General features: G+C 73.1%; 39 protein-coding genes. 17 read left to right on the top strand and 22 right to left on the bottom strand.

All coding sequences use genetic code 11. The annotated features are described in order from the left end of the window. Nucleotides 1–275: 275 nt before the first annotated feature. On the bottom strand, nucleotides 276–923 hold the full coding sequence (locus ACFWP3_RS28185) for a heme oxygenase (biliverdin-producing) (RefSeq protein WP_384226386.1): 648 nt from the start codon (nucleotides 921–923) through the stop codon (nucleotides 276–278). A 128-nt stretch (nucleotides 924–1051) separates the two neighbouring features. Continuing rightward, nucleotides 1052–1909: a type I methionyl aminopeptidase gene (map, locus tag ACFWP3_RS28180; protein ID WP_384226384.1), complete on the bottom strand. Its 858-nt coding sequence runs from the start codon at nucleotides 1907–1909 to the stop codon at nucleotides 1052–1054. An 81-nt stretch (nucleotides 1910–1990) separates the two neighbouring features. Here map and ACFWP3_RS28175 point away from each other — a divergent pair, with 81 nt between their 5' ends. Then, a complete protein-coding gene (locus tag ACFWP3_RS28175) occupies nucleotides 1991–2236 on the top strand; it encodes a hypothetical protein (protein ID WP_384226382.1) in 246 nt (81 codons plus the stop codon). 7 nt (nucleotides 2237–2243) lie between these two features. Here ACFWP3_RS28175 and ACFWP3_RS28170 read toward each other — a convergent pair whose 3' ends face one another. Then, entirely contained in the window at nucleotides 2244–2879 is a 636-nt protein-coding gene (locus ACFWP3_RS28170) for a hypothetical protein (protein ID WP_384226380.1), read from the bottom strand. A 129-nt stretch (nucleotides 2880–3008) separates the two neighbouring features. Between ACFWP3_RS28170 and npdG the strand changes: the two genes are divergently transcribed. Both npdG and ACFWP3_RS28160 read left to right on the top strand, forming a co-directional pair. Beyond that, nucleotides 3009–3725, top strand: a complete 717-nt coding sequence (gene npdG, locus ACFWP3_RS28165; protein ID WP_384226377.1) for an NADPH-dependent F420 reductase — start codon at nucleotides 3009–3011, stop codon at nucleotides 3723–3725. Between the two features lie 102 nt (nucleotides 3726–3827). Further along, entirely contained in the window at nucleotides 3828–4010 is a 183-nt protein-coding gene (locus ACFWP3_RS28160) for a hypothetical protein (protein ID WP_384226375.1), read from the top strand. 7 nt (nucleotides 4011–4017) lie between these two features. Here the strand turns inward: ACFWP3_RS28160 and ACFWP3_RS28155 are convergent, their stop codons facing one another. Continuing rightward, a complete protein-coding gene (locus tag ACFWP3_RS28155) occupies nucleotides 4018–4818 on the bottom strand; it encodes a site-2 protease family protein (RefSeq protein WP_384226372.1) in 801 nt (266 codons plus the stop codon). A 73-nt stretch (nucleotides 4819–4891) separates the two neighbouring features. On the opposite strand from ACFWP3_RS28155, the gene ACFWP3_RS28150 reads away from it, so the two are divergent. Then, nucleotides 4892–8236 (top strand): BTAD domain-containing putative transcriptional regulator, encoded by a 3345-nt coding sequence (locus ACFWP3_RS28150; RefSeq protein WP_384226370.1) that lies wholly within the window; start codon nucleotides 4892–4894, stop codon nucleotides 8234–8236. 57 nt (nucleotides 8237–8293) lie between these two features. On the opposite strand, the gene ACFWP3_RS28145 is transcribed toward ACFWP3_RS28150, so the two are convergent. From ACFWP3_RS28145 to panB, 3 genes are all read right to left on the bottom strand, one after another. Then, nucleotides 8294–9148 (bottom strand): ABC transporter permease, encoded by an 855-nt coding sequence (locus ACFWP3_RS28145; RefSeq protein WP_384226368.1) that lies wholly within the window; start codon nucleotides 9146–9148, stop codon nucleotides 8294–8296. Next, nucleotides 9145–10146 (bottom strand): ATP-binding cassette domain-containing protein, encoded by a 1002-nt coding sequence (locus ACFWP3_RS28140; protein WP_384226366.1) that lies wholly within the window; start codon nucleotides 10144–10146, stop codon nucleotides 9145–9147. The genes ACFWP3_RS28145 and ACFWP3_RS28140 overlap by 4 nt, the downstream gene beginning before the upstream one ends. A gap of 102 nt (nucleotides 10147–10248) precedes the next feature. Then, complete coding sequence (gene panB / locus ACFWP3_RS28135; protein ID WP_384226364.1) at nucleotides 10249–11145, bottom strand: 3-methyl-2-oxobutanoate hydroxymethyltransferase; 897 nt, start codon at nucleotides 11143–11145, stop codon at nucleotides 10249–10251. Nucleotides 11146–11478: 333 nt separating this feature from the next. Here panB and ACFWP3_RS28130 point away from each other — a divergent pair, with 333 nt between their 5' ends. After that, nucleotides 11479–12501, top strand: coding sequence for an endonuclease/exonuclease/phosphatase family protein (locus ACFWP3_RS28130; RefSeq protein ID WP_384226362.1), 1023 nt, complete (start codon nucleotides 11479–11481; stop codon nucleotides 12499–12501). A gap of 40 nt (nucleotides 12502–12541) precedes the next feature. On the opposite strand, the gene ACFWP3_RS28125 is transcribed toward ACFWP3_RS28130, so the two are convergent. From ACFWP3_RS28125 to ACFWP3_RS28115, 3 genes are all read right to left on the bottom strand, one after another. Next, the gene (locus ACFWP3_RS28125) at nucleotides 12542–14296 is read right to left on the bottom strand and encodes an NAD+ synthase (protein WP_384226360.1); all 1755 of its coding nucleotides are present in this window, start codon (nucleotides 14294–14296) and stop codon (nucleotides 12542–12544) included. A gap of 71 nt (nucleotides 14297–14367) precedes the next feature. Continuing rightward, complete coding sequence (locus ACFWP3_RS28120; RefSeq protein WP_384226357.1) at nucleotides 14368–15882, bottom strand: hypothetical protein; 1515 nt, start codon at nucleotides 15880–15882, stop codon at nucleotides 14368–14370. A gap of 91 nt (nucleotides 15883–15973) precedes the next feature. Continuing rightward, a complete protein-coding gene (locus tag ACFWP3_RS28115) occupies nucleotides 15974–17563 on the bottom strand; it encodes a multicopper oxidase family protein (RefSeq protein WP_384226355.1) in 1590 nt (529 codons plus the stop codon). 142 nt (nucleotides 17564–17705) lie between these two features. Between ACFWP3_RS28115 and ACFWP3_RS28110 the strand changes: the two genes are divergently transcribed. Together ACFWP3_RS28110 and ACFWP3_RS28105 are read left to right on the top strand one after the other, a co-directional pair. After that, complete coding sequence (locus tag ACFWP3_RS28110) at nucleotides 17706–18416, top strand: DUF998 domain-containing protein (protein ID WP_384226353.1); 711 nt, start codon at nucleotides 17706–17708, stop codon at nucleotides 18414–18416. Further along, nucleotides 18413–19351, top strand: a complete 939-nt coding sequence (locus tag ACFWP3_RS28105) for an alpha/beta fold hydrolase (RefSeq protein ID WP_384226351.1) — start codon at nucleotides 18413–18415, stop codon at nucleotides 19349–19351. Before ACFWP3_RS28110 ends, ACFWP3_RS28105 begins: the two co-directional genes overlap by 4 nt. On the opposite strand, the gene ACFWP3_RS28100 is transcribed toward ACFWP3_RS28105, so the two are convergent. The 4 genes from ACFWP3_RS28100 to ACFWP3_RS28085 form a co-directional block, all read right to left on the bottom strand. Then, nucleotides 19336–19755, bottom strand: coding sequence for a CBS domain-containing protein (locus ACFWP3_RS28100; protein WP_384226349.1), 420 nt, complete (start codon nucleotides 19753–19755; stop codon nucleotides 19336–19338). The two genes, ACFWP3_RS28105 and ACFWP3_RS28100, sit on opposite strands and share 16 nt — an antisense overlap. A gap of 154 nt (nucleotides 19756–19909) precedes the next feature. Then, nucleotides 19910–20635: a DUF305 domain-containing protein gene (locus tag ACFWP3_RS28095; protein WP_384226393.1), complete on the bottom strand. Its 726-nt coding sequence runs from the start codon at nucleotides 20633–20635 to the stop codon at nucleotides 19910–19912. A gap of 2 nt (nucleotides 20636–20637) precedes the next feature. Next, on the bottom strand, nucleotides 20638–21309 hold the full coding sequence (locus ACFWP3_RS28090; protein ID WP_384226347.1) for a DUF3105 domain-containing protein: 672 nt from the start codon (nucleotides 21307–21309) through the stop codon (nucleotides 20638–20640). Nucleotides 21310–21362: 53 nt separating this feature from the next. Continuing rightward, nucleotides 21363–21791: a hypothetical protein gene (locus tag ACFWP3_RS28085; RefSeq protein ID WP_384226345.1), complete on the bottom strand. Its 429-nt coding sequence runs from the start codon at nucleotides 21789–21791 to the stop codon at nucleotides 21363–21365. Between the two features lie 172 nt (nucleotides 21792–21963). Between ACFWP3_RS28085 and ACFWP3_RS28080 the strand changes: the two genes are divergently transcribed. Next, on the top strand, nucleotides 21964–23325 hold the full coding sequence (locus tag ACFWP3_RS28080) for a glutamine synthetase family protein (protein ID WP_030012459.1): 1362 nt from the start codon (nucleotides 21964–21966) through the stop codon (nucleotides 23323–23325). Nucleotides 23326–23516: 191 nt separating this feature from the next. Next, nucleotides 23517–24812 (top strand): hypothetical protein, encoded by a 1296-nt coding sequence (locus tag ACFWP3_RS28075; RefSeq protein ID WP_384226341.1) that lies wholly within the window; start codon nucleotides 23517–23519, stop codon nucleotides 24810–24812. Between the two features lie 10 nt (nucleotides 24813–24822). Here ACFWP3_RS28075 and ACFWP3_RS28070 read toward each other — a convergent pair whose 3' ends face one another. Beyond that, a complete protein-coding gene (locus tag ACFWP3_RS28070; RefSeq protein ID WP_384226339.1) occupies nucleotides 24823–26274 on the bottom strand; it encodes an MFS transporter in 1452 nt (483 codons plus the stop codon). 141 nt (nucleotides 26275–26415) lie between these two features. Between ACFWP3_RS28070 and ACFWP3_RS28065 the strand changes: the two genes are divergently transcribed. Then, a complete protein-coding gene (locus ACFWP3_RS28065; RefSeq protein ID WP_384226391.1) occupies nucleotides 26416–27237 on the top strand; it encodes a helix-turn-helix transcriptional regulator in 822 nt (273 codons plus the stop codon). 29 nt (nucleotides 27238–27266) lie between these two features. Here ACFWP3_RS28065 and ACFWP3_RS28060 read toward each other — a convergent pair whose 3' ends face one another. Both ACFWP3_RS28060 and ACFWP3_RS28055 read right to left on the bottom strand, forming a co-directional pair. Then, nucleotides 27267–29324 carry a PIG-L family deacetylase gene (locus ACFWP3_RS28060; protein ID WP_384226336.1) on the bottom strand — a complete coding sequence of 686 codons (2058 nt, stop codon included), beginning with the start codon at nucleotides 29322–29324 and terminating at the stop codon, nucleotides 27267–27269. 323 nt (nucleotides 29325–29647) lie between these two features. After that, on the bottom strand, nucleotides 29648–32116 hold the full coding sequence (locus tag ACFWP3_RS28055; protein WP_384226333.1) for a PIG-L family deacetylase: 2469 nt from the start codon (nucleotides 32114–32116) through the stop codon (nucleotides 29648–29650). Between the two features lie 615 nt (nucleotides 32117–32731). Between ACFWP3_RS28055 and ACFWP3_RS28050 the strand changes: the two genes are divergently transcribed. After that, nucleotides 32732–35719, top strand: a complete 2988-nt coding sequence (locus ACFWP3_RS28050; protein ID WP_384226331.1) for a bifunctional [glutamine synthetase] adenylyltransferase/[glutamine synthetase]-adenylyl-L-tyrosine phosphorylase — start codon at nucleotides 32732–32734, stop codon at nucleotides 35717–35719. A 98-nt stretch (nucleotides 35720–35817) separates the two neighbouring features. Here ACFWP3_RS28050 and ACFWP3_RS28045 read toward each other — a convergent pair whose 3' ends face one another. Beyond that, nucleotides 35818–36888, bottom strand: a complete 1071-nt coding sequence (locus ACFWP3_RS28045) for a hypothetical protein (protein WP_384226329.1) — start codon at nucleotides 36886–36888, stop codon at nucleotides 35818–35820. Continuing rightward, complete coding sequence (locus tag ACFWP3_RS28040; RefSeq protein WP_384226326.1) at nucleotides 36885–37418, bottom strand: SigE family RNA polymerase sigma factor; 534 nt, start codon at nucleotides 37416–37418, stop codon at nucleotides 36885–36887. Before ACFWP3_RS28040 ends, ACFWP3_RS28045 begins: the two co-directional genes overlap by 4 nt. Before the next feature lie 165 nt (nucleotides 37419–37583). Here ACFWP3_RS28040 and ACFWP3_RS28035 point away from each other — a divergent pair, with 165 nt between their 5' ends. Then, a complete protein-coding gene (locus ACFWP3_RS28035) occupies nucleotides 37584–39242 on the top strand; it encodes an amidohydrolase (protein ID WP_384226324.1) in 1659 nt (552 codons plus the stop codon). Here the strand turns inward: ACFWP3_RS28035 and ACFWP3_RS28030 are convergent. The 3 genes from ACFWP3_RS28030 to ACFWP3_RS28020 all read right to left on the bottom strand — a co-directional run bounded on the left by ACFWP3_RS28030 (nucleotide 39239) and on the right by ACFWP3_RS28020 (nucleotide 42905). After that, nucleotides 39239–40126, bottom strand: a complete 888-nt coding sequence (locus ACFWP3_RS28030; RefSeq protein WP_384226321.1) for a phosphatase PAP2 family protein — start codon at nucleotides 40124–40126, stop codon at nucleotides 39239–39241. The two genes, ACFWP3_RS28035 and ACFWP3_RS28030, sit on opposite strands and share 4 nt — an antisense overlap. Nucleotides 40127–40200: 74 nt before the next feature. After that, the gene (locus tag ACFWP3_RS28025; RefSeq protein ID WP_384226319.1) at nucleotides 40201–41241 is read right to left on the bottom strand and encodes a LacI family DNA-binding transcriptional regulator; all 1041 of its coding nucleotides are present in this window, start codon (nucleotides 41239–41241) and stop codon (nucleotides 40201–40203) included. Between the two features lie 26 nt (nucleotides 41242–41267). Next, nucleotides 41268–42905: a glycoside hydrolase family 13 protein gene (locus ACFWP3_RS28020; protein ID WP_384226316.1), complete on the bottom strand. Its 1638-nt coding sequence runs from the start codon at nucleotides 42903–42905 to the stop codon at nucleotides 41268–41270. A 221-nt stretch (nucleotides 42906–43126) separates the two neighbouring features. Here ACFWP3_RS28020 and ACFWP3_RS28015 point away from each other — a divergent pair, with 221 nt between their 5' ends. The 5 genes from ACFWP3_RS28015 to ACFWP3_RS27995 are packed head-to-tail and all read left to right on the top strand — an operon-like array spanning nucleotide 43127 to nucleotide 49025. Beyond that, nucleotides 43127–44401 (top strand): extracellular solute-binding protein, encoded by a 1275-nt coding sequence (locus ACFWP3_RS28015; protein ID WP_384226314.1) that lies wholly within the window; start codon nucleotides 43127–43129, stop codon nucleotides 44399–44401. 7 nt (nucleotides 44402–44408) lie between these two features. Continuing rightward, complete coding sequence (locus tag ACFWP3_RS28010) at nucleotides 44409–45437, top strand: carbohydrate ABC transporter permease (protein WP_384226310.1); 1029 nt, start codon at nucleotides 44409–44411, stop codon at nucleotides 45435–45437. 2 nt (nucleotides 45438–45439) lie between these two features. Beyond that, entirely contained in the window at nucleotides 45440–46366 is a 927-nt protein-coding gene (locus tag ACFWP3_RS28005; protein ID WP_384226388.1) for a sugar ABC transporter permease, read from the top strand. A gap of 50 nt (nucleotides 46367–46416) precedes the next feature. Next, nucleotides 46417–48006, top strand: coding sequence for a glycoside hydrolase family 13 protein (locus ACFWP3_RS28000; protein ID WP_384226308.1), 1590 nt, complete (start codon nucleotides 46417–46419; stop codon nucleotides 48004–48006). Then, a complete protein-coding gene (locus ACFWP3_RS27995; RefSeq protein ID WP_384226306.1) occupies nucleotides 47994–49025 on the top strand; it encodes a LacI family DNA-binding transcriptional regulator in 1032 nt (343 codons plus the stop codon). The genes ACFWP3_RS28000 and ACFWP3_RS27995 overlap by 13 nt, the downstream gene beginning before the upstream one ends. Nucleotides 49026–49157: the final 132 nt, after the last annotated feature.

The raw sequence follows: 49157 nt of genomic DNA, 5'->3' as shown, positions 1-49157 counted from the left end.
CCAACCCAGCCCCAGCCCGCCCAGCCACCCCCACCCCCCCCCCCCCCCCCCCACCCCCCCCCCCCCCCCCCCCCCCCAAAACCCCCCCCCCCCCCCCCCCCCCCCCCCCCCCCCCCCCCCCCCCCCCCCCCCCCCCCCCCCCCCCCCCCCCCCCCCCCCCCCCCCCCCCCGGGGCCCCCCCCCCCCGCCCCCCCGGGGCCCGGCCCTGGCTACCGGGGCCGCCGGGGTCCCACCCCCCGGGCCCGGCCCTCCGTACGCCGACTGCCCCGCGGGGACTAGGCGCTGAGCCGGAACTGCTCGCCCAGCTCGCGGAAGACCGCGCCGTTGAAGTCGAAGGCGCGCTTGCACTCGTCGACGATGCGCTGCTTCTCCAGGTCGTCCGCCGCGATGGCGTCCAGCAGCTCGCGGTAGGTCCGCTTGAAGGCGGCCGGGTTGGAGATGTCCGCGAAGACGTAGAAGCGGACCCCGTCGCCCTTGCGCTCGAAGCCCCAGGTGCGCTCCGCCTTGTCGCGGATGATCTGGCCGCCGGAGAGGTCGCCGAGGTAGCGGGTGTAGTGGTGGGCGACGTAGCCGCCGGGCCACTCGGCCGAGCACTGGGCCACCCGGGCGGCGTAGGCCTCGGTCGCGGGCAGCGCCACGACGTGCTCGCGCCAGTCCGGGCCGAGCAGGTGCGCGAGGTCGCGCTCGATCTCGGCGACGCGCATCAGCTCGGGCTGGATGAACGGACCTGCGACCGGGTCGTCCTTGAGGGACTCGGCGGCGTCCTCCAGGGCCCGGTACACGAACCACAGCTGCTCGGTGTAGCGCGTGTACGCATCCACTCCGAGGCGACCGCCGAGCAGGTCGCTCATGAAGGTCGACGTCTCTGCTTCGGTGTGCTGCTCGTGCGAGGCGACGCGGATGACCGTAGAGAAGGCGTCCAACACGGACCTCCAGAAAGAGTAAACAGACGTGGCGGCATGCCCGCCACGTCCGATCCTCCTACTTAGGCATGCCTAAGTCAATGAGTTCCCGACGCCTTGTCGGTAAAAAGCGGCGGCCGCGGACGCGGCTACGGAAGCGTCAGGATCTCCGCCCCTTCGTCCGTCACGACGAGCGTGTGCTCGAACTGCGCGGTCCGCTTGCGGTCCTTGGTGACGACGGTCCAGCCGTCGGCCCACATGTCGTACTCGTGGGTGCCCAGGGTCAGCATCGGCTCGATGGTGAAGGTCATCCCGGGCTCGATGACGGTGGTGGCGTGCGGGCTGTCGTAGTGCGGGATGATCAGGCCGGAGTGGAACGACGAGTTGATGCCGTGACCGGTGAAGTCCCGGACCACGCCGTAGCCGAAGCGCTTCGCGTACGACTCGATGACCCGGCCGATGATGTTGATCTGGCGGCCCGGCTTGACGGCCTTGACGGCCCGGTTCAGTGCCTCCCGGGTCCGCTCCACGAGCAGCCGCGACTCCTCGTCCACCTCCCCGCACAGGTAGGTGGCGTTGTTGTCGCCGTGGACCCCGCCGATGTACGCGGTCACGTCGAGGTTCACGATGTCGCCGTCGCGCAGCACGGTGGAGTCCGGGATCCCGTGGCAGATGACCTCGTTCACCGAGGAGCACAGCGACTTGGGGAAACCCCGGTAGCCCAGCGTCGACGGGTAGGCGCCGTGGTCGCACATGTACTCGTGAGCGACCCGGTCCAGCTCGTCGGTGGTCACCCCCGGCGCGATCAGCTTGGCGGCCTCCTCCATCGCCTGGGCGGCGATGCGGCCGGCGGTGCGCATGGCCTCGATGGTCTCGGCCGACTGCACCTCCGGTCCGGTGTACGGGGTGGGTGCGGGCTTGCCCACGTACTCGGGACGGCGGATGTTTCCGGGAACGGAACGGACGGGAGAGAGCTCGCCTGGTACGAGCAGCGACTGGCCAGACATGCAAGCGAGTGTATCCAGCGGGGATGGGGCAGCATGGCGGCAGAGAGCGGTAGCGGCGGTATCGAGAGGAGCCCGACAGCGATGGCCCTGTTCAAGAAGCGCCAGGTGGGCAAACCGGGCGAATGGTACTACTGCCTGGTCCACCAGAAGGTCGAGGAAGGCCCCGAGTGCCCTGCCAAGGACCGCTTCGGTCCGTACGGGACCCGGGAGGAAGCGGCCCACGCCATGGAGACGGCACAGGAACGCAACCTCGAATGGCAGAACGACCCCAAGTGGAACGACAAGTCCCGGGAGGAAGGCGGCGGCGCCGCGGGCACGGCGACCTGACGGCGGGCTACCAGCGGCTGGGCGGCGGCGCGGTCAGCTGATCGGCCAGCCGCGCCAGCCGGTCCCGGAAGCGGCGCGGCCCGCGCTGCGCCGGCAGGCTGTTCTCCCCGGCCGCCGCGCTGACCAGGTGCTGCAGGGTGTCCAGATCCATCCCCCAGCCGTCCGCGGGCAGCGGCGTCCCCTGCGCGGGGCCCGCCGGCACCGAGAGCGCGTCGTGTGCGAGCGCGCCCAGGTCCGGATCCCCGCCGTCCAGCGACAGTACGGTCGCCCCCGCGCGCCGGGCGTCGTGGACGCGCTCCAGCAGCCCCTCGCCCGGCTCCCCGGGAGCCACCACCAGCACCGTGTGCCCGCGCCGGGCGGCCGCCAGCCTGCCCAGCCCCACCGACAGGTGCGGCGGCTGCCCGGGCCGCACGCGGTGGCGCACGAGGGTGGGCGCCAGCTCCGGCAGCCCCGACCAGGCGGCCTCGTCCACGAGGTGCGCGGCCAGGTGCCAGGGCTCGTACCGCTCGGTCCCCACGAGCAGCAGGTTCCCGCCGGCCGGCACGACCGAGCGGCGCAGCGAGCCCGCGAAGCGGCGGGCGGCGCCGGGCCACTGCGTACCGGCGAGGACCTCGCGCAGCAGCGCGACTCTCACGGCATCCATGGCGGCATCCTGCACCATCAACCGGACAAGCGTGACCACTTCGCCCCCCTCCCCACCCCCTCCTTTCCCTCCTCCCTTCTCTCCTCCCTTCTCTCCTCCTCTGAGGTACTCGGCAGTACCCTCGCCCCCATGACCTCCACAGACAGCACGCAGCAGCCCCCGGCGAAGGCCCCCGCCAAGGACCCGTGGGACCTCCCGGACGTCTCCGGCCTCGTCGTCGGCGTCCTCGGCGGCACCGGCGACCAGGGCCGCGGCCTGGCCTACCGGCTCGCCCGGGCCGGCCAGAAGGTGATCATCGGCTCCCGCGCCGCCGACCGCGCGCACACCGCCGCCGAAGAGCTCGGCCTCGGCGTGGAGGGCGCGGACAACGCCGAATGCGCGCGCCGCAGCGACATCGTGATCATCGCGGTGCCGTGGGAGGGCCACGCCAAGACCCTCGAAGCCCTCCGCGAGGACCTCGCGGGCAAGCTCGTCGTGGACTGCGTCAACCCGCTCGGCTTCGACAAGCAGGGCGCCTACGCCCTCCAGGTCGAGGAGGGCAGCGCCGCCCAGCAGGCCGCCGCCCTGCTCCCGGACTCCCGCGTCACCGCGGCCTTCCACCACCTCTCGGCGGTCCTGCTCCAGGACGAGTCGATCGACGAGATCGACACCGACGTCATGGTCCTCGGCGAATCCCGCGCGGACACCGACCTCGTCCAGGCCCTCGCCGCCCGCATCCCGGGCATGCGCGGCGTCTTCGCGGGCCGCCTGCGCAACGCCCACCAGGTCGAGTCCCTGGTCGCCAACCTCATCTCGACCAACCGCCGCTACAAGGCCCACGCGGGCCTCCGCATCACGGACGTCTGACCGGGCGGGCCGGCCGGACGCCCGCCCTTACGGGAACACTGCGGGGCATGGGAGACACTGGAGGGGCTCGGCCCCGTTCAGTGTTTTCGAGGAGCTCCTTCCATGCCCCGCCTTGCCGTCTTCGCCGTTGTCGTCTGCGTTCTCGCCATCGCCGCGGCCGTCGTCGCCTTCGTCGAGGGCAGTTTCATAGGGATCGTCTGGGTGCTGCTGGCCGGGCTCACGTCCAACATGGCCTGGTACTACATCCGCAAGGCGAAGGCCGAGAAGGCGGCCCGCGCCTCCTAGGGGCGGGCTAGCCCTGCGGGACCTCGCACAGGCCGTCGGCCTCCTGCCAGAAGCGGTAGAGGTCGCGGCCGCAGTACGTCTCCAGGTCCGACACGCCCAGGCCGGTCAGGATGTCGCGCACCACGTCGAAGAAGAACGCGTTGACCTCCGGGATCCACAGCAGAGCGAACACCGCGATCAGGCCGAACGGCGCCAGCGGCTCCACTTCGCGGCGGATCCGGTACGGGAGCCAGGGCTCGATCACCCCGTAGCCGTCGAGGCCCGGCACCGGCAGGAAGTTCAGGATCGCCGCCGAGACCTGGAGCAGCGCCAGGAAGGCCAGCGCGTAGCGGAAGGCGAGCGGGACCCCGTCCAGGGCGTCCAGCCAGAACGGGGCCGTGCACACCACGGCGAAGGCCACGTTGGTCAGCGGGCCCGCCGCCGAGATGAGGCTGTGCTTCCAGCGGCCCTGGATGCGGTCGCGCTCGATGTACACCGCGCCGCCGGGCAGGCCCAGCCCGCCCAGGATCACGAAGAGCACCGGCAGGACGATGCTGAGCAGCGCGTGCGTGTACTTGAGCGGGTTCAGCGTCAGGTAGCCCTTGGCGCCCACCGACAGGTCGCCGCCGTGCAGCGCGGTGCGGGCGTGCGCGTACTCGTGCAGGCAGAGGGAGACCACCCACGCCGAGGTCACGAACAGGAACACGGCGAGCCCGGTGCTCGTCGAGTACCCCGTCCACACGGCCCAGCCGGTGACCGCCATGACGGCCGCGATGCCGAGGAATACGGAACTGATCCGCCGCTCTCCGCGGCTGCCCTGGTGAACCATGCCGCGAAACCTATCCCGGTTGCCCTACGGAAATAAGGTCGGGGCCGGGCGCCGGTCCGGGGACAATGGGCCGGTGCGTTACGCGATTCTCGGTACGACCCAGGCCATGCGCGACGACGGGAGCCCCGTCGCCGTGGGCGGAGCGCGCCTGCGGGCGCTGCTGACCGCGCTCGCGCTGCGGCCCGGCCGGGCGGTGACGGCGCACCTGCTGGTCGCCGAGGTGTGGGACGGCGACCGGCCGGCCGACGCGCCGGCCGCGCTCCAGGCGCTGGTCGCGCGGCTGCGGCGGGCGCTGGGGCACGAGGCCGTGCGCTCCGCCGAGGGCGGCTACCTGCTGGCCGCCGACCGCGAGGACGTCGACCTGTACCGCTTCGAGCGGCTGGCCCGGGCCGGCGCCGAGGCCCTGGAGAACGGGGACCCGGCCAAGGCCGCCGCCCTGTACGAGGAGGCCCTCGCCCTGTGGCGCGGCCCCGCCCTCGCCGACCTTCCCGACCCGGCCGCGGAGTCCGCGCGCTGGGACGCCGTACGGATGGACGCGCGCCGGGGCCGGATCGCCGCGGCCCTGGCCCTGGGCGGGGCGGAGCAGGCCCTGCCGGAGCTGACCGCGCTGTGCGCGCGGCAGCCGCTGGACGAGTCCCTGCAGGCTCTGCGGATCCGGGCGCTGCGCGACGCGCACCGCCCGGCGGAGGCCCTGGAGGCGTACGACACCGTCCGCCGGGACCTGGCCGCCCGCCTGGGCACCGACCCGGGCCCCGCCCTGCGCGCCCTGCACGCCGAGCTCCTGAACCCCCGGCCCGAGCCGGTCCCGCACTCCGCCTCCGAGCCGCCCGGCCGGTTCAGGCCCGGGCCGTCCGGGCCGCCCGAGCAGCCCGGCCGGCAGCCCGCGCAGGGCAACCTGCGGGCCCGGCTCACCACCTTCGTCGGGCGCGAGGAGGACATCCGCGACATCGGCGGCGACCTCGCCCGCGCCCGGCTCGTCACTCTGCTCGGCCCCGGCGGGGCGGGCAAGACCCGGCTCTCCCAGGAGGCCGCCGAGGCGCAGGACCCGGACGGCTGGCCCGACGGGGTGTGGCTCGTCGAGCTGGCACCCATCGACGGGCCTGCCGACCCGGAGGACGTGGCCGAGGCCGTGCTCGCCGCGCTCGGCGCGCGCGAGACCAAGCTGCGCGGCGCCGCCGCCGAGGAGCTGCGGGCGCTGACCGACCGCACCGGGGACGACCCCCTCGACCGCCTCGCCGAGCACTGCGCACGCCGGCGCCTCCTGCTGCTCCTCGACAACTGCGAGCACGTCGTCGAGGCCGCCGCCGAGCTCGCCGAGCGGCTGCTCACGCACTGCCCCGGCATCCGGATCCTGGCCACCAGCCGCGAACCCCTCGGCGTGCCCGGGGAGACGCTGCGCCCGGTGGAGCCGCTGCCCGACCCGGTCGCGCTGCGGCTCCTCGCCGACCGCGGCGCCGCCGCCCGCGCCGGGTTCACCGTGGCCCAGGACCCGGCCGCCTGCGCCGAGATCTGCCGCCGCCTCGACGGGCTGCCGCTGGCCATCGAACTGGCCGCGGCCCGCCTGCGGCTGCTCACCCCGCGCCAGATCGCCGACCGCCTCGACGACCGGTTCCGGCTGCTGACCAGCGGCAGCCGGACCCTGCTGCCCCGGCAGCAGACCCTGCGCGCCGTCGTCGACTGGTCCTGGGACCTGCTGGAGGAGCCCGAGCGCACCGTCCTGCGCCGGCTGTCCGTCTTCGCGGGCGGCTGCGACCTCGCCGCCGCCGAGACGGTGTGCGCCGGGGGAGTCCTCGACGTCGCCGGGACGCTCGGCTCCCTCGTCGACAAGTCCCTGGTCGTCGCGGCCCCCGGCCCCGACGGCTCCGACATGCGCTACCGCCTGCTGGAGACGGTCGGCGAGTACGCCGCCGAGCGCCTGGCCGAGGCCGGCCGCGACCGGGAGGACACCGAGCGCCGCCACCTCGTCCACTACCGCGAACTGGCCCGCACCAGCGAGCCGCTGCTCCGCGGCCACGGCCAGCGGGCGGCCGCCGACCGGCTCGCCACCGAGTACGAGAACATCCGTACCGCCCTGCGCAAGGCCGTCGCCGCCCGCGACGCCGACGAAGTGCTCTGCCTCATCCACTCGCTGGGCTGGTACTGGCACATGCACGACCTGCGCGCCGAGTCCCGGCACTGGAGCGACGCGGCCGCGGCCCTCGGCCCCGACCCGTTCGCCGGGCCGGTGGTCGCGCCGGCCGAGCCGGTGTACGAGCGGCTCGTCGACAGGCCCCCGCCCTACGCCGGCGAAGCGCTCACCGAGGCCTGGCGCGCCGTCCACCTGGTCCGGCTGGCCTCCCGCGACCAGACCAAGGCCGACTGGAACAGCCCGGACGTCCGCGCCCAGGTCGACGGGGTGATCGCCGCCTACCGCCCCGGACTCCCGCAGACCTGCCGGACCCCCGCCTCCCTCTGGGTGTACGCCGTCATGATCGCGGGCGATCCCGGACGGCTCCAGCGGGTCATCGACGCGACCGTCGACACCGCCCGCGAGCTCGGCTACCGCTGGGAGCTGGCCTCCGCCCTCCAGCTGCGGGCCAACATCCTCGCCAACCGGGCCGACTGGGCCGGCGACGCCTCCCGCGACGCCGACGAGAGCCTCGCCCTGTTCCGTGAGCTCGGCGACGCCTGGGGCTGCGCCGAGGCGCTCTCCGCCCGCGCCGAGTCCCTGGAGAAGCGCGGCGAGTACGCCCTGGCCGCCCGGGACTTCCGCGAGGCGATCGCGTACGCCGAACGCCTGGGCGCCAAGGCGCAGGTGACGGTCCTGCGGGTACGGATGGCCGGGACCCTCAGCGAGAGCGGCCGGATGGAGGAGGCCGAGGAGATCCTCACCGGGATCGTCGCCACGGTGCAGCAGTACGGCAACGAGGCCATGCCTGCCGCCCGGATGTTCCTCGCGGGCATCCTGGGCCGCACCGGCCGCATCCCGGAGGCCCGCGCCCATCTCCAGACCCTGCGCGACGAGTTCGCCTTCGGCGCGTTCGCGATCTTCGACGGCTTCCTGCTCGGCACGCTGGCCTGGCTGGCGAACCAGGAGGGCGAGTACGAGGAGTCGCTGACCCTGCTGCGCCAGGCGATGGCCACCGTCCAGGACCCGCTCGCCCGGATGGTGGCGCCGCAGATGCCGACGGTCTACCTGGTGACCGCGGCGTGCTCGCTGGCCGCGCTCGGCGGCCCGCGGCGGGAGTACGACGCCGCCCGGCTGCTCGGCGCCTACCGGGCGCTGCTGCCGCCCGGGCACTTCCCCGTCAGCACGGAACGCGAGGACGCCGCCCGTGTGGAGGAGCTGGCGCGGGCGGCGCTCGGCGAGGCCGGCTACGAGGCGGCGTACGCCGAAGGCGGCGGCCTCACCCTGGAGGAGGCCACCGCCCTCATCTGACCCGGCCCCCGGCCGGAGCCCGTCCGGGACGCGATCCGGAACGGACCGGTCCGCGGATCAGGTCTTCTGGCGGAACTTGCGCACCGCGAGCGGCATGGTGACGGCGGTGATGGCGACCGACCAGGCGAGGGTCATCCACACCGAGTCGCCGACCGGACCCCCGTTGATCAGGGCGCGGGCCGCGTCGGCCAGGTTGGACAGCGGGTTGTAGTCCGTGAAGGACTGCAGCCAGCCCGGCATCGTGGACGGCGGGGCGAAGATCGAGCTGCCGAACTGCAGCGGCATCAGGACCAGCATCGCCATGCCCTGGACGGCCTGCGCGGTCTTCATGGTGAGACCGAGCAGGATGAAGATCCACATCAGCGAGGCGCCGAAGACGGCCGAGAGGCCGATGGCCAGGAACAGGTCCAGGACCGAGGACTTGATCGACAGGCCGAGGATGAAGCCGACACCGAGCAGGATCGTGATGGCCACCATCATCCGGCCGAGCTCAACGACGATCTTGGCGAGGAGTACGGAGGACCGGGCGATCGGCATGGACCGGAAGCGGTCCATCACGCCCTTCTTGAAGTCGTCGTTGACCCCGGTGCCGACCGCCATGGCGATGTTCATGCCCATCATGGCCATCAGGCCCGGGACCACGTAGTTCACGTAGTCCGCCTGGTTGCCCTTGCCGGAGATCGCGCCGCCGAAGACGAACACGAACAGCAGCGTGAAGATGATCGGCATGAACAGGACGTCGAACATCGACTCGGGGTCCTGCTTGATCTGCAGGGCGTTGCGGCGCACCAGGGCGCCGATGTGCCGCAGGTTGGCCCGCAGGCCGATCCGGCCCTCCCCGGGCAGAGGGGCCGCGGCGGCCCGGACGGGCGTGTTCCCGGCGGGCTGCTTCGTCGTGGTTACCGTGCTCATGCCGCGACTTCCTCGGTCATCTCGGTGGTGGGCTTCTGGCCGGTGATCGACAGGAACACCTCGTCCAGGCTGGGCAGGTAGGTGCCGAGGTCGGCGATCGCGTACCCGCGGGCGGCCAGCAGGCCGACCACCGCGGTCAGCTGCTCGTCGCTCAGGATCGGCACCAGCAGGACGCCCTCGTCGGGCACGGCCTGCGAGCCGGCCACGCCGTCGAGCCCGGCCTCGGCCAGCGAGCGGGCCATGCCCGGCAGGTCGGCGGAGTCCACGGGGCGCAGCCGCAGCGTGCGGCCGCCGACCCGGGCCTTCAGCTCGTCGACCTTGCCGTTGGCGATGACCTTGCCGCGGTCGATGACCGTCAGCTCGCTGGCGAGCTGCTCGGCCTCCTCCATGTACTGGGTGGTGAGCAGCACGGTGGCGCCCTCGGCGACCAGCCGCTGGACCTCGTCCCACACCTCATTGCGGGTGCGGGGGTCCAGGCCCGTCGTCGGCTCGTCCAGGTAGAGCACGGCCGGGTTGCCGATCAGCGAGGCCGCCAGGTCCAGGCGCCGGCGCATGCCGCCCGAGTAGTTCATGGCGGCCTTCTTCGAGGCCTCGGTCAGCGAGAACCGCTCCAGCATCTCGTCCGCGCGCGACCGGGCGTCCTTGCGGGACAGGTCGAGCAGCCGCCCGATCATGTAGAGGTTCTCCCAGCCGGAGAGCTTCTCGTCGACCGAGGCGTACTGGCCGGTGAGGCCGATGGTGCGGCGCAGCTGCCGGGGCTGGCGGACCACGTCGAAGCCGGCGACCCGGGCCGTGCCGGCGTCCGGGACGATCAGGGTGGACAGGCAGCGCACCAGGGTGGTCTTGCCGGCGCCGTTGGGTCCCAGGACCCCGAGGACGGTGCCCTCGCGGACGTCCAGGTCGACACCGTCCAGGGCTTTCGTCTCGCCGTAGTGCTTGACCAGCCCCCGTACTTCCACGGCGTTGGGGTTCTTGTCGTTTCGCGTCATGCCCACCATGGGACCAGGTGCCACTGACAAAGCACCGACAGCCGGCCGACAGGCGTGCGACGGCCCGCCGACATCGCGTCGGCGGGCCGTCGGTCGCTGCCGTGCCGGCCGCTAGTGGAAGGCGTGCTCCGCCTGCGGGAACGATCCGCCCACGACGTCCGCGGCGAAAGCCTTGGCCGCGTCGTTCATGGTCTGGCGCAGGTTCGCGTACTGCTTCACGAACTTCGGCATCTTCCCGCCGGTCAGGCCCATCATGTCGGTCCACACCAGCACCTGCGCGTCGCACTCCGCGCCCGCGCCGATGCCGACCGTCGGGATGTGCAGGGACCGGGTGACCTCGGCGGCCAGCTCGGCCGGGACCAGCTCCAGCACCACGGCGAAGGCTCCCGCGTCCTGCGCGGCCTTGGCGTCGCGCAGCAGCTGGTGCGCGGCCTCGTCGCTGCGGCCCTGGACCCGGTAGCCCATGGCGTTGACGGACTGCGGGGTCAGGCCCAGGTGGGACATGACCGGGATGCCGGCCTGCACGATCAGCTCGGTCTGGGCCAGCGAGCGCTCGCCGCCCTCCAGCTTCACGGCTCCCACGCCGGCCTCCTTGACGAGGCGGGTGGCGCTGCGCAGCGCCTGCACGGCGCCTTCCTGGTACGAGCCGAACGGCAGGTCGCCGATGACCAGGGCGCGGCTCGTGCCCCGTACGACGGCCGCCGACAGCATGGTCATCTGGTCCATCGTGACCGGGACGGTGGTGTCATAGCCCAGGTGGCAGTTGCCCATGGAGTCGCCGACGAGGATCACGGGGATGCCGGCCTCGTCGAACACGGACGCGGTCATCGCGTCGTAGGCGGTCAGCATGGGCCACTTCTCGCCGCGTTCCTTGGCGAGGCTCAGGTCTCGGATGGTGAGACGCCGGGTGCCCGTGCCCCCGTACAGGGTGGGGCCCGACGGAGAGGCTGCTGCGGGTTCGCGGGCAGGCGAAACGGCATGCGTCATTGCAACTGCTCCTTGTGTCATCTCGAGGCGCCCTCACGGCGTCCCCGGACTCACCCCCCATGGTGACACCCGGGTGGCCCGTGGCGGAAGTGGCCGCGGCGGCGGGCCGGACCCGCCCCGCCCGCGCCCGGCCCCTGCCCTACTCCCGCACCACTCCCGCCCCACCCCCGACCCACTCCCGCTCGAGCCAATGTGAGCGTTTCGTGACAAGCGGAACCCGTGGCGCACGGACGTTCGTCCTCCGGAACGTACGGCCGCGACAGGCGGTCGTCAGGTAGCGCACGGAAGGCTCCGTACATCGCCTAGGGTCAAGGGGCGGGGACGGAGCGCGAGCACGGCAGTGAGGGCAGCGGCATGGCACAGGCGTACATGACGGAAAAGGGGAACGGCGGCTCGGAGCCCGAGCCCTCCGCATCCCGCTTCCGACGCCGGCTGGCCGAGCTGCGGGGCGACCGGGGGATCTGGCGGCGCGGGCTCGTGCTGGCCGGGTTCTCCGTACTGATCTCGCTGGTCATGATCTTCCACGCGCAGCTGCCCAACGACGTGGGCAACCTCGGCAGCCTCACCGAGACCTTCCTGCCCTGGCTGGGCCTGGCCGTGCCGGTGCTGCTGGCCGCCGCCCTGTTCCGCCGGTCGGCGACCGCGCTCATCGCGATACTGCTGACGGCCGTGGTCTGGGTGAACCTGTTCGGCGGCCTGGTCACCGACAAGTCCGGCGCCGGCGGCAACCTCGCCGTCGCCACCCACAACGTGGACGCCGACAACGCCGACCCGCGCGGAACCGCCGAGTCCGTGGCGAAGTCCGGAGCCGACGTACTGGCCCTGACCGAGCTCAAGGGAAGCGTCGTCCCGGTCTACGAGAAGGCCCTGGCGGACACGTACAAGTACCACTCCGTCGAGGGCACGGTCGGCGTCTGGAGCAAGTACCCGCTGACCGCGAGCAACCCCGTCGACATCAAGATGGGCTGGACCCGGGCCATGCGCGCCACCGTCGACACCCCGCACGGGCAGGTCGCCGTCTTCGTCGCCCACCTGCCCTCGGTACGGGTCAAGCTGAACGCCGGCTTCACCGCCAACCAGCGCGACAACAGCGCGGACGCGCTGGGCGCCGCGCTCGCCGCCGAACCCCTCAAGAAGGTCATCCTGCTCGGCGACCTCAACGGCACCATGAACGACCGCGCCCTGTCCGAGGTCACCTCGCAGATGCGCTCCACGCAGGGCGCCGCGGGCGACGGCTTCGGCTTCAGCTGGCCCGCCCAGTTCCCGATGGCCCGCATCGACCAGATCATGGTCCGCGGGATCACTCCGGAAGCCTCCTGGACCCTCCCGCGCACGGGCAGCGACCACCTGCCGATCGCCGCGCGGCTGAAGGTGTAGGGCGGCAGTCCGCCCCCTTCCGTACGAGCGGGCGCGGCGGTCAGGCGTGTTCGCGCCAGCCGTTCGTGATCGGCAGCCGGCGGTCCTTGCCGAAGCCCTTCGCGGAGATCTTCGTGCCCGGCGGGTACTGGCGGCGCTTGTACTCCGCCGTGTCCACCATCCGCAGGGTCTTCGCGACCAGCTCCCGGTCGAAGCCGGCCGCGACGATCTCCTCCAGGCCCTTGTCGCGGTCCACGTACAGGGCCAGGATCGCGTCCAGCACCGGATAGTCCGGCAGCGAGTCCGTGTCCACCTGGCCCGGGCGCAGCTCGGCGCTCGGCGGCTTCACGATCGAGTTCTCCGGGATCGGCGGGACCTCGCCGCGCTCGGCCGCGGCCCGGTTGCGGTACTGGGCGAGCCGGAAGACGTCCGACTTGTACACGTCCTTGATCGGGCCGTACGCGCCCACCGAGTCGCCGTACAGGGTGGAGTAGCCGACGGCCAGCTCCGACTTGTTGCCCGGGGCCAGCACGATGTGGCCCTCCTGGTTGGAGACCGCCATCAGCATCGTGCCGCGCAGCCGGGACTGGAGGTTCTCCTCGGCGAGGCCGGTCAGGCCCAGCGAGCCCATGTACGCGTCGAACATCGGCTCGATCGGCACGGTGCGGAAGTTCAGCCCGGTCCGCTCGGCCAGCTCGGCCGCGTCGCCCCGGGAGTGCTCCGAGGAGTACTTCGAGGGCATCGAGATGCCGTGGACGTTCTGCGCGCCGACGGCATCGCAGGCGATCGCGGCGACCAGCGCGGAGTCGATGCCGCCGGACAGCCCGATCAGGACGGATCGGAAGCCGTTCTTCCGGACGTACGCGCGCAGGCCCACGACCAGCGCGTCGTAGACCTCCTCGTCGTCGTCGAGGCGGTCCGCGTACCCGCCGGGGACGACCGGCTCGTACGGCTCGACCGCTTCCTCGGACAGGATCACCCGGTCGATGCGCAGCCCGTCGTCGACCACGCCCTCGAGCGCGGCGGGCTGCGCCGCGGGCAGGTCGAGGTCGACGAGCACGCAGCCCTCGGAGAACTGCGGGGCGCGGGCGATGACCTCGCCGCCGCCGTCGACGACGATCGAGTCCCCGTCGAAGACCAGCTCGTCCTGGCCGCCGATCATCGCCACGTAGGCGAGGGTGCAGCCGGCCTCCTTGGCCCGCTTCCGCACCAGCTCCAGGCGCAGGTCGTCCTTGTTGCGCTCGTACGGGGAGGCGTTGATCGAGATCAGCAGGCCGGCCCCGGCCGAGCGGGTGGCCGGGACCCGGCCGCCCTCCTGCCAGAGGTCCTCGCAGATGGCCAGGGCCACGTCGACGCCCTGCACCCGGACGACCGGCTGGGTGTCGCCGGGCACGAAGTACCGGAACTCGTCGAACACGCCGTAGTTGGGGAGGTGGTGCTTGGCGAATCGCAGCACCACCTCGCCGCGGTGCAGCACGGCGGCCGCGTTCTCCGGGGAGCCGGCCGGGAGGCCGAGCCGGGGGGCCGAGGCGTCGCTGCGGTCGAGGTAGCCGACGATGACCGGCAGATCGCCGAACCCCTCGGCTGCCAGCCGCCGTGCGAGCTCGCGCAGGCCGGTGCGGGAGGCCTCGACGAAGGACTCGCGCAGGGCGAGGTCCTCGACGGGGTACCCGGTCAGCACCATCTCGGGGAACGCCACCAGGTGGGCGCCCTGCTCGGCGGAGTGCCGGGTCCAGTGGACGACCGAGTCCGCGTTGGCCGCGATGTTGCCGACGTGCGAATCGATCTGATTCAGAGCGAGGCGTAGTTGAGGCACGGGGCCCAGTGTAATCGTCTTTCTGACGCGATGTCCTGGGCCCCGGCCGTTTTCCCGCTGCGGACCGCCGGTCAGGTGACGGGGCCGGTGTACTTCACGTCGTCGAGCAAGGTGCCCGCGGAGATGTCCGCGCTGATGCTCGCCGTGCCCTCGGGCACCTCGTACGCGATGACCCCGCTGGCGGACTCGCCGGGCAGGATCGAGCCCCTGACCATCTTCGGGACCCCGCCGCCGGAGCCGCCGCTGTCGAAGACCAGCTCGGCGGTCATGCCCTTGTCGTCGCGGACGTTGGGCACGGCGTAGATCACCTCGTGCGGCTTGGTCGAGCCGTTGGTGATGGTCACCGTGATCTGGATCGCGTTCTTCACCTGCTCGCGGGCGATGATGCCCTTCGGCTGGTACTTCTTCGGCGCCGAGAGGCTCACCTTGACGCCGTTGTCGTACGTGAAGGTCTCGCCGAACGGCAGCGCGCTGGTCAGGCCGGGCACCTGGGTGGGCGAAGGCGAGGGGGAGGGCGAGAACTTGGGCGTCGGCGAGGAGGAGGAGCCGGGGTAGGGGTAGGGGTCCAGCCCGGGGTCGTCCCAGTCGATGCGCCGCTCGGCCCGGTCGGCGGCCTTCTCGACGACGAGGGCGGAGAGGAAGACACCGCCGACGGCCGCCCCGAGGCCGACCACGCCGAGGACGGTCCCGGTGACGGCCATCGCCTTGCGCGGGGCGCCCTTGGAGGCGCGGACCAGCGCGCCGATGCCGAGGCCGAGGGCGGTCGCGGCGAGGATGGCGCCGGCCCAGAAGAAGAAGGGGACGAGGGCGACCAGGATCCCGACGATGCCGACGACGAGGGCGGCCACGGCCAGCCCGTTCGTGGTCGGGAGGCCCTGCGGATACCCGAGGTACGGGGCCCCGCCGTAGCCGGGCGCGGGCTGGGCCCAGGGGTGGGTGGGGCCGCCGGGCCCGCCGGGGTGGCCGGGTCCGCCGGGTCCGAAGCCGCCGCCGGCCGCGGGGTGCGCCGCGGGAGCGGGCGCAGCGGGGGAGGGCGGGGCGAACGGGTTCGGCGCGGGCGCGGGCGCCGGCTGCACCGGGGGTCCGGGCTGCTCGGGCTGCTCGGCCGCCGGGGCGGTGGCCGGTGCCGACGGCTGCTCCGGGAACGCGGTCTGCTCCGGGGCCGGGGGCGGGGTGGGCGCCGGGGTCTGGCCGGGGGCCTCGGGCTTGTCGAGGGACAGCGGCTTGCCGGACGACGGCTCGTCGGACGGCGACGGCTTGTCGGACGGCAGCGGCTTCTCAAGCGACGGGCTGTCGGGGGACGGCTTGTCGAGCGAGGGGCTGTCGGGGGACGGCTTGTCGAGCGAGGGGCTGTCGGGCGACGGCTTGTCGAGGGACGGGCTGTCGGGGGACGGGCTGTCGGGCGGCGACGGGTTTTCGGGCGTCGGCCCGGCGGGCGGCAGTGGCTTGTCCTGGGACAGCGGCGGTTCGGGGGGCGCGGGCTGCGGGAGCGGCTCCGGGGCGGGGGCCGCCTCGGGTATGGGGGTGCCGGCCGGTTCCGTCGGGGGACCGGTCGGCGGGGTGGGCGGGTTCGGCGGGGTGCTCATACCGGCGGAGGCGTCCTTTTTTCGCAGCTGTCCTGATCACCGCAAGGGTGCCACGCCGAGGCCCCTGCCCCCGCCGGGTTTTCCGCGCGTACTAGAGCTGGTAGCCGATCACCGTCATCATCCCGGACTCCGAGTGGTAGACGTTGTGGCAGTGCGTCATCCACAGCCCCGGGTTGTCCGCGTCGAACTCGGCCGTCAGCCTTCCGCCCGGCAGCAGGATCGCGGTGTCCTTGCGGGCCCCGCCCGCCTCGCCGGCCAGCGCGAAGGTGTGCCCGTGCAGGTGCACCGGATGCCACATCGGCGTCGCGTTGCGGAAGTCCAGCCGGACCCGTTCGCCCGCCTTCACCGGATGCCGCTGGTCCGGTGTGTACGGCTTGCCGTCGAAGGCCCAGTTGTAGCGCGACATCGACCCGGTCAGCCTGATCTGCACCGTGCGGTCCGGCTCGCGCGGGGCCAGCGCCGCGGACTCCGCCGGCCTGAGCACCTCCGCCGTCAGAGGCCGCCCGTCCAGCTCGGCCGGCCGGGTCGCGGCCGTGGGTGCCGTCCCCGCCCCCGTACGCAGCACCGCGAGCGCCGACCGGTCCTTGCCCTCGGCCAGCGCGGTCAGCGGGAACACCCCGTCCTTCGCGGTGACCAGGACGTCGTACCGCTCGCCCATCGCCAGCAGCAGCGAGCCGGTCTTCGCGTGCTCCACCGGGAAGCCGTCCGTGTGGGTGACCGTCAGTTCGTGGTCGCCGAGCGCGATCCGGAAGGCGGTGTCCCCGCCCGCGTTGACCAGGCGCAGCCGGATCCGGTCGCCGGGACGGGCGGTGAAGACCGACGGGTCCTCCGGGACCTTCCCGTTGATCAGGTAGTGCGGGTGGTCGACGTCGCCCGCCTCCCTGCCGAGGACGTCGCTGTCCGCGCCCACCAGGAGCCGCGAGGGCCCGCCGGTGGGGGCAGGACCGCGGTGCGCGGCATGGGCGGAGCCGTTCTGGCCCTTGCGGAGTTCGGCGAGGACGGCGTCCGGGGTCGCGCCGTCGACCCCGTCGATCCAGTCGTCGAGCACCACCACCCACTCCTTGTCGTAGGAGAGGGGCTCCTTCGGGTCCTCGACGATGAGCGGGGCGTACAGGCCGCGGTCCTGCTGGACCCCGGTGTGCGGGTGGAACCAGTACGTCCCCGGTTCGGTCACGGCGAACCGGTACGCGAAGGAGCCGCCCGGGGCGATGTCCCGCTGGGTCAGTCCGGGCACCCCGTCCATGTCGTTGCGCAGCGCGAGCCCGTGCCAGTGCAGGGAGGTGGGTTCGGGCAGGTTGTTGGCGAGGGTGAGGGCGAGGGTGCCGCCCGCGGTGACCCGTACCTCCTGGCCCGGCAGCCGGTCCCCGTACGCCCAGGAGCGGACCGTGTGCCCGCCGCCGAGGTCGAGCGGGGTCGCGGTCGCGGTGAGCCTGACCTCGGTGACCGGTCCGGTGGCCTTGCGGGCGGCCTCGGCGGCCTTGACCTCCGGACCGGCCGGGTCGACGTACCCCTCGGGCCCGTCGGCGGCCGGGCCGCCGTGGTGCATGGACCCGTGGGCGCCCTGCCCGGAGTCCGGTCCGGGAGGGCGGGCGCAGGCGGCGAGCAGACCCAATCCGGCACCCGTCGCGGCGACTGCGGCGGAAGCGCCGAGCACGGCGCGACGGGTGGGAAGAGAGCGCATCGAAGCACCTCACGGGTCGGGTTTGCCGCGCCCCCGAGCGGCGCGGCGGCTCGCCGGGAACTGCACGTCAAGCCCGGACGTTACCCGGGGCAGGTATCCGATCTGAGGACCGACGCCATGTTTGCATAGGATTAGTCACACTATGTCCATACCTGGCCTCTCTTCGCGCCCACCTAGGACGGCCCTGCCCGTAGCCGTCCTCATAGGTCTCGGCGCCGCCGCCTACACCGCGTGGGTGCTCGAAGTCGTCCTTTCCACGGGTCTCAATCCCATCGAAACCTATGTGAGCGAGCTGGCCGCCCAGGACCAGCCGCTCGGCGGCCTGTTCCGGGCCACCGACTTCACCGCCGGATTGCTCGTCTTCCTCGGCGGCACGCTGGCGCTGCTCCGCCTGGCGCGGCATGCGGAATCACGCCGTCCGTGGACGGTGGCCGGGTGGGCGGGGGTCACCCTGTTCGGCGCGGCCACCGCCGCCGACGCCTGGCTGCCGCTGAGCTGCGCGCCCACCGTGGACCCCGAGTGCGCCGCGCGCGAGACCGCCGGGCTCGTCCCCGCCACCCATCAGGCCCATGCCGTCAGCAGCAGCCTGGCCATGACCGGCGCCCTCGTCGGGATCGTGGCCCTCACCCTCGCCGCCCGCCGCTACGGCTGCTTCGCCCCCCTCGCCCGCTACGGACCCGTGCTCGTCGTGCTCGAACTGCTCGCCACCGTCTGGACCCTGTCGGCCATCGCGATGTTCACCGCCGGGCGCGGCACCTGGGCGCTGGGCGCCGGGCAGCGCCTCCAGGTGCTGTTCGTGGCGGTCTGGCTGGGCCTGCTCGCCTACTCGGTCCACCGGGAGCGCCGTACATGAACGCGGGACACGCGAACGCGGGACACGGCGACGCGGGGTACGCAGACCCGGGATACGGGGACGCGCGGTGCGGGGCGCGGTTCGTGCGCCCGGACCCGGACGGGGTCCCGCTGCACGTCGTGGTCGAGGGCGAGGGGCCGGTGGCCGTGCTCAGCGCCGGGCTCGCCATGGCCTGGTTCGACTGGGACGCCGTCGCCGCCCTGCTCGTGGCCGGCGGCCGCACCGTCGTCCGCTTCGACCGCCCCGGGCACGGCCTCAGCGGCCCGGCCGGCGCTCCGGCGACCGCGGCCGGGGAGGCCCACCGGATCGCCGGGCTGCTGGACGCGCTGGGCCTCACCGGCCCCGTCACCGTCGTCGGGCATTCGATCGCCGGATTCCACGCCGAGGCCTTCGCCCGGCTCCACCCGGAGCGCACCGCAGCCCTGGTGCTGGTCGACTCCAGCGTGGAGGAGGCCCCCCGCGCGCTGCTGCCCGGGCCGGTGCGCACCGCGGCCGCCCGCGCGCTCGGCCGGGCCGCGACCGCCGCGGGACTGCCCGCCGCGCTGGGACCCGCGGCCCGGCGGGCGACCGTACGGGCCTCCCGCACCGGCGGCGGTGATCCGGCCGCGCGGGACCTCGTACGCCGCTGCTACCGCACCGGCCGCGTCTGGCGCGGGGCCCTGCTGGAGAACGCGGGCTACCCGGACGCGGCGGCCGAGGTCCTGGCGCTGCGCGGGACGCACCCGCTGACCGCGCCGGCCGCCGTCCTGGCGGGCCACGACGGCTCCGGGGGCCGCGGCGCCCTGCGCTGGCTGGCCCGGCAGGCGGACCTCGCCGACCGGCTCGGGGCCCGCTTCGAGGTCGTCGAGCCCGCCGGGCACCTGGTCATGCTGGACCGCCCGGACGAAGTGGCCCGGGCGGCCTTGCACACCGCGCGGGATCAGGACCGCGCGTAGACCTTCTCGGCCCAGCCGGCGATCTGGTCCTCCGTGAGGTGCTTGGCCAGATCGGCCTCGCTGATCATGCCGACGAGCTTCTTGTCGCGGATCACGGGCAGCCGCTTGATCTGGTGGCTCTGCATCTCCTCGAGCACTTCCGACACGTCCGCGCCCGCGTCGATCCAGCGCGGTGTGCCCTGCGCCATGTCACCGGCCGTCACCTTCGCCGGGTCGTGGCCCTTGGCCACGCAGCCGACCACGATGTCGCGGTCGGTCAGGATGCCGCAGAGCCGTTCCGATGTGTCGCTGATGGGCAGTGCGCCCACGTTGAGGCGGGCCATCAGCTCCGCGGCCCGGTCCAGGGTCTCGGTGGCGGGGATCCACTGGGCCCCGGCGTGCATGATCTCTCCGGCGGTGGTCATCGCATCAACCTCCTGAGCGCCGTTGTGCGGCGGGACGCGGACGCGGCCGCCGCGGCGTCCCCCGGCCGGTACGGGGGAAGGGGGACGTGCAACGGGGGAGTGCACGCCCGTACGGCTGGGAGGCGCCCTCCCACCACCGTACGGGCGTGCGCCGTCACCCGCGCGGCGCAGCCCCGCGCTGCCGGAGCATGTCGGCCATCAGGGTGATCTCCGAGGCTTGCGCGTCGACCATGCCCTGCGCCAGCTCCCGCTCGACCGGGGTCTGGCACTGCTGCGCGCAGCCCTCGGCCATCGCGACGCCGCCGATGTGGTGGTCGGTCATCAGCTGGAGGTAGAGCACCTCGGCGTCCCGGCCGGAGGCCGCGTCCAGCCGGGTCAGCTCCTCCTTGGTGGCCATGCCGGGCATCAGCGCGCCGGGCTTGGCGGCGTGCCCGCCGCCGTGGCCGGCGTGCCCGCTGTCCGGCCCCGAGGTCCCCGACGCCCCCGAGGTCCCCATCCAGGACATGGGCGGCTCGCCCGCCACCACCTTCGGCAGCCCCCACAGGTCCAGCCAGCCGAGCAGCATGCCGCGCTGGTTGGCCTGGGTGTTGGCGATGTCGTAGGCGAGGCTGCGCACCGCCTCGTCCTGGGTGCGGTCCCGCACGATGAACGACATCTCCACCGCCTGCTGGTGGTGCACCGCCATGTCCCGGGCGAAGCCCGCGTCCGGCGAGTGCAGCGCCGGTGTGCGGGCCTGCGTACCGGAACCGCCGGTGTCGCCGGACGCGGCGGTGACCGTGGCCGCCGCCGCGAACAGCAGGGCCAGCAGCACGGCCGTGCCGGCGACCCAGTACGTACGGGGCGTGCGGCGGACGGCGGGGGTGTCGTCGCCGGCCGGCAGGCTCACTGGGCGGCCACCCCGCTGGTGCAGGCCGCGCCCGGCTCCGGGGTCTGCGGGCCCTGCACGTACTTGGTGAAGAACTGCGCCACGCGCGGGTCGTCCGCCTTCTCCACCGTCAGCTGCTTGCCCCAGGCGCTGAGCATGATCGTGCCGGCCTGCTCCTTGACCGGGCTCATCAGCGTGTAGGGGAGGCTGCCCACCGTCTTGGCGAGCTTGTCCACGTCGCCCTGGGCGGCCTTCTCGTTGTACGTCACCCAGACCGCGCCGTGCTCCAGCGAGTGCACGGCGTTCACCTCGGGCACCGGGCTCTTGTAGACGTCGCCGTTGCAGTTCATCCAGCGGGGGTGGTGGTCGCCGCCGACCGGCGGGTTCATCTCGTACTTCACCGGGGTGTCGACGTGGTTGCGGCCGAGGTTCTTCGCCTCCCAGGTCTGCTCGCCGTCGACCGGCGTCTTGCGGGCCAGTTCGACGGCGTCCTTCTTGCGCTGCTCTTCCTGCTTCTGGCCGATCAGCACCCAGGCGCCGAAACCGACCAGGCCGACGACGATGACCGAGGAGGTCGTGATCGCGATGGCCTTGTTGCGCCGGTCGCGCGCCTTTTCGGCCCGGCGCATCTCGGCTATGCGCGCCTGGCGGGAGTGCTGGTCTGGGGTCTTTCCGGACTTGCTGGCCATGGTGCCCTGGTTCCTTCTTCAGAGGGGGGTGGATGGACGCGAAACCGGACCCGTCAGGTCCGCAGCACCTGGAGGGCATGCAGGTCGGGGGCGCGCGCGAGCGCGAGGGGAGCCCGGATCCGGCCCGGCCCGCCGGCCGGGGCCACCGGCGGCGGACTTCCGCCGGCCACGGTCACGGCGGGCGGCGGCACGGGCAGCAGCCCCGGCGTCACGTGCGCGAGGGCCGAGCAGCCGGGGAGGTCGTACGGGGACACGCAGACGGTGTGCGCGGCCAGATGCCCCCGAGGGTGCTCCTGGACCTGCCGCCGGCCTTGGGACTCGGCAGGGGCGGGGGATTCACCGGGCCGCGTGCAGAAGAGCAGCACCCCGAAGACCACGCACGCGAGCGCACCCGCGAGCGCGCGGAAGGCCGCCCGCGGGACGGCGCGCGGAAGGCCGGGGCGTGTGTGACGCCCCCCTCGCGTGTGCTGCCGGCCCCCCATGGGCGCAGATGGTAATGCTCATGACGGGTCCATGGTCAGTGCGGGGGTGCCGCGAGCTGTGCCGGGTGCGTAATGTGGCGGAAACCACCGCTGGCGATACTGGGCCGGCCCGACTGTGCCCACGGCTCGGCGGTGGTGGTGCACAGGCCGTCTGAACTGCGAGGATGAAGGCATGGACAAGCAGCAGGAATTCGTCCTCCGGACGCTTGAGGAGCGCGACATCCGCTTCGTGCGCCTGTGGTTCACCGACGTACTGGGCTTCCTCAAGTCCGTCGCGGTCGCCCCCGCGGAGCTGGAGCAGGCCTTCGACGAGGGCATCGGCTTCGACGGCTCCGCTATCGAGGGCTTCGCGCGGGTCTACGAGTCCGACATGATCGCCAAGCCGGACCCGAGCACGTTCCAGATACTGCCGTGGCGCGCGGAGGCCCCCGGGACCGCCCGGATGTTCTGCGACATCCTGATGCCGGACGGCTCCCCGTCCTTCGCGGACCCGCGCTACGTCCTCAAGCGCATCCTGGCCAAGACCTCGGACCTGGGCTTCACCTTCTACACCCACCCCGAGATCGAGTTCTTCCTGCTGAAGGACAAGCCGCTGGACGGCACCCGCCCGGTCCCGGCCGACAACTCCGGCTACTTCGACCACACCCCGCAGAACGTGGGCATGGACTTCCGCCGCCAGGCGATCACCATGCTCGAATCGATGGGCATCTCGGTCGAGTTCAGCCACCACGAGGGCGCCCCGGGCCAGCAGGAGATCGACCTCCGCTACGCCGACGCCCTCTCCACGGCCGACAACATCATGACCTTCCGCCTCGTCATGAAGCAGGTCGCCCTCGAACAGGGCGTCCAGGCCACCTTCATGCCGAAGCCCTTCTCGGAGTACCCGGGCTCGGGCATGCACACCCACCTCTCCCTCTTCGAGGGCGACCGCAACGCCTTCTACGAGTCGGGCGCCGAGTACCAGCTCTCGAAGGTCGGCCGCTCCTTCATCGCGGGCCTGCTGCGCCACGCCGCCGAGACCGCCGCGGTCACCAACCAGTGGGTCAACTCGTACAAGCGCATCTGGGGCGGCTCCTCCCGCAGCGCCGGCGCGGGCGGCGAGGCCCCCTCGTACATCTGCTGGGGCCACAACAACCGCTCGGCCCTGATCCGCGTCCCGATGTACAAGCCGGGCAAGACGGGCTCCTCCCGCGTCGAGGTCCGCTCGATCGACTCGGGCGCCAACCCCTACCTCACGTACGCCGTCCTCCTGGCCGCCGGCCTGAAGGGCATCGAGGAGGGCTACGAACTCCCGGCCGGCGCCGACGACGACGTCTGGGCCCTCTCCGACGCCGAACGCCGCGCGATGGGCATCGAACCCCTCCCGCAGAACCTCGGCGAGGCCATCGCCCTGATGGAACGCAGCGAACTGGTCGCCGAAACCCTCGGCGAACACGTCTTCGACTTCTTCCTCCGCAACAAGAAGCAGGAGTGGGAGGAATACCGCAGCGAGGTCACGGCCTTCGAGCTGCGGAAGAACCTTCCGGTGCTGTAGGCGCAGCTCAGCTTCGCCGGCGGGATTTTCCGACACTGCGGGCCGGTGGTCGTCGTCGACCGCCGGTCCGTCGTCGTGTCCGGGGGCGGGCAACATCGGGACACCGGTGAAACCCGACCCGGCTCCCGCAGGCTGGTCCGGCGGCCGGGGTACCGATGGTCCCGGCGCGGGTGCGGGAGAAGGGGAGCCATATGAACGCGTCTGCCGTCGTGCGCCCGTTGGCGCCGAGCGAGGTGACGTTCGCGGGCGCCGGTGTGTACACGGGCTTTGCGGTCCGGGTGTCCGGCAGGCTGGACCTCGCGGCGCTCGCCGTGGCCTACGAGGCGCTGGTGCGGGCCTTTCCGGTGCTCGGGGCGCGGTTGGAGCCGGCCTGCGACGGCGGCTTCGATCTCGTGGCCGGGGCGGGGCGGGTGCCGGAGGTCTCGGTGGTGGACGGGGATCCGGATCTCCTGGTCCACGACCAGGAGTTCGACCAGGGTGTCGCGCTCGGCCGGCTGTCCGTCGTGCGCGACGGCGACAGCGCGAGCGTGACGCTGTTCACCCATCACTGCATCGCGGACGCCTGCCACTCGCTGGCCGTCCTCGCCGAACTGTGGTCCTGCTACACCGATGTGGTGAACGGGCTCCCGCCAGAGCGCGAGGTGCGCCCGTACCCGGTGGCGGTCGAGGAACTGCTCGCCGAACGCGGCATCGAGAAGACGGCGATGCCCGCGGTGCGGCCGGCGCCGCCGGAGCGGCCGCAGGCCGGCGAGGAGCCGGCAGTCGTCCGAGCACCGGCCGACGGCGGGCCCGGGCACGTCTCGCTGCTGGTCACGCGGTGCCGGCTGTCGGTCGCCGAGACCGCGGCGCTCGTCGAGTTCGGGCACCGGGAGGGCGTCACGGTCAACGGTCTGGTCTCCGCCGCGATCCTGCTGGGCGACGCCGAGATCCGCGGACTCCCGCTGACCGAGATGACCTACGTCTACCCGGTGGACCTGCGCACCCGGCTCACCCCGGCGGTCGGCGAGACCGACGGCACCAACCTGCTCGGGGCCGCGGTCCACCGGCCCACCGCTGACTCCACCGGGCTGGTCGAACTGGGCCGCTCCATCTGCGCCTCGCTGGCGGAGGCCATCGCCGGGGGAGTCGTGCAGCAGTCGCCGCTGCACATCCCCCGGGGGACCGCGCCGCGCACCGCGCCGCCGCCCCCGGGCCTGCTGATCGCGACCAACTGGGGCCGGGTGCCGGCGCCCAGGATGCCGGAAGGCCTGCGGATCACCGACTTCCGCTCGGCCGTCGTCCCGGCCTCCCGCCCGGACGCGCCGCCCCCACCGCGGCAGCCGGGTGGCGGCTACTGCATCATCAGCACCTTCGCCGGCCGCCTGAGCGTCGAGTTCCACCACACCGCGGCGGATGCCGCGCAGCAGCGTCGCCGCGCCGACACCCTCATGGCCAGGCTGCGCGACGCCGCGTCGGCCCCGTGCCCCTCGACACCGTCTTGGGCGTGAGGGCCCTCGGCTAGCGGGTGCCGCGCCGGCCCGGCCGCCCGCCGCGGCGGCCCAGGCCCGCCGCCACCAGCAGGGCCGCCACCACGAGGATTGCCGCGTCGATCACCAGGACCGTGCGGACCCCGTCGAGCAGCGCCGTCCCCGTCGTGGCCAGGACGCCCAGGAGCGGGATGCCGATGGTCAGGCCGACCTGCTGGGTGGTGGTGACCAGGCCGGTCGCCAGGCCCTGCTCCTCGTCGGGCACGCCGCTCGTCACCACCAGCCCGTACGAGATGATCGCGCCGAGATGGCACATGCTCGCCAGCGAGACGGCCACGGTCGCCAGCAGGGCGCCCGAGTGCTCGCCCGCGCCGAGCAGCGCGGCCGTGAGCACACCCTGGCCGGCCAGGGAGGCGACCAGCGTGCGGCGGGCGCCGAAGCGGCCGATGACCCGGGGCGCGTACGCGCCCGCCAGCACCGAGGCCGCGCCCTGGACGCCGAACACCAGCCCCGTACGGAACGACGACAGCCCCAGCGTCTCCTGGAGGTAGAGCGTCAGCACGAAGACGACCGTCGACATCATCGAGAACGTCACCAGGCCGCCCACATTGCCCCAGGCGACCGTACGCCGCCTCAGCATCGGCAACGAGACCAGCGGAGCGGGGGACTTCGACTCCACCACCGCGAACGCGGTGAGCAGCGCGAGCCCGACGGCCAGCGTGCCCCACACGTCCACACCGCCGAAGCCGCGCTCGGCCGCCGTCGACAGGGAGTAGATCAGCGCGAGCAGCCCGCCGGTGACCGTGACGGCGCCGGGCACGTCCAGCCGCGGCCGCTCGGGCGTACGGGACTCCGGCAGCAGCCCGGGCGCCAGGAGCAGCACGATCACCGAGGCGACCGCGAGCAGCCCCATCGTGGAGCGCCAGCCCAGGGTGTCGGTCATGACACCGCCGAGCAGCATGCCGACGGTGAAACCGAGCGAGAGCAGGGTGCCGGAGATGCCGAGCGCCTTGTCGCGCAGCGGGCCCTCGGGGAAGGTCGTGGTCAGCAGGGACATCCCGGTCGGCACGATCACCGCCGCGCCCAGGCCTTGGAGGGCCCGCCCGGTCAGGAAGGACGCCGGGTCCCAGGCGAGGGTGGCGAGCAGCGAGGCCGCGCCGAAGACGGCGAGGCCGGCCAGGAACAGCTTCTTGCGGCCGAACAGGTCGGCGATCCGCCCGAAGAGGAGCAGGAAGCCGCCGGACGGCAGGGCGAACGCGGTGACCGCCCACTGCAGGGCGGACCGGCTCAGCCCCAGGTCCTCGCCGAGCACCGGCAGGGCCACGTTGAGCACGGAGAAGTCGAGCGCCACCATGAACTGGGCGGCGCAGAGCACGAAGAGGACCAGTCGGGCCCGGCCGGAGAGCCGGTCGGGATCCGGTGCCGCGGTGCGCCGCGGCCCTTCGGTGGTGGTGCCGGGTGTGGTCTGTGTGTTGATCGCCATGGCCACCACCCTCGCGGCCCGGGAATGCCCGTGCAGAGTGGGAACTCATCCTGTTGGCGCTACCACCAGGCAGCTGATCAGGGGGATTTCGTGACGACCGCGTCGGAGCAGCACCGCCGGGCCGAACTGCGCGAGTTCCTCATGAGCAGACGGGCCCGGATCACCCCCGCCGAGGCCGGGCTGCCGGACGGCGGGGCCCGCCGCCGCACCCCGGGCCTGCGCCGGGAGGAGGTCGCGGTGCTCGCCGGGGTGGGGGCCTCCTGGTACCAGTGGCTGGAACAGGGCCGCGACATCACGGTGTCCTCGCAGGTGCTGGACGCGGTGGGCCGGGTGCTGAAGCTCTCCAGCGCCGAACTGCGGCACCTGTACGTGCTCGCCGGGCTCAACCCGCCCGCCCTCCAGGTAGCCCCTGCCGACCGGGACATGTGCCAGGGGCTGCGCCGGCTGATCGACGCCTGGATGCCGTTTCCCGCGCACATCATGGACCGGTACTGGAACACGGTGCTGTACAACGACGCGGCCTCGCTGGTCTTCGGGATGCGTCCGGAGATCGTGCAGAACTGCCTGATCGCCTTCTTCACCGACCCCATCTACCGGGCCCGCTCCACGCACTGGGACGAGGTCGCCTGCCAGGTGGTCGCCCAGTTCCGCGCGGCCTGGTCGGACCACACCGGCGACGAGGGCTTCCGGGCCGTGGTCGAGGAGGCGCGGGAGCTCAGCCCGGAGTTCGCCGAGCTGTGGGGGCGGCGGGACGTCGAGCCCGGCGGCCAGCTCGAGAAGCAGATGGAGCACCCGGTCGTCGGCAGGCTGTACGTGGAGTCGACCCAGCTGCGCGTCCCGGCCCGCCCCGACCTGGTGATCGTGCTCCACACCCCGCTGCCGGGCACCGGGACGGCCGAGAAGCTGGAGTGGCTGACCTCGCCGGAGGGCCGGCGCGGGTCGATGTACCCCCTCGCCGGCTAGGTCGCCTCCTTCGGACCGGCCCCCGCGCGTCAGCGCACCGCGCGGCGCCAGGTGGGCCGGCCGGGGGCCGCGGCCGTCGTGGTCGTGTGGAGCTGTGCGTCCAGGCCCAGCACCGCCATGGTCGCGCCCGCCGGTTCGGCCACGGCCGCCGGCGCGCCCGCGTACAGCATCCCGGACTCCGTCCAGGCGGGCGGGCCGCCCAGTCCCGTCGTACCGACGGTGCCGCTGTCCGCGCGGCCCGAGATGTGCCGGCCCGCGACGCCGACCGCGCCGTAGCCGGCCCGGCCGCCCGCCTCCGCGACGCTGGAGACCTGGAGCTTGTCCGGGCCCGCCGTGACCAGGGCGGAGCGGACGACGCCCGAGTCCGGGCGGCGGAAGTACAGCCGGACGCCCGCGCCCTCCGGGGCCGCCGACAGCGGGACCGTCGTGGCGGGCAGGCCCGTGCGCTGCGGGCCGGCCAGTGGGGCGCCGGGCGCGGCCTGGGTCCAGGCCAGGACCGAGGTGATGGTGGTGACGTACACGTGGCGGCGCCCGGCGGAGTCGACCGCGGTCACCGGGTCGCTCTGCAGGTCCTCGCCGCCCAGCCGGCTCCAGGCGGTGAACCCGCCGTTCGGCTGCTGGGCGGTGGCGCGCAGGGTGCGGCGGGAGTCGCGGACGTAGACGGTGAGCCGGCCGGCCGCGTCCACGGCCGCGGCCGGAGCGCTGATCGCCGAGGTGCCGTCGTCGTCGGCTCGCTCGGGGCTGCCGAGCGACTGCCACGGCCCGAACGGCCCGTCGGGCGCGGACTGGACGGCGTACACGACCTCGCGCCGGTAGTCCTCGGGCCGCGCCGTGCCGAAGACGGTGCGGGTGGCGAGGACCGCGATCCGCCCGTCCGGCAGGCGGGCCGTGGTCGCGCCCGGGTCGATGCCCGTGCCCGGGAGGAGGGACGGGCCCGCCCACTCGCCGCCGGGGTTCCGCGTCCAGAACGCGGTCTGCCCGTCCAGCGTGGCGAAGGCCCAGAGGCGGCCGGGCGTACCCTCGACCAGCCAGGACGTGTGGTCGGCGCGGGTGTAGCGCATCGACTGGGCCCAGTTGCGGCCGGTGGGGTTGCCCGCGACCTTGCGGTCGCCGCAGCCGGAGGGGGAGCCGCAGTAGTCCTGGTGGTCCTGCCAGGCGTACGTCCGCAGGAAGTCGGTCTTCGTCTCGGCCGTCTGCGGGTCCAGCGCGTGCGGCAGGGCGCTGTTGTGGTAGCCGAGGTAGCTCTGCACCGAGAAGCGAGGGCGGTCCGTGTACTGGGCGGCGTAGGCGGCCGAGGCGGCCTGCACGAACCGCGCCCCGTACATGTGGTCCTGGTGGTCGGTGAACCGGCCGGTCTCGCTGAACCGGCCCGGTGTCGGGTCCTGCATCCCTATCGTCGTCGGCCGGTAGCGCGCCAGCACCCCGGCTATCGACTGTATGAGCTGGTCCTTCGTGTACGTGAACTGCTGCTTGACCGGGGTGCCGGAGGTCAGCTGGGCCCCCAGCGCGGGTATTCGCCCGTTCCACAGGCCGCGCAGGCTGTCGGGGGTGTCGGCGCCGGTGCTGCGGGCCTCGCGGAGCTGGAACCACACCAGGTTGACGTGCGGCTTCGCTATCAGGATGTCGAGCTCGGCCTGGCCGCCGCCCGCGGTGGGTATCACGGTGCGCTTCCACGCGCTGGTGCGGTCGCCGGTGGCCATCTGCGCGTAGGCGGAGCGGATGCCGTTCTGCCGGGCCTCCGCGTAGTGGGTGCGGTCGGCGGGCTGCTCGGGGTCTCGGATGGTCGCGCCGCGCGCCTCGTTGCGGCCGTCGGCCTCGCCGGAGGTCAGGTAGGCGGTGGTGACGGGGGCGCCGGACAGCAGCGAGCGGCTGAGGTCGGGGTTCATGAAGAACAGGTCGTCGTCGGGGTGCGCGACGACCTGGACGACCGATCCGGCGGTGACGCTCGCGGGCAGCGCGGCGACGGCGCTCCGCTCCTGGGTGGCCTCGGCCGTCGTCTGCTGGCCGGAGGCGAAGGCGAGCACACCGGTGGAGCCGGCGGTGAGCACGCCGAGCAGCGCCGCGAAGCGGCGGCGGGTCAAGGGCATCGGGCACGCCTAGGGTTCGATCGTCCGGCAGGAAAACCGCTGAGCAGTCAGAGAGAGGCCATTCCGGCGAACTTGGTTCACCGGTTCCGGCTGTGACTGTGGCTTTCCGGAAACGACCGGACGTGATTGTGCCCTGTGGAGATTTTGATCCGGATATGTGACCGAGATGTGGACGCTGTTCGTCCGCACCCTGGATCAACCGGCGTACCGGTGTGGGGTGTTAGCGGTTGAATTTCTGGATTTACGCGGCTTGTGTTGTATGTCCGTATGGTCGCGAGTGGGCGAGGGGTGCACGGACGCGCCGCGGACCCGCTACGGACCCGTTACGGAGCCGCGTTGCGCGGGCCCACCGGCTGCCACGGCGCCAGGTAGGCGTCCGGGGCGTCCGCCGAGGTGGTCACATACAGCCTCGCGTCGAGACCCACCACAGCCAGGCTGACCAGGTTCTTTCCGGTCATCGTCGAGGACGGGGCGCCGACGAACATCAGCGGCGACCGCTCCCAGGGACGGCCCCCGCCGACGTCCGAGCCCAGCTGCCCGCCCGCCGCACGACCCGCCAGCACGTGCCCGCTCGCCGTGACCGAGCCGAAGCCCTTGAGGCCGCCGAGGTCGGTGAGATTGTTCACCTTCAGTCCGCCGTCCCCCGTCATGAGGGCGGTACGGACGTTGCCGGAGCCCGGCTTGCGGAACCACAGCCGCACCCCGCCCTCGCGGCCCTCCGCGGTCAGCGGGAGCGTGGTGTCCGGCAGTCCGGTGGGGGTGACCGGGCCCAGCGGGGCGCCCGGCTTCGGCTGCACCCAGCCCACCACCGTCTTGGACGTGGCCGAGAACACCATCCGCCGGCCGGCGCCGTCGGTCCCGGTGGCCGGGGTGCCGTGCAGGTCGGAGCCGCCGTACTTGTCCCACGGGCCCCAGCTGCCGTCCGCCTGCTGCACCCGGCCGCGCAGGGTGTACGCGCCGTCGCGGACGTACGCCGCCAGCCGGCCGGTGCCGTCGACCGAGACGGCCGGGGAGCTGATGTCGGAGGTCCAGTTCTCGTCCGCGGTCTCGGGGGTGCCCAGCGACTGCCACTCGCCGAACTCCTCGGAGCCGGGGGCCTTCTGGACGGCGTAGACGACCTCGCGCCGGTAGTCCGCGGGCTTCGCGCCGAAGGAGGTGCGGGTGCCGAAGGCGGCTATCCGGCCGTCCTTCAGGGTGACGGTGGACACACCCGGGTCCATGCCGGTGCCGGGCAGCAGGTCCGGGCCGCTCCAGCGGCCGATCAGGCCCTGCCGGTGCCAGACGGCGACCTGGCCGTCGAGCACCTTGAAGGCCCACAGCCCGTGCTCCTTGTCGGAGGCCAGCCAGGAGGTGCTGGTGCCGCGGGCGTAGTTGATGGAGTCCGACCAGTGGTTGCCCGCCGGGTGGTCGGCGACCTTGAGGTCGCCGCAGCCGGCGTCGCTGCCGCAGTGGTTCTGCTGGTCGAGCCAGGCGTAGGTGTCCAGGATGTCCAGCTTCTCCTTGGCCTCGTCCGGGTCCAGGGCGCTGGGCAGGGAGCCGTTGAAGTAGCCGAGGTAGTTCTGCACCGCGAAGTGCGGGCGGTCCTTGACGTCCTTCGCGTACGCGGCGGTGGCCAGCTGCACGAAGCGGGCGCCGTAGAAGTGGTCCTGGTGGTCGGTGTACCGCTTGGTGTCGGGGTACCGGCCGGGCGTCGGGTCCTGGGAGCGGACCGTGGTCGGCTTGTACTGCTCCAGGATGCCGACCAGGGTCTGGACGACCTGGTCCTTGGTGTACGCGAACTTCTGCTTGACCGGGGTTCCGGAGGCGAGCATCGACTCCAGGCGGGGGACCTTGCCGTCCCACAGGCCGTGCAGGCTGTCGGGGACGTCGGCGTAGACGTTGCCGGCCTCGCGCATCTGCAGCCAGACCAGGTTGACCTGGGGCTTGGCGACGAGGACGTCGACCTCGGCGTGGCCGCCGCCCCTGGTCGGGACGACACTGCGCTTCCAGGCGCTGCCGCGGTCGCCGGTGGCCATCTTGGCGTAGGCGGCGCGGATGCCGTTCTGGCGGGCCTCGGCGTAGGCGGGCTTGTTGGGGGCGGTGGTGGCCTGCTTGGCGGAGCCCGCGTTGATGCCGTCTGCTTCGCCGGAGGTCAGGTAGACCGAGGTCACGGGGAGGCCGGCGGATATGGAATAGCGCAGGTCCGGATTCATGAAGTAAAGGTCGTCATCGGGATGCGCGATGATCTGCAGCACCCGGCCGGGGTCGGGCGCGTCCGCGGGGGCCGCGGGGGCGGTGGCCCGGCTGTCGGGCGGCACGGGGGAGGCCAGACGGTCGAGGGCCTCGTTCCCGCGGAGCAGGAGCATGCTGCCGGCGGCGGTGGCCGCGCAGAAGGCGACCACCTTGACGAAACGGGTCCAACGGGTGGCGTGGGGTGGGGTGGCGGGTCCGGTGGTGGGGCTTCCGGTGGCGACGGCTCCGGTGCGGCGGCGGCCGCGCTTGGCCTCCGGGGCCTTTGCGCGCTTGCCGCGGTTGCCGGTGCGCTCGGCCTCACGGGCCAGCCGCGCGGCCTTGCGGCCGCCGGGCACGTCATCCGACTGCGGAACTCCGGCCCCGGGCCGCGCCCCAGGAACCCCGGCCTGACGATCCGACGGGGCTTCGGTCCGGTGACCGGACTGCGGGGGCTGGTGGCCGGACTGGTTGCCGCGCTGCCGGGGCAACGAGGACGGAGCCTCGGCACGGTGGCCGGCCTGCCAGGCTGCCGCAGGCTGCGGCGGGCGGGCCTCGGCCTGGTAGTCGGCATGCCAATGCACTGCCGGTCGAGCCTCGGTCTCGTGGGCCGCGTGCCAACCCGCCGTAGGCCGAGCCTCGGTTTCGTGGGCCGGGTGCCAGCCCGCCGCCGGATGTGCCTCGGGCTGCTGGTCCGGGTGCCAGGGACCTGCCGGTCGGGCTTCGGTTTCGTGGTTCGGGTGCCAGCCTGCCGCGGGTCGCGGCTCGGGGTGGTGGTTCGGGTGCCAGGCTGCCGGGGGCTGGGGCTCGGCGGGGTGGGCGGCGTGCCAGCCCGTCGCAGGCCGAGCCTCGGGGGCATGGGTCGGGTGCCAGACCGCCGCCGGCCGAGACTCGGTTTCGTGGTTCGGGGGCCACGGCGTGGGCGGGTGGGGCTCTCGGGCGTGGGGGTGGTGGTGTGGCGGGGGGCCGGGGGTGGGTGTTTCCGGGTGGGGGCAGGCGGAGCCCGAAGGGGGGCGGGCGTCGGGCATGGGGCTCCTCGCGGCCGGTCGGCGGGGAGTGGGCCCCATCACGCCATAAGTCTTCGGATAATCCGATAAGCCCGCTCATGGTACGTGCCGGTGAGTCGAACGCCTGCTCCGGCTAGGCTCACCTGGAGGTACGCCAGGGCAGTGGCAGCGACGACCGCGGGAGGCGGCGGGATGACAGTCCCGGGACGCAGGAGCAGCACCTTCATCCGGCTGCTCCGCAGCGGATTCACCGACCCCTCGGCCGCCGCCCGGCTGCTCGACGCCGACGCGCTGGCCTCCGTACGCGCCGACCCCGTCCTCCTCGACGCCCTCGGCGCCACCGCCGACCCCGACCTGGCCCTCCTCGGACTCGTCCGGCTCGCCGAGGCACAGCCGCCCGAGGAGCTGTCCCTGCTCCTCGACACCCTGGTCAGCGCCAAGCCGCTGCGCGACCGCCTGCTCGGAGTACTCGGCGCCTCCGAGGCCCTCGGCGACCACCTCGCCCGCCACCCCCGCGACTGGCACGCCCTCGTCACCTACGAGGCCGCCGACCTGCACCCCGGGCTCCCCGAGTTCGAGCGCGGCCTCGCCGACGCCCACGACCCCGTCGCCCTGCGCGTCTCCTACCGCCGCTGCCTGCTCTCCATCGCCGCCCGCGACGTGTGCGGCACCATAGACATCGCCCAGACCGCCGCCGAGCTCGCCGACCTCGCCACCGCCACCCTCCGCGCGGCCCTGCGCATCGCGAGCGCCGCCGCCCCCCAGGACGCCGCCGCGTGCCGCCTCGCCGTCATCGCCATGGGCAAGTGCGGCGGCAACGAGCTCAACTACGTCTCCGACGTCGACGTCATCTTCGTCGGCGAGGCCACCGCCGGCACCGACGAGGGCAAGGGCCTCCAAGCCGCCACCCGCCTGGCCTCCCACCTCATGCGGATCTGCTCCGAGACCACCGTCGAGGGCACCATCTGGCCCGTCGACGCCAACCTCCGCCCCGAGGGCAGAAACGGTCCGCTCGTCCGGACCCTCTCCTCCCACCTCGCCTACTACCAGCGCTGGGCCAAGACCTGGGAGTTCCAGGCCCTCCTCAAGGCCCGCGCCGTCGCCGGCGACCCCGACCTCGGCGCCCAGTACATCGAGGCCATAAGCCCCCTCGTCTGGCAGGCCGCCGAGCGCGAGAACTTCGTCGCCGACGTCCAGAAGATGCGCCGCCGCGTCGTCGACAACATCCCCGCCGCCCAGGTCGACCGCGAGCTCAAGCTCGGCCCCGGCGGCCTGCGCGACGTCGAGTTCGCCGTCCAGCTGCTCCAGCTCGTGCACGGCCGCAGCGACCACACCCTGCACTCCGGCACCACCCTCGACGCCCTGCACGCCCTCGCCGCCGGCGGCTACGTCGGCCGCTCCGACGCCGCCCAGCTCCACGACGCGTACCGCTTCCTGCGCACCATGGAGCACCGCATCCAGCTCTACCGGCTGCGCCGCACCCACCTCGTCCCCGAGGACGAGCAGGACCTGCGGCGCCTCGGCCGGTCCATGGGCCTGCGCACCGAACCCGTCGCCGAACTCAACAAGGCCTGGCGCCGCCACGCATCCGTCGTGCGCCGCCTGCACGAGAAGCTCTTCTACCGACCGCTCCTCGACGCCGTCGCCCAGCTCACCCCCGGCGAGACCCGGCTCTCCCCGCGCGCCGCCGGCCAGCGCCTCGAAGCCCTCGGCTACGCCGACCCGGCCGCGGCCCTGCGCCACCTCGAAGCCCTCGCCTCCGGCGTCACCCGCAAGGCCGCCATCCAGCGCACCCTGCTGCCGGTCATGCTCGGCTGGTTCGCCGACTCCGCCGACCCGGATGCCGGCCTCCTCGGCTTCCGCAAGGTCTCCGACGCCCTCGGCAAGACCCCCTGGTACCTGCGGCTGCTCCGCGACGAAGGGGCCGCCGCCGAGAACCTCGCCCGCGTCCTGTCCGCCGGCCGGCTCGCCCCCGACCTGCTGATGCGCGCCCCCGAGGCCGTCGCCCTGCTCGGCGACCCCGAAGGCCTCCAGCCCCGCACCCACGAGGCCCTGGAACAGGAGGTCCTCGCCGCCGTCGGCCGCGCCGAAACCCCCGAGGCCGGCGTCGCCGCCGCCCGCGGGGTCCGCCGCCGCGAGCTGTTCCGCACCACCGCGGCCGACATCATCCGCTCGTACGGCACGGAGGACAGCCCGGCCGAGGAGGACCACGGAGCCCTCGTCGACCGGGTCGGCGGAGCCGTCTCCGACCTCACCGCCGCCACCGTCGCGGGCGCCCTGCGCGCCGCCGTCGGCTCCCACTGGGGCGACACCCTGCCCACCCGCTTCGCCGTCATCGGCGTCGGCCGCTTCGGCGGCCACGAACTGTCCTACGGATCCGACGCCGACGTCCTGTTCGTCCACGAACCCCGCGAGGGCGTCGACGAACAAGAGGCCGCGAAGGCCGCCCAGACCGTCATCGCCGAGATGCGCCGCCTGCTCCAGCTGCCCACCGCCGACCCGCCGCTGCTCATCGACGCCGACCTGCGCCCCGAAGGCCGCTCCGGCCCCCTCGTGCGCACCTTGGCCTCGTACGCCGCGTACTACCGGCGCTGGTCCCTGACCTGGGAGAGCCAGGCCCTGCTGCGGGCCGAACCGGTCGCGGGCGACGCCGACCTGGGCCGGCGCTTCATCGAGCTGGTCGACCCGCTGCGCTACCCGGTGGAAGGGCTCGGCGAGGACGCCGTACGGGAGATCCGCCGGCTCAAGGCCCGGATGGAATCGGAGCGGCTGCCGCGCGGCGCCGACCCGACCCTGCACACCAAACTCGGCCGCGGCGGCCTCAGCGACGTCGAGTGGACCGTCCAGCTGATCCAGATGCGGCACGCCTGGGCCGAACCGGGCCTGCGCACGACCCGCACCCGCGAAGCCCTGGCCGCCGCCCACGCGGCCGGGCTGATCCCGACCGAGGAGGCGCAGATCCTCGACGAGGCCTGGGTACTGGCCACCCGGGTCCGCAACGCGGTGATGCTGGTCCGCGGCCGCGCCGGGGACACCTTCCCCTCCGACGCCCGCGAACTGGCGGCGGTGGGCCGCTACCTCGGCTACGCGGAGGGCACGGTCGGCGAGATGCTCGACGACTACCGCCGCATCACGCGCCGCGCCCGCGCGGTGGTGGACGAGCTGTTCTACGGGGCGTAGCGCCGGGCGGCGGGCAGCCCCGGCCGCGCGGCTCCGCGCGGGGCCCCGCCGCCGACCCCTGTACGGCGGCGGGCCCCCACACACCCTGGTCCCGCGGGCTACGGGATGGTCTTCTCGTGCCGCCTGTCCTGGTCGGAGTCGTAGACCTGCCTGCCCTGGGCGTCGTAGCCCTTGATCCGCGGCGACTTGCTCACCGGCACCTGCAGGACGCCGGTGGCCGCGAACCAGCCGCGGTCGACGGCGGCTTCGGACGTGCTGCCGCCGTAGCTGACGGTGACCCGGGTGACCCCGGGGTCGACGGTGCCGATGCTGCCCCAGCGGAAGGGCAGCTTCCAGGGGCCTTCGCTGCTCATCCGCTGGAGGTAGAGCTTGCCCGCGTTCATGTCGGGGACGACCGGCCCGTCCTCGGGGTCCGCGTCCGAGCCGCCCATCGAGATGTTCGAGCCGCTCGCCTGGCCGTCCTTGACGGAGCAGATGATCCGGGTCGGCACGGGAGCGTCCCGGACGGCCACGATGTACCGGCCGTCGCCCGGGGAGTTGTCGTTGCCGGTGCTGCGCTGCGCGAGCAGGATCCGGTACTGGGCGGCCTCGCCCAGCTTCGCCGGCGGGGACCCCGGGGCATCCGCGCCCGGCGCCCCGGGGCCCAGGCACAGCCGCAGCCCCGCCGCGGCCTCCTCCATGGTGATGCCGTCGGCGAGCTGCCCGGGGGTCGCGGGAGCGGCCGGCCCGGCGGGCGGCCGGGCCGTCGGCGGCGCGCTCGCCGTCGGCCCGCCGCCGGCCACCAGCACGCGGTCCGCCGGACCGCCGCCGCCGCCGTCCGTGCCGTCGCCGGCGAACGCGAGGGCCGTGGCCGGTACGACGGCCAGCGCGATCAGGGCCGCACCCGCCACCGCCAGCCTGCGCCGCCGCTCGGCGCGGCCCTGCCGGACGATCGCCGGATACGGCACGGCGGCGGGCCGCACGGCGGCCGCGTCCCGGGCCATCCACTCCCGCAGATCCACCTCGAAGACACCCGGCCCGTCGTACCCCTCGTGTCCCTTGCGCCCCTCGTGTCCCTTGTGCCCGTCCGGCCCCTCATGTCCGTCCGGCCCGTCGGTCCGGTTCCGCCCGTCCCGCTCGCCGCGCGGCCCCTGCCGCCCGTCCCGCCTGTCGTCGTCTCGCCCGTTCACCGGAGCGCCCCCTGCTGCTTCTCGTTCGTCGTCGTGATCCGGCCCAGCCCGGGCCAGGCGCGCAGTTTCGCCAGGGCCTTCGACGCCTGGCTCTTGACGGTGCCGGGGGAACACCCCAGGACATCGGCCGTCTCGGCTTCGGAGAGGTCCTCCCAGTACCGCATGACCACGACCGCCCGCTGCCGGGCGGGCAGTTGGGCCAGCGCCGCCATCAGCACGTTGCGCTCGTCGGCCCGGGCCACGGCGTTGTCCCGCACCGAAGTGTCCGGCACGATGTCCGTCAGCCGCTCCGCGACCCGGCGCTTGCGGAACCGGTCGCTGTTGCACGTGACCAGCATCCGGCGCACGTACGCCTCCGGACTGTCCATGCGCGACACGCGCCGCCACGACCGGTACGCCTTCGCGAGCGCGCTCTGGGTCACGTCCTCCGCATCGTGCGGATCGCCGGTCAGCAGATACGCGGTCCGCACCAGATGACTCCAGCGCGCGGCCACGAACGCCTGGAACTGAGCTTCTTGCTCGGCCTGCATCGGCACCCCCTTCGCCCCCTTGACCACCGCCCGCCCGGATTCGGTTGCCCGGCGGCGAAGAGAATTTCAGGCACGATGAGCCAAGGCGCCACCCCCGCCACCCGCCACCCCTGTCCCGCCCCGCCATCCGCCCCGCCGTCCAGCCCGCCCCCCGAAGGAGCAGACGTGCCCGCTGCCGACACCGTCCTCACCGGAGCCCGCGTCCGCACCCTCGACCCCGCCCGCCCCGAGGCCGAGGCCCGTGCCGTCGCCGTCCGGGGCGGGCTGATCGCAGCCGTCGGCGACGAGGCCGACGTACGGGACTGGCGCGGCCCCGGCACCGAGGTGATCGACCTCGGCGGCGCCACCCTCACCCCCGGCCTGACCGACGCCCACAGCCACCCCGTCTGGGGCATCGAGATGGCCACCGGCACCGACCTCTCCGCCGTACGCGACATCGACCGGCTGCGGGCCGTGCTGCGGACCGCCGAGCGCAGCAGGGGCTGGGTCGTCGGCCACGGACTCGACCACAACGCCTTCGGCGGACAGCCCGTCGACCGGGCCCTGATCGAGGACGTCCTGGACGGCGCCCCCGCCTTCCTGCGCCTCTACGACGGCCACTCCGCGCTCGCCACCGGCCCGGCCCTGGCCGCCGCCGGCATCACCGGCCCCCGCACCTTCGCCCAGCGCTCCGCCATCGTCTGCGACGCGGCCGGGCGCCCCACCGGGCACCTCGTCGAGCACGCCGCGATGGAGCTGGTCGGAGCTCTGGTCCCGGGGCCCGCCCCCGCCGAACGCCGCAGCCGCCTCGTCGCCCTCCTCCGGTCCATGGCCGCCACCGGACTGACCGGCGCCCACGTCATGGACCTCGGCGACGGAGACGTGCCGGCCCTCCTGTCGACCGTCGAGTACGAGGGCGACCTGCCCCTGCGGCTGCGCCTGGCCCCCTGGTGCATGCCGGGCGCGGACGACGCGGAACTCGCCCGGCTGACCGGGCTCCAGGGCCTGGCCGGCCGGCACTGGCGGGTCGGCGGCGTGAAGTTCTTCATGGACGGCACCGTCGAGGGCGGCACCGCCTGGCTGGAGCACGCCGACTGCCACGGCCAGGGCACCGACGCCTTCTGGCCCGACCCGCAGGCCTACGCCCGCGCCGTACGGGTCCTCGACGCGGCCGGGGTGCGCACCGCGACCCACGCCATCGGCGACGCGGCGGTCCGCCACGTCCTCGACACGGTCGCCGCGCTCGGCGGACAGGCCCGCATGCGGCACCGGATCGAGCACATCGAGACCGTCCCCGACGACCAGCTGAAGCGGTTCGCGGAGCTCGGGGTGATCGCCTCGATGCAGCCGCCGCACGCCGCGTACACCCGCGCCGACCACACCGACGAGTGGTCCAGGCGGCTGGGGGAGGAGCGGGCCGGGCGCGCCTGGCGCTGCCGGGACCTGCGGGACGCGGGAGCGGTCCTCGCGCTCGGCTCCGACTGGCCCATCGCCCACTACGACGCCCGCCGGGTCCTCGTGGCCGCCCGCGCCCCGCTCGGCGCGGCCTCGGCCGGACCGGCCCTGACCGGGCTGATGGCCCTGGAGGGCATGACCTCACACGCGGCGCTCGCGGCCGGGGAGGAGCGGATGGCGGGCCGGATCGCGGCCGGGCTGCGGGCGGATCTGACGGCGTTCGCGCTCGACCCGGTCACGGCGGGGGTGGACGAGCTGGCCGAGGCCCCGGTCCGCCTGACGATGTCCGGCGGGCGCGTCACGCACCGGGAGGAGGGGGCCGGAGCATCCGGGGGTGGGGCCGGAGGATCCGGGGGTGGGGCCGGAGGATCCGGGGGCGGGGACCGCTAGCCCCGGAAACGGTTCAGCAGCGCCGTCGCCGGGTGCGGGCCCGCGTACTGGGGGTGGCGCGGCAGCCGGTGCGGGAGCGAGCGGAACCAGGCCGCCGAGACGGTGTAGCCGAAGGCCAGGCAGAGCAAGCCGCCCACGGCGTCGAGCCAGAAGTGGTTGGCGGTGGCCACGATCACGACGAGGGTCGCCGCCGGGTAGAGCAGGCCCAGGATCCGGGCCCAGGGGGCGGAGGCGACCGCGAAGATCGTCAGCCCGCACCAGAGCGACCACCCTATGTGCATGGACGGCATCGCCGCGTACTGGTTCGACATGTGCTTGAGGTTCCCGGAGGCCATGGAGCCCCAGGTGTGGTGGACCAGCACGGTGTCGATGAAGTTCTGCCCGTTCATCAGCCGGGGCGGCGCGAGCGGGTACAGGTAGTACCCGACCAGGGCCACGCCCGTGGTGGCGAAGAGGACGAGGCGGGTGGCGGCATACCGCCCGGGATGGAAACGGTAGATCCACACGAGCACGCCGATGGTCACGATGAAGTGGAGCGTGGCGTAGTAGTAGTTCATGCCCACGATCAGCCACGTCACGGAGTTCACCGCGTGGTTGACCGTCTGCTCGACGGCGATGCCCAGGCTCCGCTCGGCGTTCCAGATCCAGTCGGCGTTCGCGAGCGCGGCCGCCTTCTGCTCGGGCACCGCGTTGCGGATCAGCGAGTAGGTCCAGTAGCTGACGGCGATCAGCAGGATCTCGAACCAGATCCGCGGGCGGCGAGGGCTGCGCAGCCGGGTGAGCAGGGTGCGCTCGGACCCCGACCGGACCTCACTCTCGGTCACCAGGGGTGGTGACGAGACGTCCGCTCGGGTTTCCAGTGTCTTCACGCTCGCTTCACCCATGGGGAGAGAGTCTGCCAGATGCGATCTCGCCTCCGATCATCCCTCGGGACGGTCTTCGGCGCCTGCGCTCCGACCTACGGACGACTCCGGCCCCGCGCCTGCCCGGGGCCGGAGGCCGTGGAGCCCCGGACCACCAGCTCGGGCAGGAAGACGAATTCGCTGTGCGGGGCCGGCGTACCGCCGATCTCCTCCAGCAGGGTCCGGACCGCCGCCTGCCCCATGGCCTGCACCGGCTGCCGGATGGTGGTGAGCGGCGGATCGGTGAACGCTATGAGCGGGGAGTCGTCGAAGCCGACGACCGACACGTCCTGCGGCACCCGCAGCCCCCGCTGCCGGGCGGCGCGGATCGCGCCGAGCGCCATCATGTCGCTCGCGCACACCACCGCCGTGCAGCCCCGCGAGATCAGTGCGGTCGCGGCCGCCTGGCCGCCCTCCAGCGTGTACAGGGAGTGCTGGATCAGCTCTTCGGTCTCGGCCTCGTCGAGCCCGAGCCGCTCCTTCATCCCGAGCCGGAAGCCCTCGATCTTGCGGACCACCGGCACGAAGCGCTTGGGCCCGACGGCCAGCCCGATCCGGGTGTGCCCCAGCGCCGTCAGGTGGGTGACCGCGAGCTGCATCGCCGCACGGTCGTCGGGGGAGACGAAGGGCGCCTGCACCTTGTCGGAGAACCCGTTGATGAGGACGTACGGGACGCCCTGGCCGCGCAGTTGGTCGTAGCGGCCCATGTCGGCGGTGGTGTCGGCGTGCAGGCCGGAGACGAAGATGATGCCGGAGACCCCGCGGTCGACGAGCATCTCGGTCAGCTCGTCCTCGGTGGATCCGCCGGGCGTCTGCGTGGCCAGTACGGGCGTGTACCCCTGCCGGGTCAGCGCCTGGCCGATGACCTGGGCGAGCGCCGGGAAGATGGGGTTGTCCAGCTCGGGCGTTATCAGGCCGACGAGCCCCGCGCTGCGCTGGCGCAGCCGTACGGGCCGTTCGTAGCCGAGCACGTCGAGCGCGGCGAGTACGGATTCACGGGTGCCCGCGGCCACACCGGGCTTGCCGTTGAGCACGCGGCTGACTGTGGCTTCGCTGACCCCCGCTTGGGCTGCGATGTCGGCTAGCCGTGCGGTCACGGGATTGGACTGTACCGGTCGCACGTTCAGATTGCCCACCACGTGCACGAGTCCGGTGGCAGCAGCACGGTGCGGCCGTCCGTCTCGACGGGCGCGCTGGACAGTACGGGACGTCCGGGCGCGGGCAGTTCGACGGCGGCGGGCCGGCCGTTGAGGGTGCAGGCGAAGCCGGGCCGGGTGAAGAGGAGCACGCCCTCGGGCGCGGGCAGCCAGCTCAGCGGGCCCGCGTCCGGGGAGCCGAGCCCGGGCAGGGCCCGGCGCAGTTCGAGGGCGGCGCGGTACAGCTCGAGGGTGGAGTGCGGGTCGCCGGTCTGCGCGGCGACGCTCAGGCCGCCCCAGCCGGCGGGCTGCGGCAGCCAGGCGCCGGCCGGTCCGAAGCCGTACGGGGCCTGGTCGCCGGACCACGGGATGGGCACCCGGCAGCCGTCGCGCAGCCCGTCCTGCCCCTCGGTGCGCAGGAAGGCCGGGTCCTGGCGGACCTCGTCGGGGAGGTCGGCCACCTCGGGCAGGCCGAGCTCCTCGCCCTGGTAGACGTACGCCGACCCGGGCAGGGCCAGCATCAGCAGGGCGGCGGCCCGCGCGCGGCCCAGGCTGCCGTAGCGGGTGCGGTGGCGTACGACGTCGTGGTTGGACAGCACCCAGGTGGTGGGCGCGCCGACCGAGGCGGTGGCGGCCAGGGACTCGTCGATGACGGTCCGCATGGCGGTGGTGTCCCACGGGCAGTTCAGGAAGCGGAAGTTGAAGGCCTGGTGCAGTTCGTCGGGGCGGACGTAGAGGGCGAGTCGCTCGGAGGTGGGCGCCCAGGCCTCGGCGACGCCGATGCGGGGGCTGGGGGCACCTCCCGGCCGGAGGCCGGCGGAGTAGGAGTCGAGGAGGCGGCGCCAGGAGCGGTGGATCTCGTGGACCCCGTCCTGGTCGAAGAAGGGGAGCGGCTGCGTACCGATGAGGGTGGCCTGCGCGCCGTGGCCGATGTCGGGCAGGCCGGCGGCCTTGACCATGCCGTGGGCCACGTCCACGCGGAAGCCGTCGACGCCGAGATCCAGCCAGAAGCGCAGCACGGAGGCGAACTCGGCGGCGACCTCGGGATGGCCCCAGTCCAGGTCGGGCTGCTCGGGGGCGAAGAGGTGCAGGTACCAGGAGCCGTCCTCGACGCGGGTCCAGGCGGGGCCGCCGAAGACGGACTCCCAGTCGTTGGGCGGCTCGGTGCCGCCGGGCCCGCGGCCGGGGTGGAAGTGGTAGCGCGCCCGGGCCCGCGGGTCCCCGGCGCGGGCCGCCCGGAACCAGGCGTGCTGCTCGGAGGTGTGGTTCGGCACCACGTCCACGATGATTCGCAGCCCGAGCGCGTGCGCGGCCCGTACGAGGTCGTCGGCGTCGGACAGGTCGCCGAAGAGGGGGTCGACGGCCCGGTAGTCGGCGACGTCGTAGCCGCCGTCGGCCTGCGGGGAGACGTAGAAGGGGGTGAGCCACACGGCGTCGACCCCCAGCCGGGCCAGGTGCGGGAGCCGCTCGCGGACCCCGCGCAGGTCCCCGATGCCGTCGCCGTCGCTGTCGGCGAAGGACCTCACGTACACCTGGTAGATGACGGCATCACGCCACCAGCCGGTGCTCGCGTCGGTGTTGCTGGAAGCGCTTGCAAGCTGGACGGCCGTCAACTCATGGGTCATATCGGGGTCAACGCGAGCACACGCCCCCTGGTTGCGGGCCGGGGCGGGCGAAGGTGCCCCGGACTACCAGCAAGCTGCGGCAACCGTACGGACACACGGATGTAACGATCAGCCCGTCTTGCAGAAAATTGCCGCAAGCCCTTTCGGTCTTCTTTCAGCCTTGTTACGTTCCTGGCAACTCGGGACGCGAGGGCGCGGCCGGGATCATCGAAGGAGTTCATATGCGGCGTGGCATAGCGGCCACCGCGCTGGTCGCGGCCCTGGCGCTCGCGGCGACGGCTTGCGGTGGTGACACCAAGGACGACAGCGGCGAGACGAAGGCCGGTGGCGAACTGTCCGGCACCGTCACCTGGTGGGACACGTCGAACGACGCCGAGAAGGCCAGCTTCCAGAAGATCGCCGAGGCGTTCACCGCGAAGCACCCGAAGGTGACCGTCAAGTACGTAAACGTTCCCTACGGCGACGCGCAGAACAAGGTCAAGAACGCCTTCAGCAGCGGCTCCGACGCCCCCGACGTGATCCGCGCCGACGTCGGCTGGGTCGCCGACTTCGCCTCGCTGGGCTACCTCGACGAGGTCCCCGCCGAGACGGCGAAGAAGGTCGACGCCGAGTTCCTCCCGCAGGCCGCGGCCAGCGGCAAGTACGAGGGCAAGACCTACGCGGTCCCGCAGGTCATCGACACCCTCGGCCTCTTCTACAACAAGAAGATGCTCGCCGACGCCGGCGTCCAGCCCCCCAAGACGCTCGAGGAGCTGAAGACGGCCGCCGCGGCCATCAAGGCGAAGACCGGCAAGGCCGGCCTCTACCTGCGCGGCGACGACTCCTACTGGTTCCTCCCGCTGATCTACGGCGAGGGCGGCGACCTCGTCGACGCGAAGAACAAGACGGTCACCGTCGACAACGCGGCCGGCGTCAAGGCCTTCAAGACCGCCCGCGAGCTGGTCACCTCGGGCGCGGCGGTCACCAACGCCACCGACGGCTGGACCAACATGCAGACGGCCTTCAAGTCCGGCGAGGCCGCCATGATGATCAACGGCCCGTGGGCCGTCGCCGACACCTACGCCGGCGATCAGTTCAAGGACAAGGCCAACCTCGGCGTCGCCGCCGTCCCGGCCGGCTCGGTCAAGGCGGGCGCCCCGCAGGGCGGCCACGACCTCGGCGTCTACGCCGGTTCGAAGAACCGCGACGCCGCCCACGCCTTCGTCGAGTACATGACCTCGCAGGAGGTCCAGGTGCAGTCGGCCAAGGAGCTCAGCCTGCTCCCCACCCGCACCGCCGCCTACGAGCAGCCCGACGTGAAGAGCAGCGAGATGGTGCAGTTCTTCAAGCCGGCCGTGGACAAGGCCGTCGAGCGCGCCTGGATCCCGGAGAACGGCTCCCTCTTCGAGCCGCTGAAGGTCGAATACACCAAGGCGATCACCGGAGCGTCGAGCCCCGAGGACGCCGCCAAGGCGGCCGGCGCCGAGTTCCGCAAGATCCTCAAGGGTTGGAAGTAACGACAAGATGGCTGCTCACACCAGCCAGTCGGTGGCGAAGGCCGCGGGTGACGACGTCGAGAACGACGTCGCCGCCCGCGGCCGGAGCCGCAGGACTGACAGCGGGAACAGAGGCGGACTGAGGCGCGCCCTCGCCACCCACTGGTACGCCTGGGCGATGATCGCCCCGGTGGTGCTCGTCCTCGGCGTGATCATCGGCTGGCCGCTGATCCGGGGCATCTACCTGTCGCTGACCGACGCCAACGAGCGCAACGTCTCGCGCACCATCGGCGCCCGGCACATCGAAGCCACGTACGAGTTCGTCGGACTCGACAACTACGCGGCCGTGCTCAGCGACCCGGTGTTCCTGCAGCGGCTGGTGTGGACGGTGGTGTGGACCGTCGCGTGCGTGTCGATCACCTTCACGCTCGGCCTGGTCCTGGCCAACATGCTCAACCGGAACTTCCGGGGCCGCGCCGCCTACCGGATGGCGCTCATCCTGCCCTGGGCCGTCCCCGGCTTCGTCTCCGTCTTCGCCTGGCGGTTCCTCTTCAACCGCGACAACGGCATCCTCAACAAGATCCTCGACGGTGGCGGCATCGCCGCCATCCCGTGGCTCGACGACCCGACCTGGGCCAAGTTCTCGGTCGTCGCCGTCAACGTCTGGCTCGGCGTCCCCTTCATGATGGTCGCCCTGCTCGGCGGACTGCAGTCCATCCCCGGCGAGCTCTACGAGGCCGCCGAGATGGACGGCGCGAGCGCCTGGCAGCGGTTCCGGCACATCACCCTGCCCGGCCTGCGCGCGGTGAGCATGACGGTGATCCTGCTCTCCACCATCTGGACCTTCAACATGTTCCCGGTGATCTTCCTGCTCACCCGGGGCGGACCGGGTGACTCCACCGAGATCCTGGTGACCCAGGCCTTCCGCGAGGCGTTCGTCGCGAGCCCGCGCGACTTCGCCGGCTCCGCCACCTGGGGCGTACTGATCCTCGCCCTGCTCATGATCTTCGCGCTGGTCTACCGGCGCTCGCTGCGCAAGCAGGGAGAGGTGTGGTGACCATGTCCCCTGCGGACACCGCCCGTAAGGACGCCGCCCGTACGAACACCGCCGGCACGGGCACGGCCCGTACGGGCACGGCTCGTACGGCCACCGCCCGCGGCCGGGGCAGCCGCTCCCCGCTCGCCTCCTTCGGCCTGCACGCCACCCTCCTCGTGGCGTCCGTCATCGCCGTCTTCCCGGTGCTGTGGATCCTGCTGACCTCGCTCAAGCCGGCCGAACAGGCCATCAGCACGGACTTCGTCAAGGAACCGACCCTCGGCAACTACACGTACCTGCTCGAGCAGAGCCACTTCCTCAGCTGGTTCGCGAACTCGGTGCTGGTCGCCGGCGTCACCACCGTCCTCGGCGTGTTCATCGCCGCCACCACCGGATACGCGGTCAGCCGCTTCAAGTTCCCCGGCATGAAGCCGCTGATGTGGACCCTGCTCATCACGCAGATGTTCCCGATGGCCATCCTCATCGTCCCGCTCTACAACCTCATGGGCGACCTCGGCCTGCTCAACCAGCCCGTCGGCCTGATCATCACCTACCTCACCATCGCCGTGCCGTTCTGCGCGTGGATGATGAAGGGCTTCTTCGACACCATCCCGGTGGAGATCGACGAATCCGGCCGCGTCGACGGACTCAACCCCTTCGGCACCTTCTGGCGGCTGATCCTGCCGCTCGCCAAGCCCGGCCTCGCCGTCACCGGCTTCTACGCCTTCATCACCGCATGGGGCGAAGTCGCGTACGCCTCCGCCTTCATGGTCGGCGAGGAGAACCTCACCCTGGCCGGCGGACTGCAGACCTTCGTCACCCAGTACACCTCCAACTGGGGTGCGATGAGCGCCGCCTCGGTCCTCATCGCCATCCCCGCGGCGATCTTCTTCGTTTTCGCCCAGCGTCACCTCGTCGCCGGGATGACGGCAGGCGCCACCAAGGGCTGACCACCCTGCCTGCCCCCTCTCACCCCCGGCCCGATCTCTCCAAGGACGACATGACCCAGCACCTCGCCGACGCACTTCCCACCTCCACCGGCACCCAGCCCGGCTGGTGGAGAGAAGCGGTGATCTACCAGGTCTATCCGCGCAGCTTCGCCGACTCCAACGGAGACGGCATGGGGGACCTCGAAGGCATCCGCAGCCGCCTGCCCTACCTCAAGGAACTGGGCGTCGACGCCGTCTGGCTGAGCCCCTTCTACGCCTCCCCGCAGGCCGACGCGGGCTACGACGTCGCCGACTACCGCGCCATCGACCCGATGTTCGGCACCCTGCACGACGCCGACGCCGTCATCCGCGAGGCCCACGCCCTGGACCTGCGCATCATCGTGGACCTCGTCCCCAACCACTGCTCCGACCAGCACGAATGGTTCAAGCAGGCCCTGCGCGAAGGCCCCGGCACCCCGCTGCGCGAGCGCTTCCACTTCCGCCCCGGCCAGGGGGAGTCCGGGGAACTGCCGCCCAACGACTGGGAGTCCATCTTCGGCGGCCCGGCCTGGACCCGCGTCGCCGACGGCGAGTGGTACCTGCATCTCTTCGCCCCCGAACAGCCCGACTTCAACTGGGAACACCCCGCCGTACAGGACGAGTTCCGCTCCATCCTGCGCTTCTGGCTCGACCTCGGCGCCGACGGCTTCCGCATCGACGTCGCCCACGGCCTCGTCAAGGCCCCCGGCCTGCCCGACCTCGGCCGCGACGAGCAGCTCAAGCTGCTCGGCAACCAGGTGCTGCCCTTCTTCGACCAGGACGGCGTCCACGAGATCTACCGCTCCTGGCGCCGCGTCCTCGACGAGTACGCGGGCGACCGCATCGGCGTCGCCGAGGCATGGACCCCGAGCGCCGACCGCACCGCGCTCTACCTGCGCCCCGACGAACTGCACCAGGCCTTCAACTTCCACTACCTGAGCACCGGCTGGGACGCGGACGCGCTGCGCGCCGCCATCGACGACTCGCTCGACTCGATGCGGCCCGTCGGCGCCCCGACGACGTGGGTGCTGTCCAACCACGACGTCGTACGCCACCGCACCCGCTTCGGCAGCCTGGACCGGGCCCGGGCCGCCGCCCTGCTGATGCTGGCCCTGCCCGGGTCGGCGTACGTCTACCAGGGCGAGGAGCTGGGCCTGCCGGAGGTGACGGACCTGCCCGACGAGGTGCGCCAGGACCCCTCCTTCTTCAAGGCGAACGGCCAGGACGGGCTGCGCGACGGCTGCCGGGTGCCGATCCCGTGGTCCGGCGACCAGGCCCCGTACGGCTTCGGCAGCGGAGGCAGCTGGCTGCCGCAGCCGGCCGAGTGGGCCGGCCTGAGCGTCGAGGCGCAGACCGGCGACCCGCAGTCCACGCTGGAGCTGTACCGGGCGGCGCTGCGGATCCGCCGCGAGCACGCGGACCTGGGCGCGGGCGACGCCGTGGAGTGGCTGGCCGCCCCGGAGGGCGTGCTGGCGTTCCGGCGCGGAGGGTTCGTGTGCACGGTCAACACGGGGGGCGAAGCCGTACGGCTGCCCGCACCGGGCGAGGTGCTCCTCGCGAGCGGCGAGCTCGCCGACCGCGATGTCCTGCCCGCCGACACCGCGGTGTGGTGGCAGGGGTGACTTCCCCGCTGCGGCTGACGGACATCGCCGCACAGGCCCAGGTCAGCGAGGCGACCGTCAGCCGTGTGCTCAACGGCAAGTCGGGCGTGGCGGCCGGCACCCGGCACAAGGTGCTGGCCGCGCTCGACCTGCTGGGCTACGAGCGGCCGGTGCGGCTCAAGCGGCGCAGCAACGGCTTGGTGGGACTGCTGATCCCGGAGCTGACCAACCCCATCTTCCCGGCGTTCGCACAGGTCATCGAGCAGGCGCTGGCCGGGCACGGGTACACGCCGGTGCTGTGCACGCAGACGCCGGGCGGGGCCACCGAGGACGAGCTGGTGGAGCAGCTGGAGGAACGCGGGGTCACGGGCATCGTGTTCCTGTCGGGCCTGCACGCGGACACCCACGCCGACCCGTCGCGCTACCAGCGCCTCGCGGCGCGCGGCACGCCGTTCGTCCTGATCAACGGCTTCAACGAGCAGGTGAACGCGCCGTTCATCTCCCCGGACGACCGGGCCGCGGCCGATATGGCGGTGCGGCACCTGGAGGACCTGGGGCACCGGCGGATCGGCCTGGCGATCGGGCCGACGCGGTACGTGCCGTCGGCCCGCAAGGAGCAGGGCTTCGTGGCCGCCTGCCCGTCCGCGGAGTCGGAGGGCCTGATCCAGCGCACCCTGTTCACGGTCGAGGGCGGCCACGCGGCCGGCGGCGCCCTGCTGGACCGGGGCTGCACGGGGGTGGTGTGCGGGAGCGACCCGATGGCGCTCGGCGTCATACGGGCGGCGCGCGAGCGGGGGCTGCGGGTGCCGGAGGACGTGTCGGTGGTCGGCTTCGACGACTCCCCGCTGATCGCCTTCACCGACCCGCCGCTGACGACGGTCCGCCAGCCGGTCCGCGCGATGGCGACGGCAGCGGTCGGAGCCCTCCTGGAGGCGGTGGCCGGCACCCCGGTCCAGCGCACGGAGTACGTCTTCCAGCCGGAGCTGGTGGTAAGGGGCTCCACGGGACAGGCACCGGGGGAGGGGTGGAGCGGGGCCTGATTCCGGCTGATCGGGATCAGGGAGGGTTTGGGGGCTTCCCGCCGGTCCTTGTCTTTCCGGGTCGGGCCGCCCTGTCAAGGGCGCTCCTTCGTCGCGTCGCTTCGCGATGGCCTCCGGCCACCCTTGACAGAC

This window comes from Streptomyces sp. NPDC058525 (assembly GCF_042719495.1).
Lineage (GTDB): Bacteria > Actinomycetota > Actinomycetes > Streptomycetales > Streptomycetaceae > Streptomyces.
The sequence above is the reverse complement of the archived record's forward strand: the minus strand, read 5'-3'. Positions and strand labels throughout refer to the sequence as shown.

Bases quoted from the DNA above. Each gene is read 5' to 3' on its own strand.
- map (WP_384226384.1), bottom strand. From the start codon at position 1,909: ATGTCTGGCCAGTCGCTGCTCGTACCAGGCGAGCTCTCTCCCGTCCGT.
- ACFWP3_RS28175 (WP_384226382.1), top strand. From the start codon at position 1,991: ATGGCCCTGTTCAAGAAGCGCCAGGTGGGCAAACCGGGCGAATGGTAC.
- ACFWP3_RS28170 (WP_384226380.1), bottom strand. From the start codon at position 2,879: ATGGATGCCGTGAGAGTCGCGCTGCTGCGCGAGGTCCTCGCCGGTACG.
- npdG (WP_384226377.1), top strand. From the start codon at position 3,009: ATGACCTCCACAGACAGCACGCAGCAGCCCCCGGCGAAGGCCCCCGCC.
- ACFWP3_RS28160 (WP_384226375.1), top strand. From the start codon at position 3,828: ATGCCCCGCCTTGCCGTCTTCGCCGTTGTCGTCTGCGTTCTCGCCATC.
- ACFWP3_RS28155 (WP_384226372.1), bottom strand. From the start codon at position 4,818: ATGGTTCACCAGGGCAGCCGCGGAGAGCGGCGGATCAGTTCCGTATTC.
- ACFWP3_RS28145 (WP_384226368.1), bottom strand. From the start codon at position 9,148: ATGAGCACGGTAACCACGACGAAGCAGCCCGCCGGGAACACGCCCGTC.
- ACFWP3_RS28140 (WP_384226366.1), bottom strand. From the start codon at position 10,146: ATGGTGGGCATGACGCGAAACGACAAGAACCCCAACGCCGTGGAAGTA.
- panB (WP_384226364.1), bottom strand. From the start codon at position 11,145: ATGACACAAGGAGCAGTTGCAATGACGCATGCCGTTTCGCCTGCCCGC.
- ACFWP3_RS28130 (WP_384226362.1), top strand. From the start codon at position 11,479: ATGGCACAGGCGTACATGACGGAAAAGGGGAACGGCGGCTCGGAGCCC.
- ACFWP3_RS28120 (WP_384226357.1), bottom strand. From the start codon at position 15,882: ATGAGCACCCCGCCGAACCCGCCCACCCCGCCGACCGGTCCCCCGACG.
- ACFWP3_RS28115 (WP_384226355.1), bottom strand. From the start codon at position 17,563: ATGCGCTCTCTTCCCACCCGTCGCGCCGTGCTCGGCGCTTCCGCCGCA.
- ACFWP3_RS28110 (WP_384226353.1), top strand. From the start codon at position 17,706: ATGTCCATACCTGGCCTCTCTTCGCGCCCACCTAGGACGGCCCTGCCC.
- ACFWP3_RS28105 (WP_384226351.1), top strand. From the start codon at position 18,413: ATGAACGCGGGACACGCGAACGCGGGACACGGCGACGCGGGGTACGCA.
- ACFWP3_RS28100 (WP_384226349.1), bottom strand. From the start codon at position 19,755: ATGACCACCGCCGGAGAGATCATGCACGCCGGGGCCCAGTGGATCCCC.
- ACFWP3_RS28090 (WP_384226347.1), bottom strand. From the start codon at position 21,309: ATGGCCAGCAAGTCCGGAAAGACCCCAGACCAGCACTCCCGCCAGGCG.
- ACFWP3_RS28085 (WP_384226345.1), bottom strand. From the start codon at position 21,791: ATGGGGGGCCGGCAGCACACGCGAGGGGGGCGTCACACACGCCCCGGC.
- ACFWP3_RS28080 (WP_030012459.1), top strand. From the start codon at position 21,964: ATGGACAAGCAGCAGGAATTCGTCCTCCGGACGCTTGAGGAGCGCGAC.
- ACFWP3_RS28075 (WP_384226341.1), top strand. From the start codon at position 23,517: ATGAACGCGTCTGCCGTCGTGCGCCCGTTGGCGCCGAGCGAGGTGACG.
- ACFWP3_RS28070 (WP_384226339.1), bottom strand. From the start codon at position 26,274: ATGGCGATCAACACACAGACCACACCCGGCACCACCACCGAAGGGCCG.
- ACFWP3_RS28065 (WP_384226391.1), top strand. From the start codon at position 26,416: ATGAGCAGACGGGCCCGGATCACCCCCGCCGAGGCCGGGCTGCCGGAC.
- ACFWP3_RS28060 (WP_384226336.1), bottom strand. From the start codon at position 29,324: ATGCCCTTGACCCGCCGCCGCTTCGCGGCGCTGCTCGGCGTGCTCACC.
- ACFWP3_RS28050 (WP_384226331.1), top strand. From the start codon at position 32,732: ATGACAGTCCCGGGACGCAGGAGCAGCACCTTCATCCGGCTGCTCCGC.
- ACFWP3_RS28040 (WP_384226326.1), bottom strand. From the start codon at position 37,418: ATGCAGGCCGAGCAAGAAGCTCAGTTCCAGGCGTTCGTGGCCGCGCGC.
- ACFWP3_RS28030 (WP_384226321.1), bottom strand. From the start codon at position 40,126: ATGGGTGAAGCGAGCGTGAAGACACTGGAAACCCGAGCGGACGTCTCG.
- ACFWP3_RS28020 (WP_384226316.1), bottom strand. From the start codon at position 42,905: ATGACCCATGAGTTGACGGCCGTCCAGCTTGCAAGCGCTTCCAGCAAC.
- ACFWP3_RS28015 (WP_384226314.1), top strand. From the start codon at position 43,127: ATGCGGCGTGGCATAGCGGCCACCGCGCTGGTCGCGGCCCTGGCGCTC.
- ACFWP3_RS28010 (WP_384226310.1), top strand. From the start codon at position 44,409: ATGGCTGCTCACACCAGCCAGTCGGTGGCGAAGGCCGCGGGTGACGAC.
- ACFWP3_RS28005 (WP_384226388.1), top strand. From the start codon at position 45,440: ATGTCCCCTGCGGACACCGCCCGTAAGGACGCCGCCCGTACGAACACC.
- ACFWP3_RS28000 (WP_384226308.1), top strand. From the start codon at position 46,417: ATGACCCAGCACCTCGCCGACGCACTTCCCACCTCCACCGGCACCCAG.